This is a genomic window from Mesorhizobium sp. Root102, from assembly GCF_001425625.1.
GTDB lineage: Bacteria > Pseudomonadota > Alphaproteobacteria > Rhizobiales > Rhizobiaceae > Mesorhizobium.
In genome coordinates, this window is sequence record NZ_LMCP01000045.1 from 336,148 (window position 1) to 389,291 (window position 53,144).

Sequence of the window (53,144 nt, forward strand, 5' to 3'; positions counted from 1 at the left end):
GGACGCGGCGGATATTCTTATTGCGCAGGGTGTACCGGGTAGTTTTGCCCATATATCGGTTCTTGCCGGCAGTGCAGCGGATATCCTTGCTGGCGCGGCGGTCTTGGTCCGATCCTTGGCCAAGCAAGCGCTCAAGGCGATGATCGCGATCACTGTGTTTTATCTGGCTGCGGCACTTCTCGTTCCCGAGCTTTGGCTCGCTCCGCTGGGGCCGTTGATCAAGACAATCCCGGCGCTTTGTCTGGTGCTTGTGGCGCTTACGGTGCTCGACGAGCGATGAACCTCTGGGTCGACATACTGCGCTGGGTGCATGTCGTCGGTGCCACGGTTCTGTTCGGCACCGGCGCCGGGATCGCCTTCTTCATGCTCATGGCGCAGCGTACCGCCCGTGCCGATCTCGTCGCCCATGTCGCGGGCACGGTCGTCATCGCCGACACCATATTCACGGCAACGGCCGTCGTGGTGCAGCCGATATCAGGTGTGTTACTGGCCCGCGTATCGGGGTGGCCGCTGTCCGAGGGCTGGATTGTGCTTTCCTTGCTGCTTTATGTCGTGACAGGTTTGTTTTGGCTGCCGGTGGTCTGGATTCAGATCCAGATACGAAATCTGGCGCGACAGGCGGCCACCGAAAATCGACCGTTGCCTGCCGAGGAAAAGCGTCTGTTTCGTATCTGGTTTGCGTGCGGCTTTCCGGCTTTCTCCGCCGTCCTTGCCATTCTGTGGCTGATGGTCACCCGGCCGGCAATCAGCCTTTTCGGAGGATAACGTGCCCACGCTGACCATGTATCAGGTCGACGCCTTTGCCGACCGGGCCTTTCAGGGCAATCCTGCCGCCGTCCTCATTTTGACGGACTGGCTGGCGGACGACGTCATGCAGGCCATCGCAAACGAGAACAATCTTGCCGAAACCGCCTTTGCGCGACCGAACGGCAAAGGTTGGGATCTGCGCTGGTTCACGCCGGTTCATGAAGTCGATTTCTGTGGCCATGCCACCCTGGCGGCCGCCCATGTGTTGGCCTCTGAGCACAATGTGGCCGATGAGATGGCCTTTGCCACGCGGGTGGGCGAGTTGCGGGTTTCGCAGCAGCAAGGCGCCTATCAGCTCGATCTGCCCTGTTTTCCGCCGCAACCCGTCGATGGCGAAACCATGCTGGCGCTGCGGGAGATTTTATCCCCGCATCCGGTTGCGGGCTTTCGTAATTTTGAGAACCTGTTCGTCGAGCTTGCCGACGAGCAATCCGTGCGATCCTTCGTTCCCGATTTGCTCAGGATCGGCGCCTTCCATCCGCTTGGGCTGGTCATCACCGCGCGCGGGCGAACGCATGATTTCGTCTCCCGGTATTTCGTTCAGGGAGCAGGCATCCCCGAGGATCCGGTGACCGGCTCCATCCATGCGACGCTGGTGCCGTACTGCGCTGAAAAGCTTGGCAAGACGCATCTGTCGGCATTCCAGTGCTCGCCGCGCGGCGGGCACCTGCTGTGTGATCTGGCCGGAGATCGCGTACTCATCCTGGGGCGCGCCAAGACCTTCATGAAGGCGGAAATCTATCTTCCCGAATGAAGATGGGCGCAGGCTGATCAGGTCGCCGGAGCGCTCGCGGCAAAGCTTGGGCGGGCTGAGATCCGGTCCCACCAAGCCTGGATCTCGGGAAATTCGGCCAGCAGGCCTTGTCCCTCGGCGACCTTGACGAAATAAGCGATGATCGGCGCTGCATGCAGATCGGCCAGTGTCAGTTGGTCGCCCAGCAACCACGGCCCCGGCGCTTTCAGCGAGGAGAGCGTCTGAAGCGCTTTGCTTGCCTGCGAAAGCCCGCTGGCGATCAGCCTCTCGTCGGGCGCCTCCTTCTCCAGCCGTTCGACGGAGACATCCCAGACCATCGACCTGTAGGCATAGGCGTCGAGCATGCCGATGATCTGGTTCATTCTTGCGCGGCCGCGAGGCTCCGTCGCTTGCAGGGTTGGCCCGTCAAACGCCTCGTCGACATATCTGGCAATCGCGCTCGTCTCGAAGAGTCGAAACCCGTCATGCTCGAAGGCCGGGATGCGACCGAACGGATGGTGCTGGAAATACCAGGCGGGAATGCCCTCAGTGGCAAAGACATCGACCGGCACAAGCTCGTAGTCGATGCCTTTCTCCGCGAGCACGAGGCGGACGATGCGCACATAGACGCTGTAGTTCGCCCCGTAGACGATGGGCCTGCCCATCTTGCTTGCCTGTTACGCCATCGCCTTCTGCAGGTTCTCGTCGATCTTGTCGAGGAAACCGGAGGTCGAAAGCCAGGGCTGGTCGGGGCCGATCAGCAGCGACAGATCCTTGGTCATGAAGCCGGACTCGACGGTCTGGATGCAGACCTTTTCCAGCGTCTCGGCAAAGCGCTTCAACTCGGCATTGTCGTCGAGCTTGGCGCGGTGCGCGAGGCCACGCGTCCAGGCGAAGATCGATGCGATCGAATTGGTCGAGGTTTCCTCGCCCTTCTGGTGCTGGCGGTAATGGCGGGTGACGGTGCCGTGCGCGGCTTCCGCTTCCACCGTCTTGCCGTCCGGCGTCATCAGCACCGAGGTCATCAGGCCGAGCGAACCAAAACCCTGTGCCACCGTGTCGGACTGGACGTCGCCGTCATAGTTCTTGCAGGCCCAGACATAGCCACCCGACCATTTCAGGCTGGAGGCCACCATGTCGTCGATCAGGCGGTGCTCGTACCACAGCTTCTTCGACTTGAACTCGGCCTCGAACTCGGCCTCGTAGACCTCCTGGAAGATGTCCTTGAAGCGGCCGTCATAGGCTTTGAGGATGGTGTTCTTGGTCGACAGATAGACCGGATAGTTGCGCAGCAGGCCGTAGTTCAGCGAGGCGCGGGCGAATTCGCGGATCGAGTCGTCGAGATTGTACATGGCCATGGCGACACCGGCTCCCGGCGCGTCGTAGACGTCATGCTCGATCACCTTGCCGTCCTCGCCGACGAACTTGATCGTCAGCTTGCCCTTGCCGGGAAAGCGGAAATCGGTGGCGCGGTACTGATCGCCGAAGGCGTGACGGCCGACGATGATCGGCTTGGTCCAGCCGGGCACCAGGCGCGGCACGTTCTTCATGATGATCGGCTCGCGGAAGATCGTGCCGCCGAGGATGTTGCGGATTGTGCCGTTCGGCGACTTCCACATCTTCTTCAGCTTGAATTCCTCGACGCGCTGCTCGTCGGGGGTGATCGTCGCGCATTTCACGCCGACGCCGTATTTCTTGATGGCGTTGGCCGAATCGATGGTCACCTGGTCGTTGGTGGCATCACGATGCTCGATGCCGAGGTCGTAATATTCGAGCTTGAGGTCGAGATAAGGGTGGATCAGCTTGTCCTTGATGAACTGCCAGATGATGCGGGTCATCTCGTCGCCGTCGAGTTCGACGACCGGGTTCGCCACCTTGATCTTCGCCATGGAAAGAATGCCTCGTTGCTGGAAAATGGGACGGCCTTGCCCGCGTGGCGTTGGGCCGGGGATGCCGCCCGTATATCAAAGCGTTTTTGGCCACGCAAACGGCGATCGGTCACGAACGCGAGGCGATAACCTTTGTCATTTGCGAATGCTTCATTTTCGCGGCCGAATATGGCAGGGGACGCTGAAATGCCGCAAACAGCAGTTCATTGACAATCATGCCAGCCACTGAAGACGCCATGACCATTCCAGCCACCGGCCCGGCGATCATTCTGGTAGAGCCGCAGCTCGGCGAGAACATCGGCATGGTCGCTCGCGCCATGGCCAATTTCGGCCTGTCGGAGCTGCGTCTCGTCAACCCTCGAGACGGTTGGCCGAGCGAGAAGGCGCGCGCGGCGGCCAGCCGCGCCGATCATGTCATCGACGCTGTCACCGTCTTCGACGATCTGGCTTCGGCGCTCGCCGACCTGAACTTCGTTTTCGCCACCACGGCCAGGCAGCGCGACGGCTTCAAATCCGTGCGCGGGCCGGTGGAAGCGGGCAGGGTGCTGAGGACCCGTCACGCAATGGGCCAACGCACCGGCATCCTGTTCGGACGCGAGCGCTTCGGCCTCTACAATGACGAGGTCGGGCTTGCCGACGAGATCGTGACCTTCCCGGTAGATCCTGATTTCTCCTCGCTCAACATCGCCCAGGCCGCGCTGCTGATGTCCTACGAGTGGATGAAGTCCGGCCTCGAGGATGAGACCAAGACCAATTTTTCCGGTCCGGACATGAAGCCGGCAAGCAAGGAGGAACTGCACGGTCTGTTCGCCTATCTGGAAGGCGCTTTGGAAGCACGCGGCTATTTCCGGCCGGCACCGAAGAAGCCGAAGATGATCGACAATCTGCGCGCGGTGCTGACGCGCGCCGGTTTTGCCGAACCGGAGCTGAAGGTGCTGCGCGGCATCATCTCGTCGCTCGACCGATTTTCGCCGGCGATGCCGCGCGGCGATGGCTCCCCTGGCGATGATCCACGGCGCCTGCCCGCGGCCGCCGCGCGTGCCCGCAAGGCGGAAGTGGTGGATCGCCAGCCGCCCGATGCCAATGGTGACGACAATGACACGCCGCCGCTGGGTGGCAAGGGACCTGACAATGACTGAGCGGCCGATCCTGATGTTCGATTCAGGCATCGGCGGGCTTACCGTGCTGCGCGAGGCGCGCGTGCTGATGCCCGACCGCCGCTTCATCTATGTCGCCGACGACGCCGCGTTTCCCTATGGCGCTTGGGAGGAGCCAGCGCTGAGGGCACATATACTCGACTTGTTCGGCAAGTTCCTTGACCGGTTTGCGCCAGCCATTTCGGTCATCGCCTGCAACACCGCCTCGACGCTGGTGATCGATGCGCTGCGCGAAAGATTTCCCGGGCATCCTTTCGTCGGCATGGTGCCGGCGATCAAGCCGGCGGCGGAACGCACGCGTTCAGGACTGGTTTCGGTGCTGGCGACGCCTGGCACCGTCAAACGCCAGTACACCCGCGACCTGATCAGCAAATGGGCGCAGAAGTGTCATGTCCGGCTGGTCGGCAGCGACAGGCTGGCGGGGCTTGCCGAAGTCTATATGCGCGAGGGCTTCGTCGACGAAGAGGCCGTCCGCGCCGAGATTGCGCCGTGCTTCGTCGAACATGATGCATTGCGTACGGATATCGTGGTGCTCGCCTGCACACACTACCCCTTTCTCGCCAATCGCATGCGCAAGACGGCGCCTTGGCCGGTCGATTGGCTCGACCCCGCTGAAGCGATTGCGCGTCGGGCACTTTCGCTTCTTGCGGATATTGATCCGACCGGCCGTGGCGAGAAACTGCCGGAAGGCCCCGACCTTGCTGTCTTCACATCGAACAGAGCCGATTTCCCTACCCGCCGCCTGATACAGGGGTTCGGGCTGGCAATGTCCTGATATTCGGAAGTATCGGGAACATCACCGCGGTCGCTACGTTTTTCTCCTGATGCAACGGGAGAAGCGATCATGCCTGCCACCTCAAAAGCCCAGCAAATGGCCGCCGGTGCGGCGCTTTCCGCCAAGCGCGGCGAGACCAGGAAGGGCGAACTCAAGGGTGCTTCCAAGGAAATGTACGAATCGATGAGCGAAAAACAGCTCGAGGAATTCGCCGAGACGAAGCGCAAGGGCCTGCCGGAAAAGAAATCGAAAGACTAGGGTTAAGCATCCGGAATCAAATAGCCCGCAGCCAAAACCGCGGGCTTTGAAATGATCTGTCGACCGCCTGAGACCGAACCGGAGCTTACCAACGCGCCCAGCAGCGCCTGACCTTGTAGCGGATGACCTTCTTGTGGCCGTGCCGCCAGACAACCTTCTTCTTGACCACGATGCGGCAGACCTCGTGATGCCGGTGGCCATGCCAATGCCGCGCCATTGCCGGCTCCGGCGTTATGACCGCCATGGATCCCGCCAACACCGCGGCTCCCGTCAGGGTAAGGAAGAACTTCTTCATGTTCATGCGAATTGTGGCTCCTCTGCTCCAGTCCCTTCCCAATGCCGTGGCGCAACCTCCCGCCACTTCCGGCACCGCCCTTAACCCCCAAACGCTATATCGTCGCCATCGCCAAGGCCAGCCGCCAAGCTTGACACCGGTTAAATCTCCGTTTAATCAGCGCGCCAACACCGGGCCGCAATGCCCGGTGGTTTTCTTTATGTGCGCAAGATGCGTGGAACTCAATTCTACTATCTTGTTTGAACTGACGTGTCCCGTGGGTTTTCCGCCGCGTTGTGTGGGAAAACCCTGTCAGGTCTCGAAAACGGAGGCCAGAGGAGGGCGCGTTTCCTTCACCCGGACCATGAGGTTCCGGGTGTATTGTTTTGAAAAGGGAATGCGATGAGCAAGCGCGAATCCGCGAAGTACAAGATCGACCGTCGTCTTGGCGAAAACATCTGGGGCCGCCCGAAGTCCCCGGTCAACAAGCGTGAATACGGCCCCGGCCAGCATGGCCAGCGCCGCAAGGGCAAGCTTTCCGATTTCGGCCTGCAGCTGCGCGCGAAGCAGAAGCTGAAGGGTCACTATGGCGACGTTTCGGAAAAGCAGTTCCGCAAGGTCTATGAGGAGGCTGACCGCCGCAAGGGCGACACCTCGGAGAACCTGATCGGCCTGCTCGAGTCGCGTCTCGACGCGGTCGTCTACCGCGCCAAGTTCGTGCCGACCATTTTCGCCGCCCGTCAGTTCGTCAACCACGGCCACGTCAACGTCAACGGCAAGCGCGTCAACATCGGCTCGTATCGCTGCAAGCCGGGCGATGTCGTCGAAGTGCGCGAAAAGTCGAAGCAGCTGGTCATCGTTCTCGAAGCGGTCGGCCTGGCCGAACGCGACGTGCCGGATTACATCGAAGCCGATCACAACAAGATGGTCGCGACCTTCTCGCGCATCCCCGGCCTGGCGGATGTTCCGTTCGCCGTGCAGATGGAACCGAACCTGGTCGTCGAATTCTATTCGCGCTAAGCGAACGCGTTTTGCGATACCAAGCAAAGGCCGCCCGTCGAGGCGGCCTTTTCTTTGTCTGCCTTTTCTTTGTCGGCCATCTCCGCTAATTCCGGGCGCAACGAAGCGCCGGACAGTCGTTGCTCCCGGATTTTGGAACTGACGCCATGAACATGCTGCCAGACGCCGAATCGCTTGAACCAGCCAGCGACATCGAGGGCGGCTTCCATCCGCTGTTTGCCGATGTGCCGTCCTCGGTCGAGTTCAACAAATTGCGCAAGCGGCTGCTGCGGCTGACCCGACAGGCGATCGAGGATTTCTCGATGGTGAAGCCCGGCCAGCGCTGGCTCGTAGCCCTCTCGGGCGGCAAGGATTCCTACGGCCTGCTCGCCGTGCTGCTCGACCTAAAATGGCGCGGGCTGCTGCCGGTCGACCTGCTGGCCTGCAATCTCGATCAGGGCCAGCCGAATTTCCCCAAACATATCCTGCCCAACTATCTCGACAGATACGCCATCCCGCATCGCATCGAATATCAAGACACCTATTCCGTCGTCACCGACAAGCTGCCGCAGGGCAGCACCTATTGCTCGCTCTGCTCGCGCCTCAGGCGCGGCCATCTCTACCGCATCGCGCGCGAGGAGGGGTGCGCGACGCTGGTGCTCGGTCACCATCGCGAGGATATTCTCGAAACCTTCTTCATGAACCTCTTCCATGGCGGTCGTCTCGCAGCGATGCCGCCAAAACTGCTTAATGACGAGGGCGACGTCATGGTGCTACGGCCGCTGAGCTACTGCGCCGAGGTTGATCTGGAAAAATTCGCTGCCGCGATGCAATTCCCGATCATTCCCTGCGATCTTTGCGGCAGCCAGGAAGGTCTTCAGCGCAACGCCATGAAGGCGATGCTCGAGGACATCGAAAAGCGCATGCCCGGCCGCAAAGATACGATGCTGCGCGCACTGTCCAACAGCAGGCCCTCGCATCTGCTCGACAGAAAGCTGTTCGATTTCGCGGCGCTCAACGAGACCCTCAGCACAAGGCTAGACATATCCCATGACATTTGACGACACCGCGATCGACTGGCTCGCTGGCCTTCTGTCCGACGCCGCAATGGCCGAGATCATGCCGCGCTTTCGCCGGCTGGGCGACGGCGATATCAGGCAGAAGACCTCGGCCGCGGATCTGGTGACCGAGGCCGATGTCAACGCCGAGCGGCTCATCACCGCCAGGCTGCGCGAGCGTTACCCCTCGGCGATGGTCGTCGGCGAGGAGGCCTGTTCCGACAATCCAGCGCTGTTAAACGGGTTGGGCGATGCCGATCTGGCTTTCGTCATCGACCCGGTGGACGGCACTTTCAACTTCGCCTCCGGCGTGCCCTTGTTCGGTGTCATGCTGGCGGTCGTGATCAAGGGCGAGACCGTTGCCGGCATCATCCACGATCCGGTCGGCAAGGACTGGCTGATCGGCGCCAAGGGCGCCGGCAGCCATATCAGGCATGCGCATGGCAGCATCGAGAGGGTGCAGGTCACGGCACCTGCACCGATTTCGGAGATGACCGGCTCGGTCTCCTGGCAATATATGCCCGAGCCGGAGCGGTCGCGGCTGGCGCGCAACCAGACGAAGATCCTGTCGCAATTCGCTTATCGCTGCGCGGCGCACGAATACCGCCTGTTGGCGAGCGGCCATGCCCACTTCGTCGTCTACAACAAGCTGATGCCGTGGGACCATCTGGCCGGCGTGCTGATTCATGCCGAGGCTGGCGGCCATGCCGCGCGCTTCGACGGCAGCGCCTATCTGCCCTCGCATCTCGGCGGCGGCCTGATTGTCGCGCCTGATCGGGAAAGCTGGCACGAATTGCGCCGCGAACTCTGGGCGAAATAGGATCAATTTCCGCGATCAGCTGAAAGAGCGATGCAATCTCACGCAAATCCGGAGGCTCTCGAATGAAACCTCGATTCGCAGTCGTCGCAGCGGCTCTTGCCGCCCTGTTTGCCAGCTCCTACGAAGCAAGCTCGCTAGAGCGCACCTGTCGCAGTCCCGATCCCGTCGACACGATAAAGGAGATGTCGGACGCTATCTATGCTTGTTGGAAGCCGCCGCCCGGAACCGCCGGCATGTCCCTAACGCTGCGGTTCTCGCTTCGCCGCAACGGCACACTGATTGGCAAGCCTCGCGCCACATATTCCGATCTGCGGAGCGATGCCCAGCTCAGCCGGGCATTCGTGGCTTCAATCCTCAGGGCACTCGATGAAGCCCTGCCATTGCCCTTTTCGGACAGCATGGGCGAAGCAATCGCGGGGCGTATGCTTGCCCCTCGCTTCACGGCGGCCCTTGAAGGTGCGTCCTGATGCGTGTCGCCTAAAAGTGGCCCCGGGACAACGACACGTGCAAAAACAACAATTCAGTGCAAGTCGGTAATGTGTCCTAGAACGGGTGGGTTCTGCGGCTGGAACATCTTGCCGCGCTCGGCGATGAAGATCATCAGCAGCGCTGCGACCGAGACGCTGCAGAAGCCGGCCGCCAGCGGCGTCACCGTGCCGTTGAAAGCCTGACCGATCAGTGTGCCGAGAATGCCGCCGAGAAACGTCTGCATGAAACCCAGTATGGACGATGCCGTGCCGGCCAGTTGGCCGAGCGGCTCCATGGCCAATGCATTGAAATTTGCGCCGAGCGCACCGAACGGAAGCATGGCGCTGGCAAAGAAGGTGATGAACAGCCAGAGAGGCATCTTCATTTCTAGCGAAACGACCAGCCAGGCAAGGCTGATGACCAGGAACAGCAGCAGCGCGCTCTGCGAGAGGCGGCGCATGCCGATACGGCCGACAAGGCGGGAGTTCAGAAAGTTGGAGAAAGCAAGCACGCCGGCAACTCCGGCGAAGATGACCGGGAACATTTCGCCGACGTTGAAGATGTCGACGTAGATCTGCTGCGCCGAGGCGATGAAGCCGAACATGGCGCCGAAAATAAAGGTGCTGGCGAAGGCATAGCAGATCGCAATGCGGTTGGTGAGCACGATGCGAAACCCACCGACAATGGAATTCAGGGTCAGCGGCCGGCGATGTTCGGGATGCAATGTCTCAGGCAGGCGCAGCAGCGACCAGGCCGAGACAATGAGCGCACCGAAGGCCATGGTGACGAAGATCCAATGCCAGGTCGCAAGCAGCATGATGAACTGGCCGATGCCGGGAGCAATGACCGGTATCGCCATGAACACCATGAAGATCAGCGACATCACCTCGGCCATGCGCCGGCCGTCAAACGTATCGCGCACGATCGAGACGGCGATGACGCGGGTGGCGGCCGCACCGATGCCTTGCACGGCACGGCACAGCAGAAGTGTTTCGAAGCTTGGTGCAATGGCCGCCGCCGCGGCCGCGGCGACATAGATCACCAGCCCTGCGACCAGCGGTGCGCGACGGCCGAAGCGATCCGAGATCGGCCCGAAGAACAGCTGTCCGCCGCCGAAGCCCAGAATATAGGCGGTGATCACATATTGCCGGTGGTTCTCATTTTCGACGCCAAGCGAGGCGCCGATCTGCTGCAAAGCCGGCAGCATGATATCGATGGCCAGCGAGTTCAGCGCCATCAGCGCGGCGCACAAGGCGATGAATTCCCAGCGTGGAATGGGTAGTTTGCTTGCCGATTGCGGCGCTGATTTTGGCTGGTCCACGGCAAGTCCGATCTTTCAAACGAAAATGCGCCGGCGGGCCGGCGCATTTGGCTCGTCTTGGTCCTGGGGGCAGGACATAAAATTGCCGAGGTGGCGCTGCCCTGGCGTTTGGTGCACGTGACCCGAAACCGTACGGCGGCTTCAGGCGGACGACATGCACGAAAACAGGAATCAGGCGGCGCCTTTGACGCCGACGCCCTTCTCGACAAGGAATGTCTGGAGTTCGCCCGCCTGGAACATCTCGCGGATGATGTCGCATCCGCCGACGAATTCGCCCTTGACGTAGAGCTGCGGGATCGTCGGCCAGTTGGAATATTCCTTGATGCCCTGGCGCAGTTCGGCGGAGTCCAGAACGTTCACGCCTTTGTAGTCGGCGCCGATATAGTCGAGGATCTGGACGACCTGGCCGGAAAATCCGCATTGCGGGAAACCGGGCGTGCCCTTCATGAAAAGGACGACGTCGTTGCCCTTCACTTCGTTGTCGATGTAGTCGTTGATACCGCTCATGGAATATCCTTTCCCGCCTGTGGGAGTCAGGCTCGAAACATATCCTTCAAATAAACCCAACGATTGCTCGAAACAAGACGTTAGCCGCGCCGTGGCTGAAATGGCGCAAAGGATGGGCCGTGTTGGGCCAAGCGGCTGTCGCAACACTGATTCGGGTGGTTGCGGTCTATGTTCCGATGCGGGTCAGTCAGGAACGCTGGTCTGCAAGGCGAGTGCGTGCAACACCCCGCCCATGTTGCCCTTCAGCGCGTCATAGACCATCTGGTGCTGCTGGACGCGGCTTTTTCCCCGAAAGCTCTCGGCCACCACCTCGGCCGCATAGTGGTCGCCGTCGCCGGCGAGATCGCGAATCGTCACCTTGGCGTCCGGAATGCCGTCCTTGATCAGTTTTTCGATGTCGTGGGCGTCCATTGCCATGGCAAAATCCTGTTTCGAGCGGCCGGTAGCCGGCCATAAGATGAGAGTCGGACGAGCCTAAGGCCTTTCCGGTCCGGATTGAAGCCGTTCTGTCCCGCCAACAGCCAGACGTTTCGGAGAAAGATCTAGGCCGGTGGGCTTGCTTCATCCTCGACAACGTCCTCGCGCGTCGAAAACGAGCGGCCAAGGCTGAAGGCCAGCACATAGAGCGGCACGTTGAGCACGAGGCTGACGATGGGGAGATAGCTCGTCATTTGCCAGAACGGCGAGAAGTACGGTTGTCCGTAGCCGTCGCAGACAAGCGAGGAGCCATACTCCCACAACGCCCCTACAACCACCGCGCTGGCAAAAAGCTTGATGCAGGTGAGGATATGCCTTGCCCGTGCCGGATCCGGCGCCAGGCGGCCCCACAGCACCAGGCAGACGATCGGGACCGCGTAGGTGAGGGTCTGCAGCGCCAGCATCGGGATGGCGCTGTTGGCCGCGGCAAGGAACTGCGCGCGCGTTTCCAGCCGGGCGCAAACCTCGCTCGAGGTCGTCGACAGCAGGAAAAAAACGAACGGCCCGAGGAACCAGAAGAAGAACAGCGACGGCCAGAAGACAACTGCAAGCAGTGCCCGAGCAGCCAGTGTGGTCAACTGGCCTGATCCATGAAGCGGGGGAACCAGCCTTCGTGGGCCGTGGTCAATTCGCTGACCGGGATTGCCCGCGCCTCGCCAAGCTTCAGCACGCTGCCGCCGGTCGAGCCGATCCACGGCGCGAAGATGCCGAGTTCGCTCTGCTGCTTGCGAATGGTGTCCCATTCATCGCCATGCGGATCGATCGACAGCGTCAGGAGATAGCGGCCCTGGTCCTCGCCGAACCAGACCGGGATGGGGTCTGTGCCGATAAGCCCGGGAACGGTGGCGCCGAGGCCGGACGCCATCGCCATTTCGGCCAAAGCCACGGCGATGCCACCATCGGAAACGTCATGCGCCGCCGTGACGATGCCGGATGCGATGAGAGCGCGCACATGGTCGCCGACGCGCTTTTCATGCTCGAGGTCGACCGGCGGCGGCGGGCCGTCCGTGCGGCCATGGATGTCACGCATATAGACCGACTGGCCAAGATGCGTACCCCAGGAGGCAGGCGCGCCGACCAGCAGGATCATCTGGCCCTCGGCCGCAAAGCCGGTTCGCACCATCTTGGACCAGTCGGCGATCAAGCCGACGCCGCCGATTGTCGGTGTCGGCAGAATGCCCTGGCCGTTGGTCTCGTTGTAGAGAGAGACGTTGCCGGAGACGATCGGGAAGCCAAGCGCGCGGCAGGCATCGCCGATGCCTTTCACCGCTCCGACCAACTGGCCCATGATCTCGGGCCGTTCCGGATTGCCGAAATTGAGGTTGTCGGTGGCGGCCAGCGGCAGCGCGCCGGTGGCGGTCAAATTGCGCCAGCATTCGGCCACCGCCTGCTTGCCGCCCTCATAGGGGTCAGCCTCGCAATAGCGCGGAGTCACGTCGGAGGAGAAGGCGAGCGCCTTGGTCGGATGACCTTCGACGCGGACCACGCCGGCATCGCCGCCGGGAAGCTGCAGCGAATTGCCCTGGATCAGCGTGTCATACTGCTCCCAGACCCAACGGCGCGAGGAGAGATCCGGACCGCCGAGCAGCTTCAGCAGCGCATCGGCAACATCGGCCTGCGGAACGTCATTGGCGGCCAGCGGCGTCGGCTTGTTCGGCTCGACCCATGGGCGGTCATATTCCGGAGCCTTGTCGCCGAGATCCTTGATCGGCAGGTTGGCGACCTCGTCGCCCTGGTGCAGCACGCGGAAGCGCAGATCGTCGGTGGTCTTGCCGACGATGGCGAAGTCGAGCCCCCATTTGTGGAAGATCGCCTCGGCTTCCTTTTCCTTTTCCGGGCGCAGCACCATCAGCATGCGCTCCTGGCTTTCCGAAAGCATCATTTCGTAGGCGCTCATGCGCTCTTCGCGCACCGGCACCTTGTCGAGATCGAGCTCGATGCCGAGGTCGCCCTTGGCGCCCATTTCGACCGCCGAGCAGGTGAGTCCGGCCGCACCCATGTCCTGGATGGCGATGACGGCACCCGAGGCCATCAGTTCGAGGCAGGCTTCCAGCAGGCACTTTTCGGTGAAGGGGTCGCCGACTTGCACGGTTGGGCGCTTTTCGTCGATCTTGTCGTCGAATTCGGCCGACGCCATGGTGGCGCCGCCGACGCCATCGCGGCCGGTCTTGGCGCCGAGGTAGACAACCGGCAGGCCGACGCCCTTGGCTTCCGACAGGAAGATCGCATCGGTCTTGGCAAGGCCCGCCGCAAAAGCATTGACCAGGATGTTGCCGTTGTAGCGAGCGTCGAAATTGACCTCGCCGCCGACCGTCGGCACGCCGAAGGCGTTGCCATAGCCGCCGACGCCGGAAACCACGCCTGAAACGAGGTGTCTGGTCTTGGGATGGTCAGGTGCGCCAAAGCGCAGCGCATTCATCGCCGCGATCGGCCGCGCGCCCATGGTGAAGACGTCGCGCAATATGCCGCCGACGCCGGTCGCCGCACCCTGGTAGGGCTCGATGTAGGACGGGTGGTTGTGGCTCTCCATCTTGAAGACGACGCAGTCGCCGTCGCCGATGTCGACCACACCGGCATTCTCGCCCGGTCCCTGGATAACCCGCGGACCGGTGGTAGGCAGCGTGCGCAGCCACTTCTTCGAGGATTTGTAGGAACAGTGCTCATTCCACATCGCCGAGAAGATGCCGAGTTCGGTGAAGCTCGGCTCGCGCCCGACAAGGTCGAGAATGCGCTGGTACTCGTCGGGCTTCAGCCCGTGCGCGGCAATGAGCTCGGGGGTGATCGGCACGGAATTGGAAATGGTCATGGGCGGCGATTTATATCCTGGGGCGTTGGGATTTGAGTCCCGTCTTATCGCAAGCTTTGAGGCCGATACACCCATGGATTGACGAAAACCGACCGAAAACCGGACATAGCCACAGTGAGTCAGGAGAAGCTGTCGTAGCCGGCACGGCCTTCATCGAGAAGTCGCCGGATCACCGCAACGCCTTCGGCGATATCCTTGCGTTGTCTTGGCTGCGAAACGCCGAAGCGGACGCCATGGAAAACCTGCTCGGAACGGCCGGCCTTGAACTCGTCCTCGTCGTCGATCAGCACGCCATGCTCGAGGCAGGCTTTCTTGAAGGTGCCGGAAAGCCAGGGGTCGGGCAGAGTCAGCCAGACAAAGGGCACCCTGTCATGTGACTTGAACGCGAAGCCGGCCAAAGTCTCGCGAACGATGGCGACGCGGGCGTTGATTTCGGCGATGCTGCGCTTGCGTATCTCATCGGCCTGGCCCGACAGCACCAGCCTTGTATTCACCTCCGCCAGCAGGAAGGGCATGCCGCCGGTCATCATCTTGTGGGCGACGCGGATGCGGTGGCGGTAGGCGGGCGGGCAGGAAAGCCAGCCGCCGCGTACACCGGCTGCGACCGACTTCGACAGGCCGCCTGCGACAATGGTTCTCTCAGGGGCATATTCGGCCAGCAACGGCGTCGGATCATCGGTCAGATTGCCGTAGAGGTCGTCCTCGATGAGGACGACATTGTATTCGCGCGCGACACGCGCGATCGCCTCGCGGCGCGCCGCCGACAAGGTCACCAGCGTGGGATTCTGAGCCGTCGGCATCAGGAAGATCATCTTCGGATGCTTTTGCGCGCAGACGCGCTCGAAATCCTGGGGATCGATGCCTTCGTCGTTTGACGCCACCAGCGCGGTGCGGCGGCCAATCAGTCCGGCGCTGCGGGAAATCTGCGAGTAGGTGAGGTGTTCGAAGGCAACATAATCGCCAGGGGTGGTGAGCGCCGCGATCGCCGCCATCACCGCGGCATGCGTGCCGAGCGTGGGGACAATGGTGTCGGCATTCGGGCGAAACGAATTGCGCGCCAGCCAGCGGGCGCCAGCTTCGTACCAGCGGTCGGGAAAATCCCGCGTGTAGCTTGAAATCTCATGCGGATGGTCTTGTGCCGTGCGCGACAGGACATCGGCGACGATGGCGCCCTGGCCAATATCGGGAGCGGCCGTGCTGTCGAAACGCAGTTTGCCTCTAGGCGCGTCGATATAGCGTGTGCCTTCCGCGCTGACGTCCGGAGCCAGCAGGTCCGGTTTCGCCCCATCGGCGCGCTGGCCGAGCACATAGGTTCCACGCCCGACTTCGCCGCTCACCAGCCCACGCTCGCGCAGCAATTGATAGGCCCGGCCGACCGTGCCGACGGTGGTGCCGATGTCGTAGGCGAGGTCGCGTTGCGGCGGCAGCTTTGCGCCGACGTCGATCACGCCCCGGTCGATGTCCGTTTCGATGGAAGCCGCCAACCGCTGATACAGCGGGCCGGAGCCGGCGGTGAGATCGGGGAGCCAATTTGTCATGGTGACAATTTTCTATATTGCACCCGTATATGAGTCAATACATATCAGTTGGGTGCCAAAAAGGGTACAATTTGAAATTCTGGTAGAAGAAAATGAATACAATCGTGACAATCCGTCATTCGAGAGCCGAGTTAACAGGCCAATTGACACGTCCATCGGGCCGGAGCGGCTTTGTCAGCCGTCTGGTGCGCCTGGTCAGGTCGCTGGCGAGATGGATCGACCATCTGCTGGAGCGCCGCCGCAGCCGGCTGGCGCTGCTGGAAATGACCGATGATCAGCTCAAGGATATCGGCGTCTCGCGCTGCGATGCCCACCGCGAGGGCATCAGGCCGTTCTGGGACTGAAAGCCAAAGCAATTCCAGGAAAAGTGTGAAACGGTTTTCCCGGGAAAAGCGCGTAGCGCTTGGGAATTGCGCCAAAACAAAGAGTTAGAGCGGTTCGCCGTTTCCTTGAAACGGTGAACTGTTCTAGCGGAGTGTTGATGCCCTGCTGCGTGCAACGCCATGGTCCGCAAGGACGGCGACCACGCACAGCGCGAGAAAAAGTCCGGTGATGGCCGCAGCCGAGATCGCGACGCTGGTCCAGCCATTCTTGGCGACGTCCAGGAACGGGTAGGGCACCTCGCCGGCAAGCGGTGCCCGCGCCAGCGCATAGACCAGATAGGCGACGGGATAGAGCACCCACCAGGAGATGTCGCTCCAGCGCGTCCGGCCGTCGGCGCCTGATATCAGCCACCACAGAACGAACAGCACCGGCGTCACATAATGCAGCAGGACGTCGCAGAGCAGGAACAGCCCCTGTGGCTGCCAGAGCCGTGCCAGGACCGTGGCATAGACAATGAAGACCAGCGCTATCGAAACGGCGACGCCTGCCCGCATCCGCGACCCGGCGAAGGCCGGCAGCCACGCATAGCCGGAGGGCGACAGCAGCGACGTGTACACCAGCACCGCGCCGATGTTGGTCAGGATGGTGAAGAAGCTGAAGAGGAAAATGATGGAGCCGAGCAGGCTGCGGCCGGCTTCCATCGATGCCGGAATGCTGATGCAGAACTGCAGGACGAGTCCGGCCAGACCGATGACCAGACCGGCGATCTGCAGGAACCGGCCCATGGCTAGGCCGTCGCGGCGCAGGCCGGATTGCCGGTCTGCCAGCGGGCAATGTCGGAGCCGATGCGGGCGCCGAGCGGATCGTTCATCAGCGGTCCGAACGCGTCGACGCGGCTTGAATTGCCTTGCGCCTGCACGACCAGCAGTGGTTTGCCGCCATAGTGCTTGGCCGGCACCAGCAGGAAACGCGGCGTGCCGCTGAACGAATTCAGTTCGTTGGCCATCTGATACTGTTTGAAGGCCGGATCCTTGCTGGCTATCCAGCATTTGTGGGCCGCTATCGCCACTTGTTCCATGGCCAGAAGCGCTGCACTCTTGCCTGACGGGACTGGCGTGCTCTTGGGGGTCGATTGGCAGGACACCAAGGCGAAACCCGCTGCGGCGACCAGCGCGATCGTCTTGCTCCTGATCAAGCGGCACCCATCTCAAGTTCGGATAGAAAGATCTTCAAGCCGTCGGTCATCTCGCCCCACACCCGCGACAATGCCGGGTGCTGCGAGGCGATCTGCTCATAGGCATCGAATTTGGGATAGGCGTCGAGCAGGTCGTGGCGTCCCGTCATGGCGCGGAAATTGTTGAAGATGAACCGCGTCGGCGTCAGCCAGGCATCGGCGAAGCTGATGTCGTCACCGAGCGCGAAAGGCCCTTGCGCCATACGCGCCTCGATCGCAGCCAGTCCGTGATGCAGGCGCGCGAATTGGGCGTCGATCTCGGCAGTGTTTCGCTTCGGCCCGAAATGAAGCTCGAAAAGCTTCATCATCGGGGTCAGCACATCGAGATCGGTTATGCGGGCGAACATGCGCACCAGCGCGCGGTCCTTGGAATCAGGCGGCAGCAACGCCGGTTCAGGGAACCGTTCCTCGAGATATTCCGCGATGACCACCGATTCGACGATGGTTTCGCCCGAGCCGGTGATCAGCACCGGAATCCGGTTCATCGGTGAGATGGCGCGAAACGCTTCCGGGATCGGAAAACCCGGTGGCGGCGCGATGATCTTGAGCGGAACGTCCTTGATATAGGCCAGCGCTCGCACGATCGACGAGTAGGGCGACAACGGCCGCGAATAGAGTTTCATGACCGTCTCTCTCCCCAATGAATCGGACTTGCCCTGACAAAGAGACAGGAATGTCCGGCTGTTTTCAAGCTGTTCGCTTCGATGACGTCAGGCGGCGATGCCGAGGGCACTTTCGAACAATCCACGGCCGTCGGTACCGCCATGGGCTGCTTCGATCAGGTTTTCCGGATGCGGCATCAGGCCGAGCACATTGCCTTGGCTGTTGATGATGCCGGCAATGTCGTTGATCGAGCCATTGGGGTTGGTGCCCTCGGCATAGCGGAACACCACCTGGCCTTCGCCTTCGAGGCGGGCAAGCGTGTCGGCGTCGGCGAAATAATTGCCGTCATGATGCGCCACTGGCGAGCGGATGATCTGACCCGGCTGATAGCGGCGGGTGAACATGGTGTTGGCGTTGGTGATCTCGAGCTTCACCTGCCGGCAGACGAATTTCAGCGAGGTGTTGCGCATCAAGGCGCCCGGCAGCAGGCCGGCCTCGACCAGGATCTGGAAACCGTTGCAGACGCCGATGACCGTGACGCCCGCGGCAGCCTTTTCAGCGACCGCCCGCATGACCGGCATACGCGCGGCGATCGCGCCGCAGCGCAGATAGTCGCCGAAGGAGAAACCGCCCGGAATGGCGATCAGGTCGACATCGGGGATTTCTGTGTCGGTCTGCCAGACGGTGACCGGCGGCTTTCCGGAAATCTTGGTCAGCGCCGCAATCATGTCGCGGTCGCGGTTGAGGCCAGGCAGAAGGACGACGGCTGATTTCATTTTGGTTCGTAAGGCCTCTGGGCTTCGGCGAGTTCGCGCAGGTCGAGACGGCGGTCTATACGTTCAAGGCGCTCATCCTGGCGGGCGAGAACGCCGTAGATGTTGTGGATATCGCTTTGCGTTGCCACCATGTGACCCCGCATCACATTCAACTCCCGTTTCGTCTCGGAAACATCCTGACGAAGCTCAGCGATTTCGTGATGCACGCGCTTCATAAGCTCGAACATCAATTCATTCGTGACTTCCGGCATAGTGCCTCCGACACAACCTCAGGTAAGTGTCACACTATAATTCTCAATCACCGTATTCGCCAGCAGCTTGTCGCACATGGCTTTCAGATCGGCTTCGGCCTTGGCCTTGTCGCTTTCCGCCAGTTCGACGTCGAATACCTTGCCCTGCCGCACCGCGCCGACGCCGCCGAAGCCCAGGCCGGACAGCGCGTGTTCGATCGCCTTGCCTTGCGGGTCGAGCACGCCGTTCTTGAGGGTGACGGTAATGCGGGCCTTGATCACGCTGGACATGCTCCTGTTCTGACTATCGGGTTGCAAGCCGCGATCAGTGCGGCTTGCCTTTGATGCCTTCGGTCGAGGCGACAAGCACCGGGCCGGTCGGGCGCGGCGGCTCGTTCTCGTTCATGATGCCGAGGCGGCGGGCAACTTCCTGGTAGGCTTCGACGAGGCCGCCCATATCGCGGCGGAAACGGTCCTTGTCGAGCTTGTCCTGCGTCGCCACGTCCCACAGCCGGCACGAATCCGGCGAAATCTCGTCGGCAACGACGATGCGCATCATGTCACCCTCGAACAGGCGGCCGCATTCGATCTTGAAGTCGACGAGCTGGATGCCGACGCCCATGAACAGGCCGGAGAGGAAGTCGTTGACGCGGATGGCCAGCGCCATGACGTCGTCAATCTCCTGCGGGCTCGCCCAGCCGAACGCGGTGATGTGCTCTTCCGACACCATCGGATCGTCGAGCGCGTCGGCCTTGTAATAGAATTCGATGATCGAGCGAGGCAAAACCGTGCCTTCCTCGATGCCGAGACGCTTGGACAGCGAACCCGCGGCGACATTGCGCACCACCACTTCAAGTGGAATGATCTCGACTTCCTTGATCAGCTGCTCGCGCATGTTCAGCCGGCGGATGAAATGGGTCGGAATGCCCATGCGGTTCAAATGGTTGAAAATGTATTCGGAAATGCGGTTGTTGAGCACACCCTTGCCGTCGATGACTTCATGCTTCTTCTTGTTGAACGCGGTTGCATCATCCTTGAAGAACTGGATAAGCGTGCCCGGCTCCGGTCCTTCATAGAGGATCTTGGCCTTGCCTTCATAAATGCGGCGGCGATTTTTCATCTGATTTTTCTCTGGGGTTCCGGACAGGCGGTATCAGACCATTTCCTGTCCGTCTGCCTGAAATAGTGCGGCTACGGTAGGGTTCAATGCCGGGTCTATCCCAATCACATCGTTTGCTCAATCGTCAAATCCTTCCAATCAACCGCTTTCGGGACTGAAATGCCGCAGCGCAGCATGCGATGAAGCGTATTGACCGGCCCGCGACCTTTTGGTTTGTGCTTTGGCAACGCACATATTCACCGCCAACGAATCGAATTTGACCCGGAGGGATGCCATGAGCAGCATGAAAGACCGCGAAGAGGGCTTCGAGCGCAAATTTGCTTTCGACGAGGAACTTCGGTTCAAGGCCGCTGCGCGCCGCAACAAGGCGCTCGGCCTGTGGGCCGCCGAAAAGCTCGGAAAGTCGGGCGCCGACGCCGACGCCTATGCCAAGGAAGTGGTTGTTTCCGACATCGAGGAAGCCGGCGACCATGACGTGTTCCGCAAGATCCGCAAGGATTTCGATGCGGCCGGCGTCGACCAGTCGGACCATCAGATCCGTCGCACCATGGACGAGTTGATGGCGCAGGCGATCGAGCAGATCAAGAACACCTGATCCGGCCGAAGCAGGTTCCGCAAAAGTGTCCCACGGTTTTGCGACAGAGAACCTGCGACAGGCCAAAGAATGACTGGACCAATCGACCGCCCGGCCTATCCGGGCGGTTTTTCTTTGCCTTTGCCGCGGTTTCCGGCTGAACTGCGATCGTTAACAAGGAAAGAGTCCATGTCCCTGAAGTCCCGCCTGGCGGCCGATGAAACGCTGTTCACCGCATGGTCCGGCGTGCCGGATGCCTTGAGTGTCGAGATCGTCGCCAAGCAGGGGTTTGATGCCGTCACGCTCGATATGCAGCATGGTGGCCATCACGAAGACAGCGTCTTGCGCGGCCTGGTGCCGGTGCTCGCTGCCGGCAAGCCGGCGCTGGTGCGCATTCCTGTCGGCCGTTTCGACATGGCAAGCCGCGCGCTCGACTTCGGCGCCGAGGCTGTCATCGCGCCGATGGTGAACTCGGTTGCCGACGCAAAACTGTTCGCCGCCGCGATGAAATATCCACCGCTCGGCGAGCGCTCCTGGGGTCCGACCTACGCTTTTCCGCGCCACGGCAAGGGCGACCAGGCCGACTGGCTGCGTGACAGCAACCAGCGCACCATGGCTTTCGCCATGGTCGAGACGCGTGCGGCCCTTGATGCGCTCGATGGCATTCTCGACACGCCGGGCATCGACGGCATATTCCTTGGCCCGTCGGATTTCTCGATCGCCTGGAGCAACGGCGCCACGGTCAATTCGACGCTGGAAAGCATGATGGAGACGGTGGCGTTGGTCGCCGAGCGTACCCGCAAGGCCGGCAGGTATGCGGCGATCTATGTTGTCGAGCCGGCAATTGCCGGCCGTGTCGTGTCGATGGGCTACCGGCTACTGGCCATGGGCTCGGAACACGCGCTGATCGGGCTCGGCGCAAGAACCCTGATCAAGAGCGTCAGGGATTCGATCGGCTCCTGAAGACGCTCAGGCCTTCAGATCCGTCAGGAATTTGGCGAAGGTCATCGAACCTTCGGGCCACGGCCCGAAGCCCGAATCCGCGTTGAGGTGACCGGTCTCGCCGGCATCGATGAACAGCGAACCCCATGCGCCCGCAATATCCTCGGCCACATCGAAGGCGCAGAACGGATCGTTGCGGCTGGCGATCACGATGGACGGGAAGGGCAGCGGCTCGCGCGGGTAGGGGCCGAAGGTCATCAGATGCCTCGGCTTGATCTTGGGATTGGCGACATCGGGCGGCGCCACGAAGAAAGCCCCGGCAACCGGCTTGCGGAACTGCGGAATGGCTTGCACCGCCGTGGCGACACCGAGCGAGTGCGCGACCAGGACGACCGGCCTGTCGGCCTCGTTAACGGCCTTGGCCACGCTCGCCGTCCAGTCCTCGCGCACCGGCTTCGACCATTCCGTTTGCTCGACGCGGCGCGCCGTCGACAGCTTCGACTGCCAGCGGCTTTGCCAATGATCGGGGCCGGAATTGGTGTAGCCCGGCACGATGAGAATATCTGCTTCCTTGACCTTCATGGCGCTGAGATAGCGAGCGGCGTCGCTTCGTGCAACGGTCATCAACGGCACTCTTGATCACAATAGTGAACACGATGTTCGCTTCTTCGCGTCTTGTGTGAACGATGCCTATGGACGATTTGTGGTGGGAACAGAAACAGCCGTGTGCGGGAACCCGGATATTGGAACTGACACGACGTATGATGATCGGCAGCGCGGCGCTTCTTGCCTTTTCACCGCAGGCTGGTCGAACGGAGCATCTGATGAGTGAACTGCCTTTTGCCGCCACCACCCCGGTCAGCGTTGCCCGCGTCGGGTTGAAGGCGCGCGACGCCGAAAGTCTTGCCGCATATTATCGCCGGGTCGTCGGTCTGCAGGAGTTGAGCCGTGCCGACGGTGCGATTACGCTGGGCGCCGCCAACCGTCCGTTGCTGGTCATCGAGGGTGATCCTTCGGCCAAGCCGGACGATCCGCGCAGCGCCGGCCTGTTCCACACAGCCTTCCTGCTGCCCAGCCGCGCCGATCTCGGCCGCTGGATCAACCACGCCATATCCGACAAGATCGCCATCGAGGGGGCTTCCGACCATCTGGTCAGCGAAGCGCTGTACCTCACCGATCCAGAAGGCAACGGTATCGAGATCTATGCCGATCGCCTTCCCAAGGACTGGAAGTGGAATGGCGACAAGATCGCCATGGCGACGGAGCGGCTGAACATCCCGTCCGTCGTTGCCGAGGTGCCGGCAGGTGACGCCGGTTGGCAGGGCGCGCCGGAAGACAGCATTGTCGGCCATGTCCATCTGCGCGTCGGCAGGCCGGAAGACGCCGAAGCCTGGTGGAACCAGGAATTCGGCTTCGACACGGTGGCGAAATATGGCGGCCAGGCGGTGTTCCTGTCGTCGGGCGGCTATCACCACCACATCGGCGCCAACGCCTGGCAGAGTTCGGGCGCCGGCCGCCGCGATTCCACCCGGTCTGGTCTGGCCTGGGTCGAAATGCGTTCGGACAATGTGACGAGCCCGATAACCCGCGAAGATCCCTGGGGCACGGTGATCAGGGCTGTTCCCGGCAAGGCCTGACCGTCCTCCGGACACCAAAACAAACAAGTCCGCCGGCAATGGCCTGCGGACCTATTTTTGTTTCGGACGGGTCTCAGGCTTCCCCGAACACCCGCTTGAAGATCGTGTCGACATGCTTGGTGTGATAGCCCAGGTCAAATTTCTCGCGGATTTCGGCTTCCGGCAGCGCTGCGGTCACTTCCTTGTCGGCCAAAAGTTCCTCAAGAAAATCAGCGCCTTGCTCCCAAACTTTCATGGCGTTGCGCTGCACCAGCCGGTAGGAGTCTTCGCGCGACAGGCCCGCCTGCGTCAGCGCCAGCATGACGCGTTGCGAATGCACGAGGCCGCGGAACTTGTTCATGTTCTTCAGCATGTTCTCGGGATAGACGAGCAGCTTGTCGATGACGCCGGTCAGCCGTGACAGCGCGAAATCCAGCGTCACCGTGGCGTCCGGTCCGATCATGCGCTCCACCGAGGAGTGCGAGATGTCGCGTTCGTGCCAGAGCGCCACATTCTCCATAGCTGGCAGCGCCATGGATCGCACCATGCGGGCAAGCCCGGTGAGGTTTTCGGTCAGCACCGGGTTGCGCTTGTGCGGCATTGCCGAGGAGCCTTTCTGGCCCGGCGAAAAATACTCTTCCGCCTCAAGCACTTCGGTACGCTGCAAATGCCGGATTTCGATCGACAGCCGCTCGACCGACGAGGCGATGACGCCGAGCGTGGCAAAGAACATCGCGTGGCGGTCGCGCGGGATCACTTGCGTCGACACCGGCTCGGGCTTCAGGCCGAGCTTTGCCGCCACATGTTCCTCGACATAGGGGTCGATGTTGGCGAAGGTGCCGACCGCGCCCGAAATGGCGCAGGTGGCGATGTCTTCCCGCGCATGCACCAGGCGCTCGCGGCAGCGCGAGAACTCGGCATATGCCTGCGCCAGCTTGACGCCGAAGGTTGTCGGCTCGGCATGGATGCCGTGGCTGCGGCCGATGGTGACGGTGTCCTTGTGCTCGAAGGCACGGCGCTTGAGTGCCGCAAGCAGGCCGTCGATGTCGGCGAGCAGGATGTCGCTGGCCCGGGTAAGCTGCACGGCAAAGCAGGTGTCGAGAACATCTGACGAGGTCATGCCCTGGTGGATAAAGCGGGCGTCGGGCCCGACGAATTCGGCAAGATGGGTGAGGAAGGCGATGACGTCGTGCTTGGTGACGCGCTCGATCTCGTCGATCGCCTCGACATCGAATTTTGCAGCACTGCCCTTTTCCCAGATGGTTTTTGCCGCTTGCCTGGGGATCACGCCGAGTTCGGCCAGTGCGTCGCACGCATAGGCTTCGATCTCGAACCAGATGCGGAACCGGGTTTCGGGCGACCAGATGGCGACCATTTCCGGCCGGGAATAGCGAGGGATCATCGGTCAGTCCTGACGTATCGAGAAGTTTGCCCGCGTCCTAACAGAGGCGGGCAAAATGCTCAACGCTGCTGGCGGGCAAACCAGACACCCGCGGCAAACAGGGCGACGAAACCCAGTGGAAAATAGAGCCGGATGCCCAGCACGACGAACTGATAGAGCGCAATCAACGTCGTGAAGACGAACTGGAGGGCCCAGGTGTGGGTGAAAGCAGGTGCATGCCACGCGGCGTAATAGGAGCGGTACTGCAAGGCAAACAGCCCGCCGGTCAGGCCGATCGTTGCTGCAGTGAGGCACACGAACGCCGCCGCGAAGGCGACTTCCCAGCGCCTTCCCTGCGAAACCAGTCGCGCCGCAAACAGGCCAATCGGAAAGGCCAGCGCAGCCCCCAACGCGAACAGCACGGTGACGATGCGGATTTTCGCCGGCGTCTCCCAGTCGTCCAAAAACAGGGTGACGAGTGCACTGGCACCCATCGTCACCGCCCACAGCAAGGCGCCGAAAAGCGCTGTGCGCGGCGTCGGTATCGCGCGGCGAAGGCGGTTCAGCGCACGATAGCGCATGGCGGGTCGAACAAGCGGTGTCACAGCCGGCCGGTCACCGCTATCCAGCGAAAGTCCGGCCCCTCGAAGCCGTATTGGCGCACCGCGATCAGCACCGCATAGGCGCTCAGACTGTCCATTGAAAAGGTCTGCACGGCGCCGATGCGATAGCCGTTCGGACAACCCCGGCTTTTCGGGATCGCCTTGTCCTCGTGCAGCAGCTTGGTGGTGCCGCCATCCTGCGCCTCGATGCGCAGCAGCCGGAAGCCGTTGATCTCGCCCTGGGTCTCGCAGCCCTCGGTGTTGTTCATGCCCAACTCGTCGAGGCGGAACTCGAGCGGTGGGTCGACCGGCGAAAAGATCGGGCGCGGGTTGACCGCCATCCGGTGCGGATCGGCCGAAAGTTCGGTTACAGGGTTGAAACCGGCGGTGATGCCGCGGTTGGCGCTCAGCTCGGCCTGACTGACAATGGCTTCGCCTTTTTGCCGGGCCTGAAGGCGCGCCGCGTCGAGTTTGGCATTCTCGTCCTCGAGCCGGACCCGGATCGGTGTGCCCTTGAGGAAGCTGTCGGTGCTGGTGTCGATGTAGTAGCGGTTGGCATAGGGAAAGCCCGATCCATCCTGCACGCCATATTCCTCGAAAGCGAAGACGCCGCCGTCCTTGTTGAAGCCGAGGATTTCAAGCTCGGCGACATCGCCGGCACGTGCGCCGATCGAAGTCGCAAACTGTGCAAGCAGGCCAACGGCAAAGAGAAAGAGCATTCGCATCGGTCTTCACCCCCGTGATCGTTTCAATCCCCTAGCACGACGAAATCAAAACGTCGTGCAATGCGAAAGCCGATGCATCCAATCGGCCCGTCATTTGTTAATGTCGGCAGTCCCAATGGAGAACCACCATGACCGACACCAGCAAAATTCGTGAGCATATGGAAGTCGTCGGCGCCGATGGCGTGCATGTCGGTACCGTCGACAAAGTCGACGGCCAGCGCATCAAGCTGACCAAGGCCGATAGCGGCGAGGGCGCTCACAAGGGCCATCACCATTACATTCCCCTGAGCCTGATTGCCGAGGTCGATGGTAGGAAGGTGTGGCTGTCGGCGAATTCCGATGTCGCGGTGACGTTCGAGGAAGAAAAGTCCGATCCGGTCTGATTGAAGCCTTCCGCCTCATCCCAAGCGTGACGACCAGACCGGAAACAGATCGTTTTCGTTAGGCGTCGCGGCAAACACGCCGCGGCTGATGGCACGTGCCATGGTGGCACCGGCAGCGGCGTAGAGGTCAATTGCCGCGTCGGCGGCGAGTTCGATGCCGCTGGTGCCGGTCGCCAGAGCGAACACAAGGTCGCCATCGGCCGGCGTGTGCGTCGGCCAGATGGCGCGCACGAATCCGTCATGCGCCGATATCGCCAGCCGTTTTGCCGCGGCCTTGGTGAGGACCGCATCGGTGGCAATGACGGCGATGGTGGTGTTGCCGCCGGTCTCCGTCTGCCTCCGGACATGTTTGTCGCGGTATTTCAGCAGGATATCTTTCGCGTCGTCCGGCATCGGCGAGGGATAGCCAAGACCGCCGAATTCGTAGCCGATTTCGAATGGTGCTGCCCAGAAATGGCGGGTGCGGCCTGTTGTCACCGAGCCAGTCGGATTGACGGCGGCCAGCGCGCCGACGGTGACGCCGCTGTCCAGCAGCGTCGAGGCGGAGCCGAGGCCGCCCTTCAGCCCCGAGGTCAGCGCGCCTGTGCCGGCGCCGATGGTGCCGAGTTGGAAGTCGGCGGTGGCGGTTTGCGCTGATTCATAGCCAAGCTCGCGGTAAGGCGGATAACGGCCCCAATCCTTGTCGCCGCCATTGCGCAGGTCGAACAGGATCGCCGACGGCACGATCGGCACACGAAAGCCGCCGACCTCGAAGCCGATGCCGCGTTCACGCAGCGCCGCCTGCACGCCGGATGCCGCGTCGAGGCCGAAAGCCGAACCGCCCGAAAGCACCACGGCGTGGACCGCCTCGACTGAATTGTGCGGTTCGAGCAGGTCGGTCTCCCGGGTGCCCGGCGCACCGCCCAGGATCTGAACGCCGGCCACCGTGGGCGCATCGCAAAGCACGGTCGTGACGCCGGATTTCAGCCTGGCGTCGGACGCGTTGCCGACGCGCAGGCCGGCAACGTCGGTGATCAGGTTGCGCGGGCCGGTGCGAAACATCAGTTGCTTTCCAAAGGCGCAAAGCGCGTGCCGTCGAAGCGGAAGACGCGGTAGGGGCTTTGGCTGAGATCTCCTTTTGCATCAAAGCGGATCGGCCCGATCGCGGTGGTGAAATCCTGTCCGGTCAGGGCTTCAGTCAGCGGCTTGCCCAAGCTTTCGGACAAACCTGACGCCGCCTTGGCGATTTCGACCGCCGCAAAGGCCGGCAGCGCATAACCTTCCGGCACGATCTTTTGCGTGGCAAAGGCCGCCAGCACTTTTGGGTCGGCGACATCAGCCCATTCCGGGGGTGCGATCATCAGTGTGCCCGTCGCATAGGGCACGTCGCCCGGCGGTGCGCGGAGATTTTCGCCGCCGGCAAAGACAATACCCGCCTGGAGCTGTGCGGCATCGCGGCCCATGATGGCGATGTCTTCGCCGTCGCCGCCGGCAAAGACATGCGTGGCGCCGGCCTTCTTCAGCCGGCCGATCATGCCGATCTGATTGTCGAGCTGTGGCCGGAACGTGTCGACGAACACCGGTTTCAGCGCCGCCTGCTCGGCCGCTGCCCGCAGCGTCTCGGCGATCTCACGGCCATAGATGGTGCCGTCGTCGATAATGGCGAACAGCTCGTTCTGCCACAGATGGGTGAGGACAGAGGCGACGGTGTTGCGCTCATCGTCGCCGCGTGGCCCGAGGCGATAGACCGGCCAGCCGGTCTTGGCGCGGCGGTCGGTCAGGCTTTCGGTTCTCACGCCAACGGTGATGACCGGAATGTTGGCGTCCTTGAGAATCGGCATCGCCGCCTCGATCGCCTCGGTGCAGAGAAAGCCGACCACGATATTGACCTTGGCCGTAACGAACTCCCTGGCCGCCGCGGCGCCGCCGTCGGCGGTACAGGCGTCATCCACGGTCTTGAGTTCTATGCCGTTCGCTTCGGTCGCCAGACCGGTGCCGGCCTCGATCTGCTTGCCGAGAATGGCCGATGGTCCCGACAGGGGCGCGGCGACGCCGACCAGCAGCGTCTGGGCGCTGGTGGCGCTGGCCATGAAAAGCCAGACCAATGCGGCCGTTGTCGTTGTCCTGGGTCGCATCCTGGTGAAGATTTCCTCCAAGCTGGCGACATGTTGCAGGCGCCAATTCCCGCCAAGACCTAAAGGCTGCCCGGCCTTGGTGCAACATGCGAATTCAAGGAGATGAGCCGAGGTCCAGCCGTCGCCTCGCTTGTGGCATGTCGTATGTCGCCATATATAGCGATAGGGTCATGACCATGGAAAATTTCCAGTGCTGAAGAAGAACGACATTGGGCCGCAGGCCTATCGCGACGCGATGAGCCACTTTGCCGGCCACGTCCATGTGGTCACCACCGACGGGCCGGCGGGCAAGCGCGGTGCGACAGTGATCGCGGCCTGTTCGGTATCGGATACCCCGCCGACCGTTCTGGTCTGTCTCAACCGCGAAAATCTCAAGAACGAGCCGTTCGTGAAAAACGGCAAATTTGCCTTGAACACGCTGGCTTCGCACCAGGAGCCGCTGTCGGTCGGCTTTTCCGGCATCACCGGCCTGCCGGTCGAGGAGCGTTTCGCGCTCGGCGAATGGGACGTGATCTCCACCGGCGCGCCGACGCTGAAGGGCGCGCTCGCCGTGTTCGACTGCGAATTGATCGACACCAAGGATCTGGCGACGCATCGTGTGCTTTTTGGCAAGGTGACAGGCCTGCGGATGGGCGATAATTTGCGGCCGCTGATCTACCACGCCCGCGGCTACCACGTTCTGGAGAGCGGAGCGGCGGCGTTCACGGAGAAAGAATGACCGAGCTGAAACCGCGCGCCGCGCCGCGGACGATCGACGAGACGCTCGATCTCCTGACCGGCGCGGACTATGTGGCGGACCGATCGCTGGCGACCGTGCTGTTCCTGTCGCTGCGCATGAAGCGGCCGCTGTTCCTCGAGGGTGAGGCCGGTGTCGGCAAGACCGAGATCGCCAAGGTGTTGGCGCAGGCGCTCGGCCGCCGGCTCATCCGCTTGCAATGCTATGAAGGCCTCGACGTCTCGTCCGCCGTCTATGAGTGGAACTACGCCGCGCAGATGATCGAGATCCGCATGGAGGAGGCGGCCGGCAAGGTCGAGCGCTCCGCCATGGAGCGCAACGTCTTCTCCGAGAAATACCTGATCCGCCGCCCGGTGCTCGATGCGCTGACCGGCAAGGCGGGCGCTGCTCCGGTCTTCCTGATCGATGAGCTCGACCGCACCGACGAGGCGTTCGAAGCTTTCCTGCTCGAAATCCTGTCCGACTTCCAGGTGACGGTGCCCGAACTCGGCACCATCAAGGCGGAGGAACCGCCGATCGTCATCATCACCACCAACCGCACCCGTGAGATCCACGATGCGCTCAAGCGGCGCTGCCTCTATCACTGGGTCGACTATCCAAACGCCGAGCGCGAACTGGAGATCGTGCGCCGCAAGGTGCCGCAGGCCAACCAGCGGCTTTCGGCCGAAGTGGTCTCCTTCATCCAGAAGCTGCGTCAGATCGAGCTGTTCAAGGTGCCCGGCGTCGCCGAAACCATCGACTGGGCCGGCGCGCTGACCGAGCTTGACAAAGTGGCGCTCGATCCGGAAACCGTCTCCGACACGATCGGCGTGCTGTTGAAATACCAGGACGACATTGCCCGCATCGAACAGGGCGAAGGCCGGCGCATCCTCAACGAGGTGAAGGCCGAGCTTTCGGCTGCGGAGTAGGCGATGTCGCGCCCCGAACCGAAAGAAGCGACGGCGGACGGGCGGATCGCCGACAACATCGTCTATTTCGCCCGCACCTTGCGAAAGGCCGGCATGCGGGTCGGGCCGGCCTCGGTCAAGGATGCCATCGAAGCGGTGCTGGTCGCCGGCATCGGTTCGCGCGACGATTTCTACTGGACGCTGCACGCCGTGCTGGTGTCCAGGCATGAGGATCACGCCACTTTCGACGAGGCCTTCCGGCTGTTCTGGAAGTCGCGCGAACTGATCGAGAAGATGCTGGCGATGTTTTCGCCGGTGGCGCCTGATGTCAGGGAAAAGCAAAAACCCCGCGCGGCCGAAAACCGCGTCAGCCAGGCGATGTTCGAGGGCCACCAGAAGAATCAGCCGCGCCAAGAAATTCCCGAGATCGAGGTCGACGCCCGCTTCACCTTCTCCGGCAACGAGGTGTTGCGGGCTAAGGATTTTGCCCAGATGAACGCCGCAGAGATGGCCGACGCCAAGAAGGCGATCGCGCAGTTGCGGCTGCCTTTCGACATGGTGCGGACCCGGCGCTACAAGGCCGATGCGCATGGGCGCCGCATCGATCCGCGCGCCATGATGCGTTCGGCCGCGCGCACCGGCGGCGAACTGATCCTGCCGAAATTCCGATCACCGCGCGAGGTTCATCCGCCGCTGGTGGTGCTGGCCGACATTTCCGGCTCGATGAGCCAGTACACACGCATTTTCCTGCACTTCCTGCATGCGCTGACGGAAAAGCGCCGGCGCGTGCACACTTTCGTCTTCGGCACCCGGCTCACCAACCTGACGCGGCAGATGCGCCATCGCGATCCCGATGCCGCACTTGCCGACTGTTCGGCGGCGGTCAAGGATTGGTCGGGCGGCACCCGCATCGGCGATACTTTGGCCGAGTTCAACCTGATATGGTCGCGACGCGTGCTGGGGCAGGGCGCGGTCGTGCTTTTGATCACCGACGGGCTGGAGCGCGACGATGTCGCCGGCCTGTCGGAGGAAATGGAGCGCCTGCACAAGTCCTGCCGGCGGCTGATCTGGTTGAACCCGTTGCTGCGTTACGACGGCTTCCAGGCGCGCGCCCGCGGCGTCATGGCGATGCTGCCGCATGTCGACGAGTTCCGTTCGGTGCACAATCTCGATGCGCTCGCCGATCTCTGCGCGTCGCTGGACAAGAAGTCGGCACAATCCGTCGATCCGCGCCGATGGCTGGACGCTGGCGCGAGGCACGCCGCATAACCATATCTTTCCCATCCGAAAAACAGATCCTCGAGAAAAACAGACTTCTGGAGAAATGGTCATGGAAAACAGCATTTATCTGGATGAAGCTCGCGATCCCCTGATCATCGCGGAGGGGTGGATGAAGGACGGCAAGGACGTGGCCATCGCGACAGTGGTCGAGACCTGGGGGTCGGCGCCCCGACCCGTAGGCAGCCATCTGGTCATCGATGCGGACGGCAATTTCCACGGCTCTGTTTCTGGCGGCTGCGTCGAAGGCGCGGTGGTGACGGAAGCCATTGACGTCATCGACAGCGGCAAGGCCAGGATGCTGGAGTTTGGGGTTGCGGATGAAACCGCCTGGCAGGTCGGCCTGTCCTGTGGTGGCCGCATCAAGGTGTACGTGGAAAGGCTCGGCTGATCTCTGATGGATCCCTATGCACTGAAAACTCTGAACGCCGAACGCCGCGCCCGCCGCGCGGCGATTCTTGTCACCGACCTTGGTGACGGCCGCGACCGCATCGTGCGCGAGGGCGATCAGGTCGCCGGCGATCTGGGAGCCGCGATCGCCAAGGCCTTTCGATCAGGCAATTCCGGTTCGGTCGAAGCAGAGGGTCGAACCTTCTTTCTCAACGCGCATCTGCCGCAGCCGCGTCTGGTGGTGATTGGCGCTGTCCATATCAGCCAGGCGCTGGCGCCGATGGCGAAAATCGCCGGCTACCCCGTAGAGATCATCGACCCTCGTACCGCTTTCGCCACGCCGGACCGCTTCCCTGACGTGGCGCTTCATGCCGAATGGCCGGAGGATGTGCTGAAGCGTCTGCCGCTCGACAGCTACACCGCACTTGCCGCCGTCACCCATGACCCGAAGGTCGATGATTTCGCCCTGAAGGCGGCTCTCGACGCCAACTGTTTCTATGTCGGAGCGCTTGGCAGCAGGAAGACGCATGCCAAGCGCGTCGAACGCTTGCTGGCGCTGGGCGCGAGCGCCGAGCAGATCGCGCGTATCCATGCGCCGATCGGGCTCGATATCGGTGCGGCCAGCCCGGCCGAGATCGCCGTTGCGGTGCTGGCGCAAGCGATCCACGCGTTCCGCTCGCGCGGTATGGATGCAAAGGGCGCGGCGGCGTGAAATTCGGCCCGATCCCGATTGAAACGGCGGAAGGTGCGGTGCTGGCGCACGCCACCACCGCCGGCGAGCGCCGCTTCCGCAAGGCGCACAGGCTGAGCGCCGGAGATTTGGCGCTGCTGCGGGCCGCCGGCATTTCTGAGGTTGTTGCAGCCGTGCTGGCCGCCGACGACCTCGGCGAGGATGCCGCCGCGCAGACGATCGCCGAGAGCATGGCTTTTCGCGGCATCGAGGCCAGGTCGGCTGCGACCGGGCGGGTCAATCTCCATGCCAGAGCGTCGGGCATCTTTACGGTCGATGCCGCTATGATCGATGCCATCAATGCCATCGATCCGGCCATCACCATCGCCACGCTGGCGCAGCATGCGCCGGTCGAGAGAGGCCAGATGGTCGCGACCGTGAAGATCATTCCCTTCGCGGTCAGTTCGGCGCTGGTCGACGCCGCGACAAAGATCTGCGCCGGTGGCGAGATATTTGCCGTCAATGCCTACCGGCCCGTGCGTGTCGGCGTCATCCAGACGGTTCTGCCGGGCATCAAGCCAAGTGTGCTGGACAAGACGCTGCGCGTCACCGAAGCGCGGCTGGCGCGCACGGGCGGCAGGCTGACGGCAGAGCGCCGCACGCCGCATGAGATCGCACCGGTGGCGGAAGCCGCGGCCTCCCTGGCGCGTGACAACGACATGGTGGTGATCTTCGGCGCCTCCGCGATGAGCGATTTCGCCGATGTCGTTCCTGCAGCGATCGAGAGGGCGGGTGGTACCGTCATCCGGGCGGGCATGCCGGTCGATCCCGGCAATCTGCTGGTGTTGGGCATGCTTGACGGCAAGCGCGTCATCGGCGCGCCCGGCTGCGCCCGCAGCCCCAAGGAAAACGGCTTCGACTGGGTGTTGGATCGGTTGATCGCTGGCCTTGACGTGACCGCCAAGGATATTGCCGGCATGGGGGTCGGCGGGCTGTTGATGGAAATCCCGACGCGGCCGCAGCCGCGCGAACCGCTCCCGGCCAAAAGCCAGCTCAAGGTCGGCATCGTGCTGCTGGCGGCCGGCCGGTCGAGCCGCATGGGTGGACCGAACAAGCTTTTGGCGCTGTTCGACGGCAAGCCGCTGGTGCGCCGCACCGCCGAGCGGGCGCTAGGCTCGAAGGCGTCTGGCACGATTGTCGTCACCGGCCATCAACGAGAGCGGGTGCGCACGGCGCTGGCAGGCCTCGACGTGACCTTCGCCGACAATCCCGATTTTGCCGAGGGCCTGTCTACGTCGCTGAAGGCCGGCATTGCCTATCTGCCGGAAGGTTGCGCCGGCGTGATGATCGTTCTCGGCGACATGCCTGATATCACGTCCGACGACCTCGACAGGTTGGTCGATACATTCCGCAAGGCCGGCGGCAATGCGGTGGTCCGCGCCTCGCATGACGGCAAGCGCGGCAACCCGGTGCTGTTGCCGCGTTCGCTGTTTCCGGCGATCGCCCATCTCGAAGGCGACGCCGGCGCACGCCATCTGGTTGAGGCCGAAGGGCTCGATGTCATCGATGTCGAGATCGGCGCGGCGGCGTCTGTCGATGTCGACACACGCGAGGCACTGGAATGTGCCGGCGGCGTGCTGCAGGATTGACAAACCCAGACCGAATTACGCATGCCTGAGGGATGGCTATTCGTACCGTCGCATTCGTAAAGCTCCACGCCTTCCTGGCGGCAACATTTGTTTTTTGTGTCGCCGCCCCCGCTGCCGCTCTCGAACTAAAACCCTTCAAGGACGATCTCTTCGCCTATCCGGCCACACTGTCGTCCAACACCAGCGGTGCCTACACGGTCATCGACTACCGCGAGATGCGCGATATCAACCAGCGTGACCAGGTGCCGGAGCGCCGGGTGAACGCCCAATACACCGACACCAGCGTTCGCAAGGCGCAGCAGGATCTGTTGCTGAAAACCGATGCCGGCGATGTCAGGCATGTCGCCGTCGGCAAGACCGAGGGCGCCGGCATTATCGTGCTTTACCTGCACGGGCAGGGCGGCAGCCGCAAGCAAGGTGTCGACGACTTCACCTTTGGCGGCAATTTCAACCGGCTCAAGAATCTGATGGCCGGCAATGGTGGCCTCTATCTCAGTCCGGATTTTACCGAGTTCGGCGACAAGGGAGCGGCGCAGGTGGCGGCGCTGATCGGTCACTATGCCGAACAGTCGCCCGGCGCGAAAATCTTCGTCGCCTGCGGCTCGATGGGCGGAGCGCTTTGCTGGAAGCTGGCCGCGCGCAAGGATACGGGCGGCCGCATCGACGGCCTGCTGCTGCTCGGCTCGCTATGGGATGAGAGCTTTTTCACCAGCCCCGCCTTCAAGCGCCGCGTGCCGGTCTTTTTTGGCCAAGGCAGCCACGACGTGGTCTTCCCGGTGGCAAATCAGGAGGCGTTCTTTCGCTCGATCCTGGCCAAATCGAAGACCTATCCGACCCGCTTCGTCCGTTTCGAGACAGGCACCCACGGTACGCCGATCCGCATGACCGACTGGCGCGGCACGCTCAACTGGATGCTGTCGAAGGCGCCCTGATCTGTGCTGCCGGCAAGCCCGTGTGACGCTCAAGGCGCGGTGTTGTAGTCGACAACCGTCTGCGGATTTTGCTCGCCGTCATAGGACGCATCGACATCGTACTGGACCAGCGAGAAATTGCCATTGCGGAACAGATACGTCCCCGCGTCGGAAGCATCGCCGACCCCTCGCCACTTGTTGAAGGTGGCGATCGTGTGGGCGTTCTCGTCATAGTCGGAATTGACCGCCCAGCCGGTCGTCTGGAAACCGACGATGGTCATGCCCAGCAATTTGCCGTCGCTGTTATTGTTCTCGTAGCGGATGTCCATCTTGGGTTCGGCGAACTGCAATTGCTGCACGCCCGAGACCTCGTCGGTCATGTAGTAGATCGAGCTCTCATTGTACGCTGCGGCCGAGCAGGAAAAATGGAACAGCCGTGTTTCCTTGTCGGGATCGCCAGGCTGCGCATCGTTGTCCTTATATTTGATCGAAAAAACGGTCGGCGCATCGGCGAGGAACTGCTTGTCGCACTGGTCGCCATAGGTCGCCAGAAAGGCTTTCTTGGCCTGCTCCAGTGCCGCGTCCTTCTTCGGTGGCGGCGGCCCATCGCCGCAGCTTGGCGGCAGCGCCTCCTCGAAGTCGGCGGTGGAGGGTTTCAGCACGCCTTTTTCGATATGGATCGGATCGAAGGGGGGCGCCGCCTGGATCTGGGCATTCACTTGGCGCAGCGTGTAGCAGCCGGCAAAAACCTTTTCGCCGCCACTCTTGTCCGTCGCGCGGATGGCAACGGGGACGTTGTAGAAAATGCTGCCGGCGGCACCTTCGTCGGAGACACCTCCGGTGGCAACCTCGACCTTGTCGGTGCCGTCATAGCCTTTGACGAAACTGTCGAAATTCTTTGCCGGCTTTGTATCGCCGAAATACCCCCAGGCACGGGCGAATTCGTGCCGGCTGATGGCACTGTAGAGCGAGCGGACAACCGCATCGGCGCTCGACCGGTCGTCGACGTAGGGCGCTTCGGGGGCATCTTCAGCGGCCAATGCCGTCTGGCCGATCGGGGCAAGGGAGAGAAAGGCAGTCGCTGCGAAAAGGGCGCGTCTCATCGGAATCTCCGCTCGATATGCAGATTCTACTCTGGCGATTGCGGCAACGTGGTGACGCAGCATCGGCGGTCTTGAAGAATCGTGCGCGAAGGCGCTACGTCGCGTCCGCCGGCGTTCGGCCGGGCAGGAGATTTGACATGACGATATCGATGTATGAGGCCTCCGTGCCTGTGTTCTCAGCTAGGCTAAAAGCGCTGTCCAATGTGCTGGCGACCGCCGAACAGAATGCGCTTGACCGCAAGATCGATCCGCAGGTGTTCTTGACCGCTCGGCTGGCGCCCGACATGTACGCTCTGACCCGGCAGGTGCAGATCGCCACCGATCACGCCAAGGGCGCACCGTCCCGACTCGCCGGGCGCGAGGTGCCGAGATACGAGGACAATGAGGCGAGTTTTGCCGATGTCCAGGCACGCATCGCCAAGACCCTGGAGCTTCTGACGACATTTTCGGCTGCCGAGTTCGACGGCTCCGACGACAAGATCATCGAGCTGAAGCTTGGCGGACGCGAAAGTTCGATGCCCGGCATGCAGTACCTGCTGCATGTGGCCATGCCCAACTTCTATTTCCACCTCACCACGGCTTACGACATCCTTCGCCACAATGGCGTGCCGTTGGGCAAGGCGACGTTCCTGGGTGCGCGCTAAGAAATTGGGGTTTTGGAGATGTCCCGGACCGATCCGGGACATCTCGCGATCGGCCGCATCTAGCGAATGGCCATTTCGCGGGCGATGCGTGGAAAGTCGGCGGGCTTGATACCGATGTCGGCGCGGTCGGCATTGCTCATCGAATGGAGCAGCGCGAGCGCCGAGCGGTATCTCAGATGTTCCTGCGGGCGCGGCCGGGCGAACATTTCAGTGAAGAAACCCATAATTCAGGCTCCAGGTTAGTCCTCCACGTCAGCCAATATAGGTGAATCGTGACAATTGTGCAGCGCAGCATTTGCATGCCTGCCATGTCTTGACGATTTTCCTTGGCCATTTTTCCGCAACTAGGTGAAACTTTTGCCCGCCGCGCATCGTAGCCTCGAATGCTGGCTACATGGCCGGTTTTTCCTCGCCACTCCTGGCGAATTCCGGAGTGCATGAAAGTGCAGTCCGGCTTTTTGTTTTGAGGTGAGGAGTTGAAGCGGCGACCGCGTGCGACGGCTAAATTCGTTAAGATCGATGGCATGCATTTTTAACGAGCCGGTTCTATGCTCTGAAGCTTGCACGGTCGGGCAAGGAGGAGGCTGACATCGCTGCTGGCGCCAAGCGTGATTTCGCTTCGTTGCTCGACGACCTCTTCGTTGCCTCCGACAAGGGCGACGGGATCGAGGGCGAAGAGGCCGGCGCTCGTCCATCTATCCCGTTCGACTATCTCTCGGTGGCCGATGAACTCCATTCCGGCCGCATCAAGGTTTCGGGCAGCGGCTTTGCCACCGAATATCGCGAGGCGGGTGCTGATCTGGCGACCGAGTTCGCCGCATTGCTCGATCATGCCAAACTGGCTCTGGCTGGCGAAGAACCAAAGCCCGAGGAAAAGCTGCCGCCGATCGATCCCGAATCCATCGCGGTCGAACTTGGCCTGAACCAGCCCAAGCAGGTCGCCGACTTCAGCCGCATGCGCCGCAGCTTTGCCTTTGCCAACCATCCCGACCGTGTCGCCCCGCATCTGCGCCAGCGCGCCATGATCCGCATGCAGGTGGCCAACATGCTGATCGACGAGGCCAAGCGCCGCGCGCTGGCCGGCGCTCGCCGCTAAACTTTTCCGGTTCACGCAAAAGTCGGTCTGCCGAGGCTTGGAGAGCGGCTCTGCTTTCCTGTAGGATGCGGCTTCCTCCCGCGCTACCGCGCACGCTTTCCCTCCGGAGCAGAATTCCATGCACAAACGCCGTCTCGGTCGGACCGATCTTCTTGTTACCCAAATCTGCCTGGGCTCCATGACCTGGGGCCAGCAGAACACCGAGGCCGAGGGTCACGCCCAGATGGACCTGGCCTTTTCACGCGGCGTCAATTTTATCGACACCGCCGAACTCTATCCGATCCCGCCCAAGGCGGAGACGCAAGGACGGACCGAAAAGATCATCGGCAGCTGGATGGAGGCCAACCGCAACCGCGACAAGGTGATCCTGGCCTCCAAGGTCGTCGGCCGCACGGCCAACAGCTGGTTTCGCGGCTGCAGGCCATCGCAACTGGTGCGCGCCGATATTTTTGACGCCATCGACAAGTCGCTGGCCAAGCTCGGCACCGACTATATCGACCTCTACCAGATCCATTGGCCGGAACGGGACATCCCCTGGGGCGCCAACCCGACGCGCGTCGGCGCCGTATCGCCGCGCGCCGATTCTGTCGGCGCGCCGGCCGACGAAACGCCGATCGCCGAGACGCTTGCCGTGTTCGACGAGCTGGTGAAGGCAGGAAAGATCCGCCATTTCGGCCTGTCGAACGAGAGTTCCTGGGGCGTGATGCGGTTCCTTGCTGAGGCTGACAAAGGGATCGGACCCCGTGTCGCGTCGATCCAGAACGCCTACAATCTCGTCAACCGCACTTTCGAGGTGAATCTCGCCGAGGTCTGCGAGCGCGAGCAGGTGTCGCTGCTCCCCTATTCGCCTCTGGCTCAAGGCTATCTGACTGGCAAATACGACCATGGCGCGCGCCCGCAAGGGTCGCGCTCGCAGCTGTTCAATCGCGGCCAGCGCTACGAGACGCCCAATGCCGCCGAAGCACAGCTCGAGTACAATGAGCTGGCGCGCTCCTTTGGCCTGGAGCCTGCGCTGTTTGCCAATGCCTACGTGTCAAGCCGGCCGTTCGTGACCTCGAACATCATCGGCGCCACCACCATTTCGCAGCTCGACATGGCGCTGTCTTCCGTCAATGTCGTCTGGACCGAAGAGATGCAGAAGGCGGTGGATGCGATCCATCAGCGGGTCGGCAATCCCTGCCCTTGATTGGCTCCGGTGGTAGAATTTATCCAGGAATAACAGGGGGGTGTAAGCGATGGTGGATTTTCCGATCGAGGCAGTGCGTGGAAGGTTTCCCGCTCTCTCCCTGACCGACAAGGGCCGCCGCCGCGTCTATCTCGACAATCCGGCCGGCACGCAGGTGCCGCAAGCTGTCGCGGACGCCGTGTCGCGCTGCCTCTTGACCACCAACGCCAACCTTGGCGGCTATTTCGAAACGACGATTGCCGCGCAAGCTGTCGTCGACCAGGCGCATCAAGCAATGGCGGATTTCCTTGGCGCCGCAAGCCCCGAGGAAATCATCATCGGCGCCAACATGACGACGCTGACCTATCACATGTCGCGCACGCTCGGCCGCACGATGCAGCCCGGCGACGAGATCATCCTCACCCGCATGGACCATGAGGGCAACGTATCGCCCTGGCTGCAGCTTGCCGAGGACCTAGGCCTTGTCGTGCGCTGGCTGCCGTTCGACGAAAAGAGCTGGCAGGTTGAAGAAGCAACGCTGGCTGGTCTGCTTTCGCAGAAGACACGGCTGGTCGCGTTGAACTATGCCAGCAACCTGACCGGCTCGATCAACCGGGTGAAGGCGCTGACCGCCATCGCCAGGAACGCCGGCGCGCTTGTCTATGTCGATGCCGTGCAATTCGCGCCACACGGCCTGATCGACGTGCAGGAGCTCGGCTGCGATTTCCTGATCTGCTCGGCCTACAAATTCTTCGGCCCGCATATGGGCATATTGTGGGGCCGGCGTGATGTCATCGACGACCTGAAACCCTACAAATGCCGCTGCTCGTCGAACGGTTTGCCGGAGCGGTTCGAACTCGGCACACCGCAGATCGAGCTGATGGCCGGTCTCACCGCCGCGGTCGACTACTTTGCCGACCTTGGTGCGGCGGCGGGCGGGGACGGTTCAAGAACGCAGAAGATTGCCAAGGCGTTTGCGGTTTCGGTTGCGTATGAAAACCCGCTGGCGCAACAGCTGATCGACGGCCTCTCCGACATTTCAGGTCTGACGATCCACGGCATCACCGATCCGAAGCGACTTGGCGAGCGCGTTCCGACGGTTTCCTTCACCGTCGATGGCATCGTGCCCGAAACGATCGTGCGGCAGATGAATGCCGAAAATATCTTCCTGTGGTCCGGCCATAACTACGCCTGGGAGATCGTCCACCAGTTGGGCATTCCGGCCGAGCATGGCGTCGTGCGCATCGGCATTGCCCACTACAACACTACAGCCGAAATCGACGAGACGCTGGAGAGCGTGCATCGGGTCATTGCCATGCTCAGGCAGCAGCGATCCTGACGATCGCTTCGATCTTCATCGCGCCTTGCCGCCGAAACCGGTGAGGAACGCGGTGAGATTGTCGCTGAGTTCGTCGCAGAGGTAGCCGCCCTCCTGGACGATGACCGTCGGCAGGCCGAGCTTTGCGATGGCCTCGCCGATGCGCGAGAACCCCGGCGTCGTCACTGAAAGTCCGCCGAACGGATCGCCCTCGAACGCGTCGAGGCCAAGCGCCACGACCAGCGCATCCGGCGAAAAGGCACGGATGCGCTGGAACGCCACCGCGAGCGCTTCGAGAAACGCCGCGTCGGCGGATTTGCGCGGCAGCGGCAGGTTGAAATTGTAGCCGAGGCCAGGCCCTTCGCCGCGCTCGTCGGCATGGCCCCAGAAGAACGGATAGAAACGCACCGGATCGGCATGCAGCGAGACGGTCAGCACATCCGGCCGTGCATAGAAGATGCCTTGCGTGCCGTTGCCGTGATGCAGGTCGACATCGAGGATCGCCACGCGCGACGCCGTCCTCCGCAAGACCTGCGCGGCGACGGCGGAGTTGTTGATGAAACAAAAGCCGCCGGCGACATCGGCAAAGGCATGGTGGCCGGGCGGACGGCACAGCGCGTAGGCGGCCGGTGCGCCTGATATCACAGCCTCGGCCGCATCGACCGCGCTCCAGGCGCTCCACAGCGCGCTCTGCCAAGTCTCGCCCGAGATCGGGCAAGCCGTATCGGCCATGTGATAGCCGGCCTGGCCGACCGCCGAGGCCGGATAGGAGCCGTTGCGCGCAATCGGATGGATGTTGGGAATCACCTCAGCCGACGCGCCGTCGATGCGCTGCCAGCGCGTGTAGATATGCTCGAGGAAGTCGAGATATTCCGGCGTGTGCACCGCCGAGACAGGACCGAGCCCATGATTGCGCGGCCGCTCGATCGTGAAACCCGCGGATAATGCGCCAGCTAACAATCTCTCGACGCGCTCCGGCTTTTCCGGATTGGGCTGCGCCGCACCGCTCGAAAGAAAGGCCTTGGGGTCGTGGCGCTTCTGTTCCTCGGCATAGAAGGCTTTCATTCCTGATCCCCATTTTCGGCCGCGTCGGCGAAGGCAAAGAAGGCCTCGCCGATGATCTTCTGTGTCTGCTCATAGCTTGACCAGGCGATTCCCAGCCTTTCGTAGAAGGCCTTGGCGCCTTCATTGTCGGTGTCGACGGACAGTCGGAGATAGACGCCGCCTTCTTTCCGGCACTGCGCCGCAACGTGCCGCAGCAGCCGTTCGCCGATCTTGCGGCCGCGAAACCGATCTTCGACATAGAGGTCCTGCACATAGACGCCAGGCCGCCCCATCCAGGTCGAAAACATCGGGAAATGCAGGCAAAGGCCGGCGAATTCGCCGTCCACTTCCGCGATCAGTGTGGAGAAAGCGGGTTTTTCGCCAAAGCCGTAAGTTCTAAGATCCTCCGGTGTCGAGATGATTTCCTCGGGCGCACCAATATGGGTGCCGAGTTTCAGGATCGCGGCGTGGATGCTTTCGACGTCTTCCACTCGACCGGGGCGTATGAGAACGTCATTGGATGTTAGATTGATCACTGTCGTCTTTCAAAACGCCACCCGGTCGCCGCCCTTGAGTGCCAGCATGTCGCGCGCTTCGGTGGGCGTGGCAACCTCCAGCGACAGCCCATCGAGAATGCCACGGATGCGACGCACCTGATCGGCGTTGGATTTCGCCAGCTGGCGGCCGTCATAAAGACTGTCCTCCATCCCGACACGGACATTGCCGCCCATCGCCGCCGCGATGGAAATCAGCGGCATCTGCTGGCGGCCGGCAGCCAGCACCGAGAACTGGTAGCTGTCACCGAACAATTTGTCGGCGATCCGCTTCATGTGGACGAGATTGTCCGGATCGGCGCCGATGCCGCCCAATATGCCCAGAACGAACTGGATGAACAGCGGTCCCGACACCAGACCCCGGTCGCGGAAATGCGCCAGCGAATAGAGATGGCCGACATCGTAGCATTCGAATTCGAAGCGCGTGCCGCAGCCCATGCCCAGCCTCTCAAGCACGCCTTCCATATCGGCGAAGGTGTTCTTGAAGATGGTGTCGCGGGTGGCTTCCAGCAGCTTTGGTTCCCATTCGTGCTGCCATTCCCGTGGCTTGTCGAGCATCGGGAACAGCGCGAAATTCATCGAACCCATGTTGAGCGAGCACATTTCGGGTTCGGCCCGCAGCGGCGCAGCCAGCCGCTGGTCCAGCGTCATCAGCGACGAGCCGCCGGTGGTGATGTTGATCACCGCATCGGTCGCCTGCTTGATGCGTGGCAGGAACTGCATGTAGACGTCCGGATCGGCGGTCGGGCGGCCATCCCTGGGGTCGCGGGCGTGCAGATGCAGGATCGAGGCGCCTGCTTCCGCGGCTGCGATCGCATCGGCGGCGATCTGGTCCGGCGTCACCGGCAGATAGGGCGACATCGACGGCGTGTGCACCGAGCCGGTGACGGCGCAGGTGATGATGACTTTTCGCGGCGCCATGCGTTTACCCTTCGACCGGCAGGTCGAGCTCGGAGGCCAGAACCTCCAGCGAGTCGCCGATGATGGAGACGATCTCGCCGACCTGCTCCCTGGTGACGATCATCGGCGGCGCGACCATGAAATTGTCGCCGTCGACGCCGCCCTTGACCCTGCGGCCATAGATGATCAACCCGCGCTCATAGGCGAGGTCGAGCAGCCGCTGCGTGGCTTTCTTGTTCTGGTCGATCGGCCTCAGCGTCTCGGGATCGGCGACCATCTGGGCGCCGGTGAGCAGGCCCTTGCCGCGTACGTCGGCAATGAACGGAAACCGCTTCGCCAGACCCTTCAGTCCGTCCATCAGCACATCGCCCATGGCAGCCGCATTGGCGATCAGATCGAGCCGATCCATTTCACCGAGCACCGCAAGCCCGGCGGCGCAGGCCAGCGGGTTGCCGGCGTAGGTGTGGCCATGCTGAAAACCGCCCGAGTCGAGCAGCGGCTGCACCAGCCGCATCGGGGCGGCCAGTGCGCCAAGCGGCGCATAGCCCGAGCCCAGCCCCTTGGACAGCGCGACGATGTCGGGCTTGCAGTTCCAGTGGTCGCCGCCGAGAAACTTGCCGGTGCGGCCGGCACCGCTCATCACTTCGTCGTGGATGAGCAGGATGCCGTAGCGGTCGCAGATCTCGCGGATGCGCGGATAATAGCTGTCGGGAGCGACAAGGGCTGATGTCGCAGCACCGCCAATCGGCTCCATGATGAAGGCGACCACGCTGTCCGGGCCTTCGGCCAGGATCTTCTCTTCCAGCATGTCGGCATAGCGGATACCGCGCTGTTCCATCGAGAGATTGTCGCGGTCGCGCCAGGCATTCGGCGCCGGCACGGTCGGCATCACCCGCATCATCGGCTCGAACGTTTCGGCCAGCGCATCGTCGCCAGTAATCGAGAGCGAACCCAACGTGCCGCCATGATAGGAGGGGAAGCGCGTGATCACCTTCCAGCGGCTGGCCTGGCCGGTGGCGACGGCCCATTGCCGCGCCAGCTTGATGCAGGATTCGGTCGCTTCCGAGCCGCCCGAGACGAAGAAGATACGGTCCATGCCTTCCGGCAGTTTGCCGGCGAGTTCCCGCGCCAGCTCCTCCGCCGGCTCGTTCTCGAAATGCAGCCGATAGGCGAAGGTGGCGCGGTCCATCTGCCGCTTCATGGCATCCAGCACATTGCGGTTGGAATGGCCGATATTGGCGACCATCGGGCCGCTAGAGCCGTCGATGAAGCGGCGGCCGTCCTGCGTCCACATGTAGATGCCTTCGGCGCGGTCGATCAGCGGCCGGCGCAGGCTGGACAGATAGAACAGATGCGATTGGCGCCGGGCGTCAGTGTCTTGCGTGGCGGATTGGACTTTCGACATGTCAGGACTTTCCGAGGTAACGATCGAGAACATTGCGGGTAACGCGTTCGACCATCGGGTCTTTTCTTAGCAGGCCGGCCACCCATTCACAGCTTCCGGCGTGGAACACCTCGCCCTTGCCGCGCGGGAAATTGACGATCATGCCATTGCCGCGTTTGACTTTTTCCAGGTTGGCGTCGGTCGCCTCGCCGAACAGCGTTTCTGCGTTGAAGCGGCCATCCTCGTCGGTGAGGAACTGATCCTCGATCGGGATATCGGCGCTTTCCTCGACCTGGCTCGCCATGCCGACGGCGAGAACCTGCAGGCCATCAGGCGCGCCGCTGGTCGCTGCGGGGTAGGGCAGGCCGCCGCGTATCTCGAACTCGAGCCCGTCGACCTCATAGCCATAGACATGGCTGTCGGCGCCCAGCAGGTCGCCGTAGTAGATGCCAGTGCCGGCGAAGGCCCAGTGCTCGGGCCGGTAAACCGGGAAGCCACGCGCGCCGCGCGGCGCGCAGCCGCCCCAACCGGCATAGAGGCCGCGGGTCGCATTGAGCCCGAAGGTCGCCGATCCCGGCCGGCCGATTTCCGGCGCTTCCCAGGAATTGGTGGCGCGGGTGACGTCGCTGCCCGGGAGATAGGCCGGGTCTTCGGCACGCGAACGATATTTGTAGCAAACCTGCCGGCGGCCCTCGTCTTCCAGCCGCGTCTGCCACATGAAATTGCCGGCAAAGCGCGCCGCATGGCCGCCGCGCTCGACATAGGCGTCGACGGCATCGCGCATCTCCCAGGTCCAATATTCGTCATGGCCGACGAAGACGGCACAGTCATAGCCGTCGAGTATGTCCGGCGAAAAATGCAGATCATGCTGGCTGGCAAGATCGACTTCATAGTCGGCCTGTTCGGCGAAGCGGAAGAAATGGCTGTCGTAACTGGCCCAGCCCGACGAGGCGTATTTCTTCGAATGGCCGGTGGCGAGCGACCATTCCATGTGCGGATAGCGCGGCACCGTCTTGGGCGGCACGGCGACTTCCAGCGGCACGCGCGGCGCATCCTTCGGCAGCACGACGAAGCCACGACACCAGGGGCGTTGCGTCGACACGATGGGCGAATACTGGTTGCGATCCGGTCCGGTGATGCCCTGGTAGTGGTTGGAGCCGCCCCAGGTGTTGTAGGCGAGCCACGTTCCCGTCGCCGCCACCTGCAGCACACGGCCGGGTTTCTTGCCGGGCAGGGGCGCGACGATGAAAATATGGTGGCATTGGATCGGCTTGCCGTCGCGACCATCCGCGGTCAGCCTGACCCGGTAGGCTCCGGACGGCCAGTCGCTCCCGATACGGAATTCGAACGAGGCTTCCCAGCCGCAGCCTTCAGCCGAACATTGGTCCGGACTTTCCTGCCAGCGCGCCGCGATGCCCGATTTCTCGAAGACTTTGGTCTCGCTGCCGCCGTCCCGGGTGATTGTCATGCCTAACGTTGGAGCTGTCGAACTGACATGCAACGCCACCGTTTCGCCGGCGCGATAGGAAAACCGGTCGCTGTAGCACCAGATCTCGCCGCGTTCGCCGTCCATGCCCGGCCATTCGTAATAGTGGCCGCGTACCGCGTGGCGGCGCTGCTCCGGCGTCAGTCCGAAATCGGGGAATTCCGTGTTTGGTCTGGTCATGGTCATACTCAGGCGGAAAGATATTTCTTGAGGAAGGTGCGCGTGCGTTCCTTCTGCGGCGCGCGGAACATGTCGCCGGGCGGGCCTTCCTCGACGATCACGCCGCCATCCATGAACAGCACCCTGTCGGCCACTTCGCCGGCAAAGCGCATCTCATGCGTTACGATGAGCATGGTCATGTGTTCGGCGGCAAGCTGTTTCATCACCGCGTTGACCTCGTCGACCAGTTCCGGGTCGAGCGCCGAGGTGGCTTCGTCGAACAGCATCACCTTGGGCTGCATAGCCAACGCACGGGCAATCGCCACGCGCTGCTTCTGGCCGCCCGAAAGCCGCGAAGGGTAGGCGTCGATCTTGTCGGCGAGCCCGACCTTGGACAAGAGGCTATGCGCAAGCGCATGTGCATCGCCCTTGGTCATGCCTTTGAGGATCATCGGCCCCATGGAGATGTTCTCGATCACGGTCAGATGCGGGAACAGATTGAAGTGCTGAAACACCATGCCCATCTGCTGTCGCACCTTGTTGATGTGCCGCTCGAAGGCATGACCGTGCAGCTTCTGGTTGACCTGCACGCCGTCGAGCCAGACTTCACCGGAGTCAAGGGATTCCAGATGGTTGATGGAGCGCAGCAGCGTGCTCTTGCCGGAGCCGCTCGGCCCGATGATGGCGACGATCTGTCCGCGATCGACCGACAGGTCTATGCCTTTGAGGACCTCGACCGCGCCGAACGATTTGCGCGCGCCGCGAACCTCGACCATTGGCCGCTGCGTGCTCATCGGGAAGCCTCCACATGTCTTTCAAACAGGCGCAAGGCCGCCTCGAGCACAAGGTTGAGAATGTAGTAGAGCGCCGCAGCCGTGATGTAGAACTCGAACGGGCGGAACGTTTCGCTGATCGCCAGCTGGGCCGAATGGACCAACTCGGCGATGCCGATGACCGAGACGATGGAGGATTCCTTCAGCAGCGCGATCAGGTTGCCGCCGATCGGCGGCGCGGTGTTGCGGATGGCTTGCGGTATGACGACATGGCGCAGCGTCTGCCACTTGCCGAAACCGATGCTGCGCGCACCTTCCGTCTGGCCGACATCGACGGCCACGATGCCGGCGCGGATGATGTCGGCATTGTAGACGGCAAAATGCAGGCCAAGCCCGACAATGCCGGCGGCAAGGGCAGGGATGTCGATGCCGATCTGCACCAGGCCGAAATAGATCAGGAACAGCTGCAAAAGCAGCGGCGTGCCCATGAACACCCACATGAAGGCGCGCACGGGATAGGCGACGATCACTGGGGCATAGAGCACGATGACCGCGAACAGGATGCCGCCGAAGAAGCTGAGCGCGCCCGCCGAAACGGTCAGCACCGTCGTCCACCAGGCGCCTATCACCAGAAGGTCCCAATAGGGCGCGACGACGGTGAAATCCAAACCTTGCATCGTGCTCTCCGGTCAGACGATGGCGAAGCGTTTGTCGAGCAGGTCGACGACCCGCGCGACCGCGTAGACCATGATCATGTAGAGCAGGGCCGCAACGCCGAAGATCTCGAACGGCTTGTAGGTGGAGCCGATGAAGCGCTGGGCGGTGTAAGTCAGTTCGACGACTGAAATGGTCGACACCAGTGCGGATCCTTTCAGCAAAGCAACCGTATTGACCCCGAGCGGCCGGATCATCAGCCGCGCGGCCTGCGGCAGCACGACCTTGCGCAGCGTCTGGAGACGGCTGAAGCCGATTGTGCGGGCAGCCTCGGTCTGGCCTCTGTCGACCGCGACCAGCGCACCACGGATCGATTCCGCCATATAGGCGCCAATGTTGAGGCCGAGGCCGATGACGCCAGCGGCGAACGGCTCCAGATTGATGCCGATCTGCGGGCCGCCGAAATAGAGCACGAAGAGCTGGATCAGGCACGGCGTGCCGCGAAACAGGCTGACATAGAGCGTGCCGATGGTCCGCAGGATTGACGACCTCGACATCTTGGCGGCCGCGGCCAATGCCGCAGCCGCAAGGCCCAGGATCAGGGCCATTACCGTGATCTCGATCGTCACCAGGGCGGCTTCCACGAAGAACGGGAAGACACGCTGCATCAGGGAGAAATCCATGAGACGGTCCAGCAGGAGGGACGCCAGCCAGAAGGGATCAGCGGATGTCGCTGCCAACCCACTTCATCGAGATCTTTTCGTAGCTGCCGTCGGCCAGCATGTCGTCCAGCGCCTTCTGCATCGCAGCCTTGAGCTCCGGATTGTCCTTGCGGATGGCGATGCCGATGGCGACAGCGCCGCCTTCGATATCGGGCGTGTTGAGCTTGCGGACCTTCTCGCCGGTTTCCTTGACGGCAACCATGACCGGAATGTTGTCGACGACGATGGCATCGACGCGACCAGCCCTCAACTCGAGCAGCAGTTCCGGCAGGCCCTTGTAGGTGCGGATGTCCCAGCCGCCTTTTTCGCGCGCCCATTTCTCGTGCGTCTCGCCCAGCGTCACGCCAATGGTCTTGCCCTTGAGGTCGTCGAGGCTCTGCACCTTGGAAGCCTCGCTTACGAATACAGCGCGGCCGGCGTGGTAGTAGGGCCCGACGAAATCGACCACCTTCTCACGCTCTGGCGTGACCGTCATGGAGCCGACGACGGTGTCGTATTTGTTGGCGAGCAGGCCGGCGATGATCCCGTCCCAGGCGGTGGTGATGATGATGCCCTTGACGCCGATGCGCTCGGCGATGGCCTTGCCGATATCGGCGTCGAAGCCGACGACTTCGTTCTGGTCGTTGACGAAGTTGAAGGGCGGATACTGACCGCTCATGGAAATCTTCAGCTCGCCCGCCGCCTTGATCTTCTCGAGGTCGTCGGCTTTGGCCGAAACAGCCGTAAAGGTCGACGCGAGCAGCAGGGCCGCAACGGCGATGCCGGAAAATACTCTGTTCATCTAATTTCCTGTCCTCTGGATGGAGCGCAAAGTCTTGTTCTTGGGGGGCGCGGGGATGCTTTCCTGTTTTCAATGATTGCCTTTGCGGTATCATTGCGCAAATAGATAATGGGAATAGGGAGCATAGATGTCAGGAATGGCTTTGCCTCGCCCCGAACGGCTGGTCTGGGATCTGGACTGGAACCTTCTGCGGACGTTCGTTGTGATCGCCGAGGTGAAGAGCATCACGCGCGCCGCCGAGCGGCTGAACCTCAAGCAGCCCAGCGTCAGCAACGCCCTGCGGCGGCTGGAAGACCGGGTCGGCCGGCGGCTGGTCGAGCGGGACGCGACACGCTTCGAGCTCACCGAGGTCGGACGGCTTCTCTATGAGCAGAGCGTGGAGGTGTTCGGCACCATATCGCAGCTGCCGCTGCTGATGCGCGGCATCAGCGACGACGTCACCGGCCATGTGATGATCGCGACGGCCAGCCATGTCGTCTCGCCGCTCTTCGATAAGGCGCTGTCCGAATTTCACCGCAACTACCCGCGCGCCAGCATCACCATTTCGGTGGCGGCAAGCACCGAAGTCGCCAAACAGGTGAGGGAGCGGCGTGCCTCCTTCGGCATCTGCCTGGTCAGCCAGCGCGATCCGGCGCTGGAATATGCGATGGTCTACCGCGAGTTCTTCGGCTTCTTCTGTGGGCCGCAACACAGGCTTTACGGGCAAACTGGACTGACGCTGGCCGATCTCCGGGGCGAACCCTCGGTATCGTTCCAGACCGACCATATTTCGGACGCGTTGCGGCCGGTCGCACTGTTGCGCAGCGAAGCCCGGCTGAACGCCGATGTCGTCGGCGTGTCCTCGAGCCTGGAAGAGGTACGGCGCATGATCGTTGCCGGGCTCGGCATCGGCCCGCTGCCGCTGCACGTCGCGCGGCGTGACATGGCGGATGGAACGCTGTGGCGGCTGCCCCCCTATGACGCGCCGCCGGCCATCGACATCTTCCTGCTGGTCAATCCGGACAAGACGATGAACCGCGCCGAGAAGGCGCTGCTGTCCGGGCTGCAGACGTTGATCGCGGAGACACCGCTTGGCGACCGTATCTACCAAGGCTGACCGGCCGAGACAGGTTTATTCGATCAGCAAGGCCGTGGCGCGGGTTCGCATTGCCTCGTCCAGCGCCACCGAGGCGCGCGCGGAGAGGTCGAAGCGCACGCTGGTCGTCCGGCTCGATGCACGGACAACGCCGTCGAGCGATCCCGACATCACCTGTTCGAAGGTGATGGAGGTGCGGCCGATCTTCACGACATGCGAGCGGATGGTGATGAGCGCACCGGCTTTGGTTTCATGCCGATAGTCGATTTCGGTGCGCACATCGGCCCATCCGATTTGCGATGCCTGATTATCGTCCTGTCCGGCGATATGGCCGAGAAGCTGGAAGCTGGCATCGTCGAACATGGCTGCGTAGTGACGCACATTCACGTGCCCCATCACGTCGCACATCCAGGGATGAGCGACGCCGACAAAAGTGACGAGAGATTTGCTCATGGGGATTCTTGCCCTCCGTGGCCATCGACGATCGCGCCGACGCAAATATCGAAACGCACGCCGACAGGCAAACGGTCTGCTGTCCCTGGCATCTTCGAACCGAGAATGACCTCCACGCATCGTATTTGTTAGCCGCGCCCTTGGCCGCCTCCACCAAACGGACTATCTCAGGGGAGGCGGCGTTTCCGCCACGGGGGTCGGCATGCTCAGAGTGCAAAAGGTCAAGGTCGACGAGATCTACGTGCCGACGGCGCGCAAGAAGACGCTGCACCCCGAGACCGTCCGCCATCTGGCCGAGGACATCCTGGAAAACGGCATGAAGACGCCGATCCAGGTCCGCCATGACGGCAAGCGTCATATCCTCGTCGAAGGCCTGCATCGGCTGGAGGCGGCAAAATGGCTCGGCGAGACCGAGATAGAGGCCTATCTGGTGCAAGCCAAGCGTCACTGACACGGCCTTCGTTCGCCACCGGATCGACGCACGGCACGGACGTCGTCAAAAAATTTCGCTGGCCATGTCGGTTTGCGGTTGATCGGCTCGTCCTTGGGACGGAAGCCAGATCAAACGCACACCGAGGACACCATCATGACCGCCAAGCTCGACATCGCCCCCGCCAATGACCGCGAACTGGTCCTTGCCCGCATCATCGATGCGCCGCGCGAAAACGTCTATCGCTGCTGGACCGACCCGAAGCTGATCACGCAATGGTTCGCGCCAAAGCCGTGGACGACGCCGCGCGCCGAAATGGATGTGCGCACCGGCGGCTCGAGCCTTGTCGTCATGGCCGGCCCAGACGGCAACGAATTCCCCAACCCTGGTGTTTTCCTCGAAGTCGTTCCCGGCAAGAAGATCGTCTTCACCGACGCCTACACCCAGGCATGGGAGCCATCGGAAAAGCCGTTCATGACCGGCGTGCTGACCTTCGAGGACGAAGGCAATGGCAAGACCCGCTACATCGCCCGGGTCAGGCACTGGAGCGCCGCCGACCGCGAACAGCACGAGAAGATGGGTTTCCACGAGGGCTGGGGCCAGTGCACCGATCAGCTCGAGGAACTCGCCAAAACGCTTTGATCGGCATGACGCTTTGATATCGGCAGGAGAGGAGATCGATATGTCCAAAACCCTGATTTTCGCCATTCTTGCTTCGGCCGCGGCGCTTCTCGGCTGCCCGGGCACCACCAATGCGGAGGAGGCAAAAACCGTCATGACGACCGAAGCGAGCGCACTGCCCAAGCCGGGGAAGTCTGGCCTGCTGCCGATCAACGGCCAGGACTACTATTACGCCATCTACGGCAAGGGCGAGCCGCTGCTTCTGCTGCATGGCGGCCTCGGCACCACGGACATGTTCGCGCCGCTCCTGCCCAAGCTTGCCGAAAACCGCACCGTCATCGGTGTCGACCTGCAAGGCCATGGCCGCACGGCGCTCGGCGAGCGACCGTTCGGTCTGGAGGCGATGGGCGACGACATGGCTGCCATCGTCGAGGCGCTCGGCTACGACAAGGTCGACGTCATGGGCTATTCGCTGGGTGGCGGCGTCGCCTTCCGTATGGCCATCCAGAATCCTGAAGCGGTGCGCCGGCTTGTCCTGGTGTCGACCGGCTACGCGGCCGACGGATTCTACGCCGAGATGCGCGGCCAGCAGGCGCAGGTCAGTGCAGCGGCGGCCGATTTCATGAAGGACACGCCGATGTACAAATCCTACGTCGCGGTGGCGCCGCGCCCGCACGATTTCCCGAAGCTGCTCGATGCACTGGGCAACTTCATGCGTCAGAACCGCGACTACTCCGCCGACGTCGCCAAGCTGAAGATGCCGGTCATGCTGGTCTATGGCGACAGCGACATGTACAAGCCCGAGCATGTGATCAAGTTCTACCAGATGCTCGGCGGCGGCCTGAAGGACGCCGGCTGGACGCGCGAGAACCTGTCGCAGAACCGACTGGCGATCCTGCCCAACCGCACCCACTACGACGTCTTCTTCGCGCCGGAACTGACGGCTGCGGCACTGCCGTTCCTCAACGGCGAGATCAAGGTGAAGACCTGGGACGAGGTCGTCAGCGAAACGGAATGATCGCCTGCCTGCTCCCGCCGGCCATCTCCCGTGAGACGGCTGGCGGTTCTGTTTATGAAGCCTTGGCGCGGCGCGGCTGCCTGAGATGCTTGATGCCGCTCATCTCGACGAAATTTGTCGCCGCCTCCCAGAGATAGTCTCCATAGAGAAACGGTTCGAAGGGCTCAGTGCCCGCCAGGGGCAGAAGCGCAATCTCCGCATCGACGCGCGGTTCGTAGAAGAACGGGATCGAGAAGCGCGCCGTCTTCGGCGCAATCACTCGGTGCCGCGTCGCCCGGACGCGTCCGCCGGTCCAGCGCTCCAGCAGTTGGCCGAAATTGACAGCCAGCGTGCTGTTGGCCGGCGGCACGTCGATCCACTCGCCGGCAACGGTCTTGGCCTGCAAGCCCTCGACGCCGTCCTGCGCCAGCAAGGTGACGAAGCCGGAATCGGCATGCTCGCGGCCGATGATGGTGCGCCTCTCGCCCTTGTGGACAACCGAAAATTCCGGCCCGCTGGTGTCGACCCCGGCATTGGCGTCACGCAGGGGATAGCGGATCAGCCGCAGCGTCGAGATGCCATGCTCGAAATAGGCATCGAAGATCTTTTCCGGCAGGCCAAGCCCTCGGGCGATCGAGCGCATCAGCGCGTTGCCCACCGTCTCCATCGCGCGGTAATAATCCGCTGCCGCCGCGCGCCAGCCGGGCAGAACGTCTTCGGCCGGCAAGGGTGTCGGCTCGCACAACGGATCGT

The 53,144-nt window shown here is 62.4% G+C and carries 65 protein-coding genes (2 of these 65 only partly in view); 30 read left to right on the plus strand and 35 right to left on the minus strand.

The window, feature by feature from the left end; all coding sequences use genetic code 11:
- The 3 genes in view from ASD12_RS27900 to ASD12_RS27910 are tightly spaced (at most 1 nt apart) and all read left to right on the plus strand, a layout consistent with a single transcriptional unit that may run on beyond the window.
- Positions 1-280: the end of an SDR family oxidoreductase gene (locus ASD12_RS27900; protein WP_056594310.1), read on the plus strand. It extends 1,013 nt beyond the left edge of the window; the window shows 280 of its 1,293 coding nt (coding positions 1,014-1,293); its start codon lies beyond the left edge, outside the window; the stop codon is at positions 278-280.
- Positions 277-765 carry a DUF2269 domain-containing protein gene (locus ASD12_RS27905; protein ID WP_056594314.1) on the plus strand — a complete coding sequence of 163 codons (489 nt, stop codon included), beginning with the start codon at positions 277-279 and terminating at the stop codon, positions 763-765. The genes ASD12_RS27900 and ASD12_RS27905 overlap by 4 nt, the downstream gene beginning before the upstream one ends.
- Position 766: 1 nt before the next feature.
- Complete coding sequence (locus ASD12_RS27910) at positions 767-1,561, plus strand: PhzF family phenazine biosynthesis protein (RefSeq protein WP_244482997.1); 795 nt, start codon at positions 767-769, stop codon at positions 1,559-1,561.
- A gap of 17 nt (positions 1,562-1,578) precedes the next feature.
- On the opposite strand, the gene ASD12_RS27915 is transcribed toward ASD12_RS27910, so the two are convergent.
- Complete coding sequence (locus ASD12_RS27915) at positions 1,579-2,205, minus strand: glutathione S-transferase family protein (protein ID WP_056594318.1); 627 nt, start codon at positions 2,203-2,205, stop codon at positions 1,579-1,581.
- Positions 2,206-2,217: 12 nt separating this feature from the next.
- A complete protein-coding gene (locus tag ASD12_RS27920; protein WP_056594320.1) occupies positions 2,218-3,429 on the minus strand; it encodes an NADP-dependent isocitrate dehydrogenase in 1,212 nt (403 codons plus the stop codon).
- Between the two features lie 236 nt (positions 3,430-3,665).
- On the opposite strand from ASD12_RS27920, the gene ASD12_RS27925 reads away from it, so the two are divergent.
- The 3 genes from ASD12_RS27925 to ASD12_RS27935 all read left to right on the plus strand — a co-directional run bounded on the left by ASD12_RS27925 (position 3,666) and on the right by ASD12_RS27935 (position 5,619).
- On the plus strand, positions 3,666-4,568 hold the full coding sequence (locus tag ASD12_RS27925) for an RNA methyltransferase (RefSeq protein ID WP_162252296.1): 903 nt from the start codon (positions 3,666-3,668) through the stop codon (positions 4,566-4,568).
- Positions 4,561-5,361: a glutamate racemase gene (murI, locus tag ASD12_RS27930; RefSeq protein WP_056594326.1), complete on the plus strand. Its 801-nt coding sequence runs from the start codon at positions 4,561-4,563 to the stop codon at positions 5,359-5,361. The genes ASD12_RS27925 and murI overlap by 8 nt, the downstream gene beginning before the upstream one ends.
- A gap of 69 nt (positions 5,362-5,430) precedes the next feature.
- Positions 5,431-5,619, plus strand: a complete 189-nt coding sequence (locus tag ASD12_RS27935) for a DUF3008 family protein (protein ID WP_056594329.1) — start codon at positions 5,431-5,433, stop codon at positions 5,617-5,619.
- A gap of 85 nt (positions 5,620-5,704) precedes the next feature.
- On the opposite strand, the gene ASD12_RS27940 is transcribed toward ASD12_RS27935, so the two are convergent.
- Entirely contained in the window at positions 5,705-5,920 is a 216-nt protein-coding gene (locus ASD12_RS27940; RefSeq protein ID WP_244482998.1) for a hypothetical protein, read from the minus strand.
- 375 nt (positions 5,921-6,295) lie between these two features.
- Between ASD12_RS27940 and rpsD the strand changes: the two genes are divergently transcribed.
- The 4 genes from rpsD to ASD12_RS27960 all read left to right on the plus strand — a co-directional run bounded on the left by rpsD (position 6,296) and on the right by ASD12_RS27960 (position 9,237).
- Positions 6,296-6,913, plus strand: coding sequence for a 30S ribosomal protein S4 (gene rpsD / locus ASD12_RS27945; RefSeq protein ID WP_023759539.1), 618 nt, complete (start codon positions 6,296-6,298; stop codon positions 6,911-6,913).
- A 146-nt stretch (positions 6,914-7,059) separates the two neighbouring features.
- Positions 7,060-7,953 carry a tRNA 2-thiocytidine(32) synthetase TtcA gene (gene ttcA / locus ASD12_RS27950; protein WP_056594333.1) on the plus strand — a complete coding sequence of 298 codons (894 nt, stop codon included), beginning with the start codon at positions 7,060-7,062 and terminating at the stop codon, positions 7,951-7,953.
- A complete protein-coding gene (locus tag ASD12_RS27955; RefSeq protein WP_056594338.1) occupies positions 7,943-8,770 on the plus strand; it encodes an inositol monophosphatase family protein in 828 nt (275 codons plus the stop codon). Before ttcA ends, ASD12_RS27955 begins: the two co-directional genes overlap by 11 nt.
- A 62-nt stretch (positions 8,771-8,832) precedes the next feature.
- Positions 8,833-9,237: a hypothetical protein gene (locus tag ASD12_RS27960; protein WP_056594340.1), complete on the plus strand. Its 405-nt coding sequence runs from the start codon at positions 8,833-8,835 to the stop codon at positions 9,235-9,237.
- A 53-nt stretch (positions 9,238-9,290) separates the two neighbouring features.
- On the opposite strand, the gene ASD12_RS27965 is transcribed toward ASD12_RS27960, so the two are convergent.
- From ASD12_RS27965 to ASD12_RS27990, 6 genes are all read right to left on the minus strand, one after another.
- Complete coding sequence (locus ASD12_RS27965) at positions 9,291-10,559, minus strand: multidrug effflux MFS transporter (protein WP_082525716.1); 1,269 nt, start codon at positions 10,557-10,559, stop codon at positions 9,291-9,293.
- A gap of 171 nt (positions 10,560-10,730) precedes the next feature.
- Positions 10,731-11,066 (minus strand): Grx4 family monothiol glutaredoxin, encoded by a 336-nt coding sequence (grxD, locus tag ASD12_RS27970; RefSeq protein ID WP_056594343.1) that lies wholly within the window; start codon positions 11,064-11,066, stop codon positions 10,731-10,733.
- 183 nt (positions 11,067-11,249) lie between these two features.
- Positions 11,250-11,483, minus strand: a complete 234-nt coding sequence (locus ASD12_RS27975) for a BolA family transcriptional regulator (protein WP_010909092.1) — start codon at positions 11,481-11,483, stop codon at positions 11,250-11,252.
- A 125-nt stretch (positions 11,484-11,608) separates the two neighbouring features.
- Positions 11,609-12,121 carry a hypothetical protein gene (locus ASD12_RS27980; RefSeq protein ID WP_056594346.1) on the minus strand — a complete coding sequence of 171 codons (513 nt, stop codon included), beginning with the start codon at positions 12,119-12,121 and terminating at the stop codon, positions 11,609-11,611.
- On the minus strand, positions 12,118-14,349 hold the full coding sequence (purL, locus tag ASD12_RS27985; RefSeq protein ID WP_056594348.1) for a phosphoribosylformylglycinamidine synthase subunit PurL: 2,232 nt from the start codon (positions 14,347-14,349) through the stop codon (positions 12,118-12,120). Before purL ends, ASD12_RS27980 begins: the two co-directional genes overlap by 4 nt.
- 119 nt (positions 14,350-14,468) lie before the next feature.
- Entirely contained in the window at positions 14,469-15,887 is a 1,419-nt protein-coding gene (locus ASD12_RS27990) for a PLP-dependent aminotransferase family protein (protein WP_056594351.1), read from the minus strand.
- A gap of 92 nt (positions 15,888-15,979) precedes the next feature.
- On the opposite strand from ASD12_RS27990, the gene ASD12_RS27995 reads away from it, so the two are divergent.
- Positions 15,980-16,231: a DUF1127 domain-containing protein gene (locus ASD12_RS27995; RefSeq protein WP_056594354.1), complete on the plus strand. Its 252-nt coding sequence runs from the start codon at positions 15,980-15,982 to the stop codon at positions 16,229-16,231.
- 123 nt (positions 16,232-16,354) lie between these two features.
- Here the strand turns inward: ASD12_RS27995 and ASD12_RS28000 are convergent, their stop codons facing one another.
- The 7 genes from ASD12_RS28000 to purC form a co-directional block, all read right to left on the minus strand.
- Positions 16,355-16,996, minus strand: coding sequence for a Pr6Pr family membrane protein (locus tag ASD12_RS28000; protein WP_056594357.1), 642 nt, complete (start codon positions 16,994-16,996; stop codon positions 16,355-16,357).
- Positions 16,997-16,998: 2 nt separating this feature from the next.
- Entirely contained in the window at positions 16,999-17,406 is a 408-nt protein-coding gene (locus ASD12_RS28005; protein WP_056594360.1) for a hypothetical protein, read from the minus strand.
- Positions 17,403-18,068 (minus strand): glutathione S-transferase family protein, encoded by a 666-nt coding sequence (locus tag ASD12_RS28010; protein ID WP_056594364.1) that lies wholly within the window; start codon positions 18,066-18,068, stop codon positions 17,403-17,405. The genes ASD12_RS28005 and ASD12_RS28010 overlap by 4 nt, the downstream gene beginning before the upstream one ends.
- Before the next feature lie 87 nt (positions 18,069-18,155).
- Positions 18,156-18,824, minus strand: a complete 669-nt coding sequence (gene purQ, locus ASD12_RS28015) for a phosphoribosylformylglycinamidine synthase subunit PurQ (protein ID WP_056594367.1) — start codon at positions 18,822-18,824, stop codon at positions 18,156-18,158.
- The gene (locus ASD12_RS28020; RefSeq protein WP_056594370.1) at positions 18,821-19,075 is read right to left on the minus strand and encodes a hypothetical protein; all 255 of its coding nucleotides are present in this window, start codon (positions 19,073-19,075) and stop codon (positions 18,821-18,823) included. Before ASD12_RS28020 ends, purQ begins: the two co-directional genes overlap by 4 nt.
- Positions 19,076-19,093: 18 nt before the next feature.
- Complete coding sequence (purS, locus tag ASD12_RS28025; RefSeq protein ID WP_027028126.1) at positions 19,094-19,336, minus strand: phosphoribosylformylglycinamidine synthase subunit PurS; 243 nt, start codon at positions 19,334-19,336, stop codon at positions 19,094-19,096.
- Between the two features lie 43 nt (positions 19,337-19,379).
- On the minus strand, positions 19,380-20,174 hold the full coding sequence (gene purC / locus ASD12_RS28030) for a phosphoribosylaminoimidazolesuccinocarboxamide synthase (protein ID WP_056594372.1): 795 nt from the start codon (positions 20,172-20,174) through the stop codon (positions 19,380-19,382).
- A 274-nt stretch (positions 20,175-20,448) separates the two neighbouring features.
- On the opposite strand from purC, the gene ASD12_RS28035 reads away from it, so the two are divergent.
- Together ASD12_RS28035 and ASD12_RS28040 are read left to right on the plus strand one after the other, a co-directional pair.
- Positions 20,449-20,769 (plus strand): DUF1476 domain-containing protein, encoded by a 321-nt coding sequence (locus tag ASD12_RS28035; protein WP_027028128.1) that lies wholly within the window; start codon positions 20,449-20,451, stop codon positions 20,767-20,769.
- Between the two features lie 168 nt (positions 20,770-20,937).
- The gene (locus ASD12_RS28040) at positions 20,938-21,711 is read left to right on the plus strand and encodes an HpcH/HpaI aldolase/citrate lyase family protein (RefSeq protein ID WP_056594375.1); all 774 of its coding nucleotides are present in this window, start codon (positions 20,938-20,940) and stop codon (positions 21,709-21,711) included.
- A 6-nt stretch (positions 21,712-21,717) separates the two neighbouring features.
- Here ASD12_RS28040 and ASD12_RS28045 read toward each other — a convergent pair whose 3' ends face one another.
- Entirely contained in the window at positions 21,718-22,272 is a 555-nt protein-coding gene (locus ASD12_RS28045) for an alpha/beta hydrolase (protein WP_056594584.1), read from the minus strand.
- Positions 22,273-22,514: 242 nt separating this feature from the next.
- On the opposite strand from ASD12_RS28045, the gene ASD12_RS28050 reads away from it, so the two are divergent.
- Positions 22,515-23,327 carry a VOC family protein gene (locus ASD12_RS28050; RefSeq protein WP_056594587.1) on the plus strand — a complete coding sequence of 271 codons (813 nt, stop codon included), beginning with the start codon at positions 22,515-22,517 and terminating at the stop codon, positions 23,325-23,327.
- Between the two features lie 73 nt (positions 23,328-23,400).
- Here the strand turns inward: ASD12_RS28050 and purB are convergent, their stop codons facing one another.
- The 3 genes from purB to ASD12_RS28065 are packed head-to-tail and all read right to left on the minus strand — an operon-like array spanning position 23,401 to position 26,014.
- Positions 23,401-24,708, minus strand: coding sequence for an adenylosuccinate lyase (gene purB, locus ASD12_RS28055; RefSeq protein WP_056594378.1), 1,308 nt, complete (start codon positions 24,706-24,708; stop codon positions 23,401-23,403).
- Positions 24,709-24,767: 59 nt separating this feature from the next.
- Positions 24,768-25,268 (minus strand): hypothetical protein, encoded by a 501-nt coding sequence (locus tag ASD12_RS28060; protein ID WP_056594381.1) that lies wholly within the window; start codon positions 25,266-25,268, stop codon positions 24,768-24,770.
- A 20-nt stretch (positions 25,269-25,288) separates the two neighbouring features.
- Complete coding sequence (locus tag ASD12_RS28065; RefSeq protein ID WP_056594385.1) at positions 25,289-26,014, minus strand: DUF2259 domain-containing protein; 726 nt, start codon at positions 26,012-26,014, stop codon at positions 25,289-25,291.
- Positions 26,015-26,142: 128 nt separating this feature from the next.
- On the opposite strand from ASD12_RS28065, the gene ASD12_RS28070 reads away from it, so the two are divergent.
- Complete coding sequence (locus ASD12_RS28070) at positions 26,143-26,397, plus strand: DUF2171 domain-containing protein (protein WP_056594389.1); 255 nt, start codon at positions 26,143-26,145, stop codon at positions 26,395-26,397.
- A 15-nt stretch (positions 26,398-26,412) separates the two neighbouring features.
- Here the strand turns inward: ASD12_RS28070 and ASD12_RS28075 are convergent, their stop codons facing one another.
- Together ASD12_RS28075 and ASD12_RS28080 are read right to left on the minus strand one after the other, a co-directional pair.
- Positions 26,413-27,438 carry a P1 family peptidase gene (locus tag ASD12_RS28075; RefSeq protein ID WP_056594392.1) on the minus strand — a complete coding sequence of 342 codons (1,026 nt, stop codon included), beginning with the start codon at positions 27,436-27,438 and terminating at the stop codon, positions 26,413-26,415.
- Complete coding sequence (locus ASD12_RS28080) at positions 27,438-28,511, minus strand: branched-chain amino acid ABC transporter substrate-binding protein (protein WP_056594395.1); 1,074 nt, start codon at positions 28,509-28,511, stop codon at positions 27,438-27,440. The genes ASD12_RS28075 and ASD12_RS28080 overlap by 1 nt, the downstream gene beginning before the upstream one ends.
- Before the next feature lie 190 nt (positions 28,512-28,701).
- Here ASD12_RS28080 and ASD12_RS28085 point away from each other — a divergent pair, with 190 nt between their 5' ends.
- The 7 genes from ASD12_RS28085 (at position 28,702) to ASD12_RS28115 (ending at position 35,053) form a co-directional block, all read left to right on the plus strand.
- Positions 28,702-29,229 carry a flavin reductase gene (locus tag ASD12_RS28085; RefSeq protein ID WP_056594397.1) on the plus strand — a complete coding sequence of 176 codons (528 nt, stop codon included), beginning with the start codon at positions 28,702-28,704 and terminating at the stop codon, positions 29,227-29,229.
- Entirely contained in the window at positions 29,226-30,155 is a 930-nt protein-coding gene (locus ASD12_RS28090) for a MoxR family ATPase (protein WP_013532114.1), read from the plus strand. Before ASD12_RS28085 ends, ASD12_RS28090 begins: the two co-directional genes overlap by 4 nt.
- 3 nt (positions 30,156-30,158) lie before the next feature.
- The gene (locus ASD12_RS28095) at positions 30,159-31,403 is read left to right on the plus strand and encodes a VWA domain-containing protein (protein WP_056594400.1); all 1,245 of its coding nucleotides are present in this window, start codon (positions 30,159-30,161) and stop codon (positions 31,401-31,403) included.
- Between the two features lie 61 nt (positions 31,404-31,464).
- Positions 31,465-31,803 (plus strand): XdhC family protein, encoded by a 339-nt coding sequence (locus tag ASD12_RS28100; protein WP_056594403.1) that lies wholly within the window; start codon positions 31,465-31,467, stop codon positions 31,801-31,803.
- 6 nt (positions 31,804-31,809) lie between these two features.
- Complete coding sequence (locus tag ASD12_RS28105) at positions 31,810-32,514, plus strand: XdhC family protein (RefSeq protein WP_056594408.1); 705 nt, start codon at positions 31,810-31,812, stop codon at positions 32,512-32,514.
- Entirely contained in the window at positions 32,511-34,121 is a 1,611-nt protein-coding gene (locus ASD12_RS28110) for a molybdopterin-binding/glycosyltransferase family 2 protein (RefSeq protein ID WP_056594411.1), read from the plus strand. Before ASD12_RS28105 ends, ASD12_RS28110 begins: the two co-directional genes overlap by 4 nt.
- Before the next feature lie 32 nt (positions 34,122-34,153).
- Positions 34,154-35,053, plus strand: coding sequence for a phospholipase (locus tag ASD12_RS28115; protein ID WP_056594413.1), 900 nt, complete (start codon positions 34,154-34,156; stop codon positions 35,051-35,053).
- 29 nt (positions 35,054-35,082) lie between these two features.
- On the opposite strand, the gene ASD12_RS28120 is transcribed toward ASD12_RS28115, so the two are convergent.
- Complete coding sequence (locus ASD12_RS28120; RefSeq protein ID WP_056594416.1) at positions 35,083-36,135, minus strand: DUF1176 domain-containing protein; 1,053 nt, start codon at positions 36,133-36,135, stop codon at positions 35,083-35,085.
- Positions 36,136-36,272: 137 nt separating this feature from the next.
- On the opposite strand from ASD12_RS28120, the gene ASD12_RS28125 reads away from it, so the two are divergent.
- The gene (locus ASD12_RS28125; RefSeq protein ID WP_056594418.1) at positions 36,273-36,779 is read left to right on the plus strand and encodes a DUF1993 family protein; all 507 of its coding nucleotides are present in this window, start codon (positions 36,273-36,275) and stop codon (positions 36,777-36,779) included.
- 59 nt (positions 36,780-36,838) lie between these two features.
- Here ASD12_RS28125 and ASD12_RS34980 read toward each other — a convergent pair whose 3' ends face one another.
- Positions 36,839-37,003 carry a hypothetical protein gene (locus ASD12_RS34980; RefSeq protein WP_082525718.1) on the minus strand — a complete coding sequence of 55 codons (165 nt, stop codon included), beginning with the start codon at positions 37,001-37,003 and terminating at the stop codon, positions 36,839-36,841.
- 398 nt (positions 37,004-37,401) lie between these two features.
- On the opposite strand from ASD12_RS34980, the gene ASD12_RS28130 reads away from it, so the two are divergent.
- The 3 genes from ASD12_RS28130 to ASD12_RS28140 all read left to right on the plus strand — a co-directional run bounded on the left by ASD12_RS28130 (position 37,402) and on the right by ASD12_RS28140 (position 40,379).
- Positions 37,402-37,875, plus strand: coding sequence for a hypothetical protein (locus ASD12_RS28130; protein WP_056594422.1), 474 nt, complete (start codon positions 37,402-37,404; stop codon positions 37,873-37,875).
- A 118-nt stretch (positions 37,876-37,993) separates the two neighbouring features.
- Positions 37,994-39,061 carry an aldo/keto reductase gene (locus ASD12_RS28135; RefSeq protein ID WP_056594426.1) on the plus strand — a complete coding sequence of 356 codons (1,068 nt, stop codon included), beginning with the start codon at positions 37,994-37,996 and terminating at the stop codon, positions 39,059-39,061.
- A gap of 49 nt (positions 39,062-39,110) precedes the next feature.
- A complete protein-coding gene (locus tag ASD12_RS28140; RefSeq protein ID WP_056594429.1) occupies positions 39,111-40,379 on the plus strand; it encodes a cysteine desulfurase-like protein in 1,269 nt (422 codons plus the stop codon).
- A gap of 15 nt (positions 40,380-40,394) precedes the next feature.
- Here ASD12_RS28140 and ASD12_RS28145 read toward each other — a convergent pair whose 3' ends face one another.
- The 9 genes from ASD12_RS28145 to ASD12_RS28185 are packed head-to-tail and all read right to left on the minus strand — an operon-like array spanning position 40,395 to position 48,815.
- Positions 40,395-41,423: a histone deacetylase family protein gene (locus ASD12_RS28145; protein WP_056594433.1), complete on the minus strand. Its 1,029-nt coding sequence runs from the start codon at positions 41,421-41,423 to the stop codon at positions 40,395-40,397.
- Positions 41,420-41,935 (minus strand): GNAT family N-acetyltransferase, encoded by a 516-nt coding sequence (locus ASD12_RS28150; RefSeq protein ID WP_056594589.1) that lies wholly within the window; start codon positions 41,933-41,935, stop codon positions 41,420-41,422. Before ASD12_RS28150 ends, ASD12_RS28145 begins: the two co-directional genes overlap by 4 nt.
- A gap of 12 nt (positions 41,936-41,947) precedes the next feature.
- A complete protein-coding gene (locus ASD12_RS28155) occupies positions 41,948-42,877 on the minus strand; it encodes a 3-keto-5-aminohexanoate cleavage protein (protein ID WP_056594436.1) in 930 nt (309 codons plus the stop codon).
- A gap of 4 nt (positions 42,878-42,881) precedes the next feature.
- Positions 42,882-44,261 carry an aspartate aminotransferase family protein gene (locus ASD12_RS28160; RefSeq protein ID WP_056594439.1) on the minus strand — a complete coding sequence of 460 codons (1,380 nt, stop codon included), beginning with the start codon at positions 44,259-44,261 and terminating at the stop codon, positions 42,882-42,884.
- 1 nt (position 44,262) lies between these two features.
- Positions 44,263-45,906, minus strand: coding sequence for a N,N-dimethylformamidase beta subunit family domain-containing protein (locus ASD12_RS28165; RefSeq protein WP_056594592.1), 1,644 nt, complete (start codon positions 45,904-45,906; stop codon positions 44,263-44,265).
- Positions 45,907-45,914: 8 nt separating this feature from the next.
- A complete protein-coding gene (locus ASD12_RS28170; RefSeq protein ID WP_056594441.1) occupies positions 45,915-46,679 on the minus strand; it encodes an amino acid ABC transporter ATP-binding protein in 765 nt (254 codons plus the stop codon).
- Positions 46,676-47,335, minus strand: coding sequence for an amino acid ABC transporter permease (locus tag ASD12_RS28175; protein ID WP_056594444.1), 660 nt, complete (start codon positions 47,333-47,335; stop codon positions 46,676-46,678). The genes ASD12_RS28170 and ASD12_RS28175 overlap by 4 nt, the downstream gene beginning before the upstream one ends.
- 12 nt (positions 47,336-47,347) lie before the next feature.
- Positions 47,348-47,995, minus strand: coding sequence for an amino acid ABC transporter permease (locus ASD12_RS28180; RefSeq protein ID WP_056594594.1), 648 nt, complete (start codon positions 47,993-47,995; stop codon positions 47,348-47,350).
- Positions 47,996-48,032: 37 nt separating this feature from the next.
- Entirely contained in the window at positions 48,033-48,815 is a 783-nt protein-coding gene (locus tag ASD12_RS28185) for an ABC transporter substrate-binding protein (RefSeq protein ID WP_056594447.1), read from the minus strand.
- Positions 48,816-48,951: 136 nt separating this feature from the next.
- Between ASD12_RS28185 and ASD12_RS28190 the strand changes: the two genes are divergently transcribed.
- Positions 48,952-49,911, plus strand: coding sequence for a LysR family transcriptional regulator (locus ASD12_RS28190; RefSeq protein ID WP_056594450.1), 960 nt, complete (start codon positions 48,952-48,954; stop codon positions 49,909-49,911).
- 15 nt (positions 49,912-49,926) lie between these two features.
- Here ASD12_RS28190 and ASD12_RS28195 read toward each other — a convergent pair whose 3' ends face one another.
- Positions 49,927-50,343, minus strand: coding sequence for an acyl-CoA thioesterase (locus ASD12_RS28195; protein WP_056594453.1), 417 nt, complete (start codon positions 50,341-50,343; stop codon positions 49,927-49,929).
- A 202-nt stretch (positions 50,344-50,545) separates the two neighbouring features.
- On the opposite strand from ASD12_RS28195, the gene ASD12_RS28200 reads away from it, so the two are divergent.
- The 3 genes from ASD12_RS28200 (at position 50,546) to ASD12_RS28210 (ending at position 52,412) form a co-directional block, all read left to right on the plus strand.
- Positions 50,546-50,794: a ParB N-terminal domain-containing protein gene (locus ASD12_RS28200; protein WP_013532091.1), complete on the plus strand. Its 249-nt coding sequence runs from the start codon at positions 50,546-50,548 to the stop codon at positions 50,792-50,794.
- 135 nt (positions 50,795-50,929) lie between these two features.
- Complete coding sequence (locus ASD12_RS28205; RefSeq protein ID WP_056594597.1) at positions 50,930-51,415, plus strand: SRPBCC family protein; 486 nt, start codon at positions 50,930-50,932, stop codon at positions 51,413-51,415.
- 40 nt (positions 51,416-51,455) lie between these two features.
- Positions 51,456-52,412: an alpha/beta hydrolase gene (locus ASD12_RS28210; protein ID WP_056594458.1), complete on the plus strand. Its 957-nt coding sequence runs from the start codon at positions 51,456-51,458 to the stop codon at positions 52,410-52,412.
- 52 nt (positions 52,413-52,464) lie between these two features.
- Here the strand turns inward: ASD12_RS28210 and ASD12_RS28215 are convergent, their stop codons facing one another.
- Positions 52,465-53,144, minus strand: the 3' portion of a protein-coding gene (locus tag ASD12_RS28215) for a 2OG-Fe(II) oxygenase family protein (RefSeq protein WP_056594461.1). Its footprint extends 349 nt past the window's final position; 680 of the gene's 1,029 nt are visible here — the last part of the coding sequence; the start codon falls outside the window, past its right edge — the gene reads right to left on this strand; it ends in the stop codon at positions 52,465-52,467.

Excerpts from the sequence above, each read along its gene's own strand:
- purQ (WP_056594367.1), bottom strand. The coding sequence starts at position 18,824 with ATGAAATCAGCCGTCGTCCTTCTGCCTGGCCTCAACCGCGACCGCGAC.
- ASD12_RS28160 (WP_056594439.1), bottom strand. The coding sequence starts at position 44,261 with ATGTCGAAAGTCCAATCCGCCACGCAAGACACTGACGCCCGGCGCCAA.
- ASD12_RS27925 (WP_162252296.1), top strand. The coding sequence starts at position 3,666 with ATGACCATTCCAGCCACCGGCCCGGCGATCATTCTGGTAGAGCCGCAG.
- ASD12_RS27920 (WP_056594320.1), bottom strand. The coding sequence starts at position 3,429 with ATGGCGAAGATCAAGGTGGCGAACCCGGTCGTCGAACTCGACGGCGAC.
- ASD12_RS28190 (WP_056594450.1), top strand. The coding sequence starts at position 48,952 with ATGGCTTTGCCTCGCCCCGAACGGCTGGTCTGGGATCTGGACTGGAAC.
- ASD12_RS28195 (WP_056594453.1), bottom strand. The coding sequence starts at position 50,343 with ATGAGCAAATCTCTCGTCACTTTTGTCGGCGTCGCTCATCCCTGGATG.
- ASD12_RS28020 (WP_056594370.1), bottom strand. The coding sequence starts at position 19,075 with ATGCCGGAAGTCACGAATGAATTGATGTTCGAGCTTATGAAGCGCGTG.
- ASD12_RS28075 (WP_056594392.1), bottom strand. The coding sequence starts at position 27,438 with ATGTTTCGCACCGGCCCGCGCAACCTGATCACCGACGTTGCCGGCCTG.
- ASD12_RS28105 (WP_056594408.1), top strand. The coding sequence starts at position 31,810 with ATGGATCCCTATGCACTGAAAACTCTGAACGCCGAACGCCGCGCCCGC.
- ASD12_RS28165 (WP_056594592.1), bottom strand. The coding sequence starts at position 45,906 with ATGACCAGACCAAACACGGAATTCCCCGATTTCGGACTGACGCCGGAG.
- ASD12_RS28095 (WP_056594400.1), top strand. The coding sequence starts at position 30,159 with ATGTCGCGCCCCGAACCGAAAGAAGCGACGGCGGACGGGCGGATCGCC.
- ASD12_RS28140 (WP_056594429.1), top strand. The coding sequence starts at position 39,111 with ATGGTGGATTTTCCGATCGAGGCAGTGCGTGGAAGGTTTCCCGCTCTC.
- ASD12_RS28125 (WP_056594418.1), top strand. The coding sequence starts at position 36,273 with ATGACGATATCGATGTATGAGGCCTCCGTGCCTGTGTTCTCAGCTAGG.
- ASD12_RS28185 (WP_056594447.1), bottom strand. The coding sequence starts at position 48,815 with ATGAACAGAGTATTTTCCGGCATCGCCGTTGCGGCCCTGCTGCTCGCG.
- ASD12_RS28205 (WP_056594597.1), top strand. The coding sequence starts at position 50,930 with ATGACCGCCAAGCTCGACATCGCCCCCGCCAATGACCGCGAACTGGTC.
- grxD (WP_056594343.1), bottom strand. The coding sequence starts at position 11,066 with ATGAGCGGTATCAACGACTACATCGACAACGAAGTGAAGGGCAACGAC.
- purB (WP_056594378.1), bottom strand. The coding sequence starts at position 24,708 with ATGATCCCTCGCTATTCCCGGCCGGAAATGGTCGCCATCTGGTCGCCC.
- ASD12_RS27915 (WP_056594318.1), bottom strand. The coding sequence starts at position 2,205 with ATGGGCAGGCCCATCGTCTACGGGGCGAACTACAGCGTCTATGTGCGC.
- ASD12_RS28080 (WP_056594395.1), bottom strand. The coding sequence starts at position 28,511 with ATGCGACCCAGGACAACGACAACGGCCGCATTGGTCTGGCTTTTCATG.
- ASD12_RS28060 (WP_056594381.1), bottom strand. The coding sequence starts at position 25,268 with ATGCGCTATCGTGCGCTGAACCGCCTTCGCCGCGCGATACCGACGCCG.
- ASD12_RS28210 (WP_056594458.1), top strand. The coding sequence starts at position 51,456 with ATGTCCAAAACCCTGATTTTCGCCATTCTTGCTTCGGCCGCGGCGCTT.
- ASD12_RS28000 (WP_056594357.1), bottom strand. The coding sequence starts at position 16,996 with ATGGGCCGGTTCCTGCAGATCGCCGGTCTGGTCATCGGTCTGGCCGGA.
- ASD12_RS28120 (WP_056594416.1), bottom strand. The coding sequence starts at position 36,135 with ATGAGACGCGCCCTTTTCGCAGCGACTGCCTTTCTCTCCCTTGCCCCG.
- ASD12_RS27995 (WP_056594354.1), top strand. The coding sequence starts at position 15,980 with ATGAATACAATCGTGACAATCCGTCATTCGAGAGCCGAGTTAACAGGC.
- ASD12_RS28170 (WP_056594441.1), bottom strand. The coding sequence starts at position 46,679 with ATGAGCACGCAGCGGCCAATGGTCGAGGTTCGCGGCGCGCGCAAATCG.
- ASD12_RS28090 (WP_013532114.1), top strand. The coding sequence starts at position 29,226 with ATGACCGAGCTGAAACCGCGCGCCGCGCCGCGGACGATCGACGAGACG.
- ASD12_RS27990 (WP_056594351.1), bottom strand. The coding sequence starts at position 15,887 with ATGACAAATTGGCTCCCCGATCTCACCGCCGGCTCCGGCCCGCTGTAT.
- ASD12_RS27935 (WP_056594329.1), top strand. The coding sequence starts at position 5,431 with ATGCCTGCCACCTCAAAAGCCCAGCAAATGGCCGCCGGTGCGGCGCTT.
- ASD12_RS28065 (WP_056594385.1), bottom strand. The coding sequence starts at position 26,014 with ATGCGAATGCTCTTTCTCTTTGCCGTTGGCCTGCTTGCACAGTTTGCG.
- ASD12_RS28180 (WP_056594594.1), bottom strand. The coding sequence starts at position 47,995 with ATGGATTTCTCCCTGATGCAGCGTGTCTTCCCGTTCTTCGTGGAAGCC.
- rpsD (WP_023759539.1), top strand. The coding sequence starts at position 6,296 with ATGAGCAAGCGCGAATCCGCGAAGTACAAGATCGACCGTCGTCTTGGC.
- ASD12_RS28175 (WP_056594444.1), bottom strand. The coding sequence starts at position 47,335 with ATGCAAGGTTTGGATTTCACCGTCGTCGCGCCCTATTGGGACCTTCTG.
- ASD12_RS28100 (WP_056594403.1), top strand. The coding sequence starts at position 31,465 with ATGGAAAACAGCATTTATCTGGATGAAGCTCGCGATCCCCTGATCATC.
- ASD12_RS28200 (WP_013532091.1), top strand. The coding sequence starts at position 50,546 with ATGCTCAGAGTGCAAAAGGTCAAGGTCGACGAGATCTACGTGCCGACG.
- ASD12_RS28145 (WP_056594433.1), bottom strand. The coding sequence starts at position 41,423 with ATGAAAGCCTTCTATGCCGAGGAACAGAAGCGCCACGACCCCAAGGCC.
- ASD12_RS28035 (WP_027028128.1), top strand. The coding sequence starts at position 20,449 with ATGAGCAGCATGAAAGACCGCGAAGAGGGCTTCGAGCGCAAATTTGCT.
- ASD12_RS27940 (WP_244482998.1), bottom strand. The coding sequence starts at position 5,920 with ATGAACATGAAGAAGTTCTTCCTTACCCTGACGGGAGCCGCGGTGTTG.
- purL (WP_056594348.1), bottom strand. The coding sequence starts at position 14,349 with ATGACCATTTCCAATTCCGTGCCGATCACCCCCGAGCTCATTGCCGCG.
- ASD12_RS27955 (WP_056594338.1), top strand. The coding sequence starts at position 7,943 with ATGACATTTGACGACACCGCGATCGACTGGCTCGCTGGCCTTCTGTCC.
- ASD12_RS28155 (WP_056594436.1), bottom strand. The coding sequence starts at position 42,877 with ATGGCGCCGCGAAAAGTCATCATCACCTGCGCCGTCACCGGCTCGGTG.
- ASD12_RS28050 (WP_056594587.1), top strand. The coding sequence starts at position 22,515 with ATGAGTGAACTGCCTTTTGCCGCCACCACCCCGGTCAGCGTTGCCCGC.
- ASD12_RS28010 (WP_056594364.1), bottom strand. The coding sequence starts at position 18,068 with ATGAAACTCTATTCGCGGCCGTTGTCGCCCTACTCGTCGATCGTGCGA.
- ASD12_RS28115 (WP_056594413.1), top strand. The coding sequence starts at position 34,154 with ATGGCTATTCGTACCGTCGCATTCGTAAAGCTCCACGCCTTCCTGGCG.
- ASD12_RS27975 (WP_010909092.1), bottom strand. The coding sequence starts at position 11,483 with ATGGCAATGGACGCCCACGACATCGAAAAACTGATCAAGGACGGCATT.
- purC (WP_056594372.1), bottom strand. The coding sequence starts at position 20,174 with ATGAAAAATCGCCGCCGCATTTATGAAGGCAAGGCCAAGATCCTCTAT.
- ASD12_RS28135 (WP_056594426.1), top strand. The coding sequence starts at position 37,994 with ATGCACAAACGCCGTCTCGGTCGGACCGATCTTCTTGTTACCCAAATC.
- ASD12_RS28045 (WP_056594584.1), bottom strand. The coding sequence starts at position 22,272 with ATGAAGGTCAAGGAAGCAGATATTCTCATCGTGCCGGGCTACACCAAT.
- ASD12_RS27960 (WP_056594340.1), top strand. The coding sequence starts at position 8,833 with ATGAAACCTCGATTCGCAGTCGTCGCAGCGGCTCTTGCCGCCCTGTTT.
- ASD12_RS27905 (WP_056594314.1), top strand. The coding sequence starts at position 277 with ATGAACCTCTGGGTCGACATACTGCGCTGGGTGCATGTCGTCGGTGCC.
- ttcA (WP_056594333.1), top strand. The coding sequence starts at position 7,060 with ATGAACATGCTGCCAGACGCCGAATCGCTTGAACCAGCCAGCGACATC.
- ASD12_RS34980 (WP_082525718.1), bottom strand. The coding sequence starts at position 37,003 with ATGGGTTTCTTCACTGAAATGTTCGCCCGGCCGCGCCCGCAGGAACAT.
- ASD12_RS28040 (WP_056594375.1), top strand. The coding sequence starts at position 20,938 with ATGTCCCTGAAGTCCCGCCTGGCGGCCGATGAAACGCTGTTCACCGCA.
- murI (WP_056594326.1), top strand. The coding sequence starts at position 4,561 with ATGACTGAGCGGCCGATCCTGATGTTCGATTCAGGCATCGGCGGGCTT.
- ASD12_RS28070 (WP_056594389.1), top strand. The coding sequence starts at position 26,143 with ATGACCGACACCAGCAAAATTCGTGAGCATATGGAAGTCGTCGGCGCC.